We start from the raw sequence: 55,393 nt of genomic DNA, 5'->3' as shown, positions 1-55,393 counted from the left end.
TGCCAAAGGTGAAGATCAAAAGCATCAGTCCAAAAACTCCCTTATGGATAAGATCCAGCAACATGCTTAAAACCTCCCTCTTAGTCCTACAGAAAAGGTGAAGGGAGCGCCCACATAGTAGGTTCCAGAGGTTTCACCCGGCGATATCCTGCCTATGTACTTTTTATCCGTTAGGTTTATCACATCAAAGTAGAGGGTGAAGTTCTTTGTTATTCTTCTGTCCACAGAAAGGTTTATAAGGGTGTAAGAGCTAACCTTTTGTTTGTTGTCTACCGTTCCATACCTTGAGCCTATGTACTGCAAAGAAGGCCTTATATTAAAGCCAAATATTCTGTAATCTATGCCAAGCTTAAACATATGTTTTGGTGTGTCTGGAACTTGGTTGCCGCTTATACCACACACAGGATTGCCAGTAGAAAGGGTGGTGCAATCATCTTTGAATTCTGCCACGTTGTAGGAGTAAGAGCCATAAAGGCTTAGGTCTTTGAAGGGTTTTGCACCCACTTCCAGTTCAAAGCCGTAGGCCTTTACCTTTCCTGCATTCCTAAGGTAGACCAAGTTCGGGTCGTTGGGGTCTGCAATCCTTATAAGCCTGTTTTTGTAATCGGTGTAATAGATGGCTGGCACCACATAAAGCTTGTCAAAGTCAAAACGCACGCCAAGGTCGTAGTTGACCGACTCTTCCGGCTTTAGCTGGTTTATAACAAACTGGGCATCTACATTGTTTGGTATGGTGCCTATAAAGTTGGGTGGCACTCTGAAGTTTTGGGAGAAGGCAAAATATGGGTATATGTGGTCGGTGAGTTTGTAACCTACTCCAAAGTTAAACAACACCTTCCTGTAGGTTTTTGAGTAGGAAAGTCTTGGGTCCTTGGTGAGGTTTGGATGGTCAAATATATCATCCTCGGGCATGTAGGGAAGGCCTGTAGTGTTGTAGTTGGTAAATTCTCTCTTTACCTGTGCAAACCTTATGCCTGCGTTTATGTCAAGCCTGCCCAAAAGCTCGGGGGCTTCATAGAAGATGAAGGGTGTGTTAGTGGTGGTTATGGTCTTTTGGATATAGTTGTACCTAAAGCTGGGCGTGCCTAAGGTATTAATAAGCAGAGTGTAAGAGCCGTCGGGCTGTACCCTCACTGGGAAGGAGGGTTGCCACTGTTTTAGCTCTGCCCTCTCATACCAATAGCCCAAGGTAAACTCACCATAAGAACTTTTAAAGTTTAGGTTTAGGATGGCTCCGGGCCTGTCGGTGTAGTTAAAGGATTCTCTGAAGGCTATGTAGGTGTTGCCACCGCTTGTGAAAGTTGTGGCGCTTGTTCCACTTCCTCTTCCTATCCACATGTAGGGCTTAAAGGTAAGCTTTAGCCAGTTGGTTATATCAAGCTCTACGTTGGCCCTTAGCTGTTGGTTGTCGTAAGGGTTTTTGTAGAACTTGTAATAGGCTACGTTGTTGTCTCTTATGGTCTGGTTATTATGCACAAGGCCGTTTCCTCCGGGGAATATAAGGCTTGGGCTGTAATCAAACCTTCTGAACTGGTCCAAGTTTTGGGCCTGCTGGTAGTTTAGCCCTCTGTAGAAGTAGTTTAGCTGGGTGTTTTTGTCGTAGTAGAACTCCCAAAAGAGCCTGCCCAAGTTTTGGGTAATGCCTATGGTATAGTGGTCTCTAAAGTCTGGATGCTTGCCCGGCCCTTTCCACTTGTCCGCCTCCGTATGGGAGTAGGAGCCAAAGGCCCTAATACCAAAGGGTAGCCTACCCGTATCCACCCTGAAGAAATACTTTCTAAACTCGTTGGTGCCAAACTTTGGGAAGATGGTAATACCAAACTCGTTGGCGGGTGGCTTTGTCCTTATCCTTATGGCTCCTCCCACCTCTGTATAGAAGGGGCTCTTTTTGCTGACCGCACCCCTCTCTATGGTAATGCTCTCTAAGTTTTCTACGTCCGCATACTCGTGTGGGTATATGGCAAAGTTTCCAGAATCGTTTAGTGGCATATCATCTATGCTTATGCCTATCTGGGTGTTATCAAAGCCTCTGAGCCTAACGGAACCACCACCAAGGCCGTAGGCATCGTCCGTTTGAACGTTCAAGGAAGGTGTTAGCTCTATAGCTCTAAACACATTCACTCCGCCTGCGCCAGTACCCCTTTGAAGCTCCTTTTCCTTTACCGTTGTCTCCGTCTTTGGCTTTGCCTTTTTCCTTTCCACTGGTATTTCAGGAGCCTCCCTTTCCTTTTCCTCTTGCACCTGTATTTTTATCCTTGGAGCCTCTTGAGCAATGGCCACACCCACACAGAAGATACCGCTCAGAAGCACAATCCTTTTTGTCATGGCAATCTACCTCCTTGATGTCAGTACGGTGCCACCATCTCCCACAGCTATAAGCAGGCTTTCACAGTCTGATACAAAATTGACTTTGTTGCTTGTTCCTGTGTTGGCCAGCGTCCAGCTTTGGCCACCGTCGGTGGACCTAAGTATGGTGCCACCATCTCCTGTAGCAAGCAAAAGGTCGTTAACTTTAAGCACAAAGGTTAGCCTTTGTTGTGCAGTGTATGGGCTGGTCCATACGCTAAGGTCTTGGGATAGATAAACCTTATTGTTGTTGTTGCTTACTGCTACATACCTGCCGTTTATGTATGCTATGCCCCAAAGGTTTGGTGTATCTCCACCAAAGTTGGCATTTGCATTAGTCCATGTGTTAAGGTCTGAAGAGGTAAGAACTGTGCCACCATTTCCAACCATAACATACCTTTGTCCATCGTGTATGAGCCACTCAAGAGTTTGGGTTGTCCCGCTTGTTTTTAAGCTCCAGCTTGCACCTTGCCTACAGTCGGATGTGTTTGCATTGCACACCAGTATGGTGCCATTTTGACCCATGGCCACAAAGTAGCCGTTTATGTAAGCCACACGGTATAATGTTTTTGTAGTAAGGTTATGGTTTACGCGCACCCAATTTATACCGTCCTGTGAAGCTATTATGCTTCCGTTATAGCCCACAGCCACAAAGAACCCATTGCCATAAACCACTCCATAAAAGGTGTTCGTCTCTGTTCCCTGTGGTGCTTGAGCCCTTTGCCAATTTGTGCCGTCTGTAGAGTAGAGTAGCACTGCTTCATACTGGTTTTGTGCATTTCTACCACCACCCACTACCACATACTTACCAGATGTGCAAGAAGCTCCCCATAAAGGTAGGGTGGTGCCTGAGTTTTGTGGGATCCAGTTTTCACCCACGGGAGGTGGGGGTGGTGGTGTTTCACTTACCACTATAGTTATGCTGGCCCTTTTCACTATGTCTCCAGAGGTAGCCTTGAGTGATAGCCTGTAAGTTCCCGTTGGCAAAGAGGAGGGTACGCTAAGGGTTAGTTGAAAGTTATTGTTTCTTCCCACATTAACCGAGCTTGGACTTAGGCCTATCATACAAGGGCTTCCGTCTTCTCTCTCAAGGCTTAGGGCCACATTTCCGCTAAAACCAAACTGGGGAGTAATGGTTAGGGTGGTGTTTGTACTTTGTCCTGCTTGCACACTCAAAGTGTTGGGGTTTAGGCTTATGCTAAAGTCTGGCTTGGGGTTCTCCAAAAGGGAGGAGCTCACTCCGCCAAAGCCTCCCCCACAGGAAGATACGAGCAAAGCAACGGTCAGAATAAACAAACTGTATATTACTCTAACCATGGCACACCTCCTACCTTTACCATAAGCATATCAACCTTTTGTTAAGACTGGGTTAAGGTTTGGTTAAGATTTTGTTAAGAGGCTTTTTGGTATAATTGAGCTTATATGCTTATAAAAAACCTTGACCTATGGCCCTACACCACCATACGCATAGGGGGCAAGGCTCTGTATTTTTGTGAGCCAAAGGACCTTGAAGAACTGAAGTATGCCATCTTTTTTGCCTTGGATAAATCCTTACCCATCTTTATCCTTGGCAGGGGTTCTAACACCATCTTTGGTGATTTTGAAGGTCTGGTTATAAGCATGAGAAGGTTTGAAGGCTTTGAGGTAAGGAGGGAAGGGGACCTTTTTTATATTACAGCCCAGGCTGGAGTGCTTCTTTCCAAGCTTGTGTCCTTTTCTTTGAAAGAAGGCCTTGAAGGCTTCTATAGGCTTGTGGGCTTTCCCGCCACCGTTGGTGGTGCCATAGCCATGAACGCAGGAGCCTTTGGCTATGAGATAAATGAGCATCTCAAAGAGGTGGTCTTTTTGGACTGGGAAGGGAGTCTTCAGAGGGTAAGGAAAGAAGAGCTTAGCTTTTCTTATAGGTCCTCACCCTTTCCAGAGCTTGGGGTTGTGCTTGCTGGAACTTTTGCAGTTCCAAAGGTAAAGAGGGATATAGTGGAGGAATACAAGGCCATAAGGGAGAAGAGGGCAAGTAAACAGCCCTTGAACCTTCCCACCTGTGGTTCCACCTTTAAGAATCCACCGGGGCATTTTGCGGGCAGGCTCTTAGAAAAAGTGGGGATGAAGGGCTACAGGGTGGGGGATGTGGCCTTTTCAGAAAAGCATGCCAACTTTTTGGTAAACCTTGGAAGGGGTACCTACCAGGAGGTGCTTAAAATAATCCAAGAGGCAAAGAGAAGGGTCTTTGAAAGCTTTGGTATAAGCTTGGAAGAGGAGGTAAGGCTAATTGAAAGTGGTTGTGCTTATGGGAGGAAGGTCCAGTGAAAGAGAAATCTCCTTAAAGAGCGGTCAGGCAGTCTTGCGGGCCTTGCAAGAACTGGGACATGAGGCCATAGCCTTGGACTTAGAAGAGGACCTTTGTGAAAAGTTAAAGGCCATAAGGCCGGACAAGGTCTTTATAGCCCTTCATGGCACCTACGGAGAAGATGGCAGGGTGCAAGGCCTTTTGGACCTTTTGGGCATTCCTTACGTGGGTTCCGGTGTGCTGGGAAGCGCCTTGGCCATGGACAAGGATATAACAAAAAAGGTCCTTTCCTTTCATGGCATTAAGGTGCCAAAATGGATATGCCTTAGGTCTCCAGAGGAAGGCATTGAATGGAATACTTACCCTGCCGTTGTAAAGCCTGCAGACCAAGGATCAAGCGTGGGGCTTTTTGTGGTAAAGGACCAAAGGGAGCTAAAGGAAGCTATAGGTGAGTGCTTTAAACTGTCAAAAAAGGTGATGGTGGAAGAGTTCATTGAAGGTAGGGATTTTACCGTGGGCATCTTAAAGGGCCAAGCCTTGCCACCTATTGAGATAAGACCTAAGAAGGGCCTTTATGACTACGAGAGCAAATACACAAAGGGCATGACGGAGTATATCTTCTCCGAGGATGAGGAGCTAAACAGGGAGCTACAAGATATAGCCCTACGGGCTCACCTTTACCTTGAGCTTAAGGACTTTTCAAGAGTGGACTTTAGAGTTTCAAGGGAAGGCATACCATACCTTTTGGAGGTAAACACCATTCCGGGCATGACAGAGCTTAGCCTTTTTCCTATGGCATGCCAAAGGGCGGGGATAGACTTTAAGAGGATGGTGAAGATACTTCTATCTTAAATATTGTTGGAAGTTATATAGCTGTAATACTTTCACATCCCTGTTGCAAAACTCACAATCATCGTCAGCCTTTGGCTCATGGTCACTGTAAAAAACTTCTTTTATATGTTCCAAAAGTATATCCCATTGCTCATAGTTTAGGTCTTCAAGAGGTATAAGTCTAGGATTTTCTTGTTTTTCAAAATTTTCTGTAAAACTGACAGTCACCACGTATAATGCTCCCACGTTAGCTACTCTTTCCCCGTTCTTATATAATAGGTAGCCATAGATCTCTAGCTGTCTTTTGTACTTTTCTCTGTATTTTTCTAAGACATCCTTATCTTTTTCGTCTTTATTTTCGTTTTTCCATTTTAAAGTGGTTTTAAAATCAAGAGGAACTAATCTACCTTCGCTATCTATCAAAAGGTCATCTATCTTACCCCAATAGATTATTCCATGGTCTTCATGATAATACTCAATACACGCCGAGTGAGAAATTCCCTTTAAGCTAAACCTTCCATATCAATAAAAAGACAGCAGGGCTACTATAATAGTAGCCCTAAAAACCATCGGAGGTTTTTACCATGGAAATTATACCACCTTACCTACGCATCTACCAACAAATCCTAAAAGACCTTGAAAATGCCTTGCCATTCCTTAATGTGCCAAAAGCTAAAGCAGGCAGAAAGCCTAAACTCACAGACATCCATATAGCAGCCATCTTTATACTCTCCTACATAACCAATACAAAAGTCCTCACCTTAGCTAAACTACTTATTGACCCATCCATACAATCATGGCATATCTTCAGAAGATACAGACTCAAGAGAGTATACAGGATATTGAGAGAATACAAGCTTCACAAGCTGAGGCTTATGATTTTAGCAAGGCTTTTGCATGGTAAGAAGATAGAACTTGTAATAGATGGAACCATAGTGGACATAGCCAATGTAAACAGGGCGAGGACACAGAAGATAAGGAGGGTAAGAGGGAAGGTATGGTGGGCAAAGAGGAGAAGGAAGATAGTTCGGAGAGACAATGGGAAGGTAGTGGAGTTTGAGGAGGTCAGGTATGGCATGTTGATGATGGTGTTATGTGATAGGTGGGGAAGAGTTTATGATGTGTGGATAAGCTTTGGAAGTGTGCATGAGGTTAGGGCATTTAGGGAAAGGAAGAGAAGGAGTTTATGGTTTAGGAAGCTTGTGGAGAGTTGTGTGGTGTATGGAGATAGGGGTTATAGGGGTTGTGAAGGTGTGATTGTGTGTGGTAGTAGGGAGATGAGGGCAAAAAGGCAGGTAGTGGAAGGTGTTATAAGTCAGATAAAGCTTTTTAATGCTGGTAGTGGGTGGAGGACTTTAACTTGTGTGCTTGTGTATGTATATGCTTATGCTATTGGATATAGCTATTATAGGAGGGGTGAACTTGAGGTCTAATTTCTCACCCGGCGTGTATAATGTCAAGATAATATTTGAGATAAACAATGTAGTGGCACGTTGGCGCGTGCATTCAAACATCGTGAGTTCCAAACCCGCCCAATGATTTTTGATAGGTTATAAACTTGCCACTACTGGCACTATGCATGGTGCCATTACAAACGGATTTTTCAGCCCCAGTATAAGAGTATTCTAATTTTGATATTTTTAAAGCTTATCATTGAAAAATTCTATGGATGATCTTTCATACATCCCTTATTTTATAAGCCAAGGCTCTAAAAAGGAGGTGTAAAGATGGAGCTTACCAGGCGAAGTTTCCTTAAGGTGGCGGGTGTATCGGCAGGAGCTACTCTTGCTGGAGGGCTTGGCTTTGACCTTAAGCCGGCCATGGCAAGGGTGAGGGATTTAAAGATTTCTAGCGCCAAGGCTGTAAAGAGTATATGTCCTTACTGCTCGGTGTCCTGCGGAGTTATCATATACACTTTGACCGATGGAGCTATGAACGTAAAGCCTCGGGTTATCCATGTGGAGGGCAACCCCGATGACCCAGTAAATAGAGGAACCCTATGCCCCAAGGGCGCCACATTGAAGGATTTTATAAACTCACCCAATAGGCTCAAAAAACCTCTATATAGGCCCGCAGGCTCAAAGGAATGGAAGGAAATAAGCTGGGAAGAGGCCCTTGATAGAATAGCCAAGCTCATAAAAGATACAAGGGACAGGACCTTTATAGAGAGGGACGATCAAGGTAGGCTTGTAAACAGATGTGAAAGTATAGCATGGATAGAGGGAAGCACCATAGGCAACGAGGAGGGCTATCTATGGGTTAAGATGGGGGTAGCCTTGGGGCTTGTGGCAAGAGAAACTCAGGCGCGAATATGACACGCACCCACGGTGGCCAGTTTGGCCCCAAGGTTCGGAAGAGGCGCGATGACCAATGGGTGGAACGATATTAAAAACGCAGACCTCATACTGGTTATGGGAGGAAATCCTGCAGAAAACCACCCCTGCGGTTTTAAATGGGCCATAAAGGCTCGCCAAGAGAAGGGAACAAAGATCATATGTGTTGACCCAAGGTTCAATAGGACTGCTGCCGTATCGGACATATTCCTTCAGATAAGGCCAGGTTCGGACCTTGCCTTTATGGGCGGTCTTATAAACTACGTGCTTCAAAACAAGAAGTATAATGAAGAGTACATAAAGCACTTTACAAACGCCTCTTATATAGTAAAGGATACGTACAACTTTGACCCACAAACGGGTCTATTTTCTGGCTACGATCCCGAAAAGAGAAAGTATGACCAATCCCTTTGGGGCTACGAGCTTGACGAAAAAGGTATGGCCAAAAAGGATATGACCTTGGAGCACCCAAGGTGCGTATTCCAGCTTATGAAGCAGTTCTATTCAAGGTATACACCAGAGGTGGTAGAAAAGCTTACCGGTATTCCCAAGGATAAGTTCCTTGAGGTGGCAAAGCTCATAGCGGAAACCAGCGCACCAGATAAGTCTATGACACATCTTTATGCCCTTGGATGGACGCACCACTCCATAGGAACACAGCTTATAGGCTCCATGGCCATACTTCAGCTCCTTCTTGGCAACGTAGGCGTGCCGGGCGGTGGTATAAATGCCCTACGGGGTCATTCCAACGTGCAGGGCATGACGGACTTGGCTGGTGAAGGTAGGTTCCTACCGGGCTACCTAAAGCCTCCTCTTGCAACCCAGCAAAGCCTCAAAGATCATATAGAGGCAAACACTCCAAAGGCTTTGGATACTTCCATGAACTACTGGTCAAATTACGGCAAGTTCTACGTTAGCCTTCTCAAGGCATGGTTTGGAAATGCGGCCACTCCAGAGAACGAGTTTGCCTACCATTACCTACCAAAGATTGAAAAAGTAATAGCCATGGACGAGATACTGGATAGGATGTATAGGGGCAAGATGGAGGGCCTTGTATCAGTCGGTATGAACATATTGGCAAGCAATCCCAACGTAAAGAAGATAGCTCAGGGTCTTGGAAAGCTAAAGTGGATGGTGGTTATAGATGTCTTTGAGACGGAGATGGCCGCCTTTTGGAAGTATGTGGATGACCCCTCAAAGGTGCAGACGGAGGTCTTTTTACTACCTTCGGCCTTGTTTGCAGAAAAAGAGGGTTCCTATACCAACAGTGGGCGTGTTATAAAGTGGAAGTATAAGGCGGTGGACCCGCCGGGAGAGGCAAAGGATGAGTTTTGGATAGCTGGACAGCTCTTTATGAGGATAAGACAGCTATATAAGAAGGAAGGTGGTAAATTCCCAGATCCCATACTCAACCTAACTTGGAACTTCCAAAACCCCTACTATCCAACAGCAGAAGAGGTTTTGAGGGAGATGAACGGCTACGCCCTTGCAGACATAACGGATGACAAAGGCAATGTGGTGGTTAAGAAGGGTGAAAGAGTGCCGGGCTTTGCTGTGCTAAAGGACGATGGAACCACAGCCTGTGGTATGTGGCTCTATTCGGGCGTATTCCCTCAAACGGGCAACAGGGCAAAATCCACAGACCTCTCCGACCCCTCTGGCCTTGGTGTATACCCGGGCTACGGCTTTAGCTGGCCAGCCAACAGAAGGATACTTTATAACAGGGCCTCCGCAGACCCAAGCGGAAAGCCGTGGAGTGAAAAGAAAAAGTATATATGGTGGGATGAGGCAGAAGGCAAATGGGTTGGCTACGATGTGCCAGACATAAAGCCAGACCTAACACCCGATTATGGTCCCTTTATCATGCTCCCAGAAGGTAGGGGCAGGCTCTTCTGTGCGCCCCTTGTGGATGGGCCTTTCCCAGAACATTACGAACCCTTTGAATCTCCAGTGGAAAACATACTACACCCCAAAACACCCCACAACCCAGTGGTAAAGATATACAAATCAGACCTGGACCTCCTTGGAAAGCCAGACGAATACCCATACGTGGCAACCACCTACAGAGTGGTGGAACACTTCCACTTTTGGACAAAGCATATATACGGAACTTCTGCCCTGGTGCCAAAGATGTTTATTGAGCTTCCAGAGGAACTGGCCAAAGAGCTTGGTATAAAGGAGGGTGATATAGTCAGAGTAAGCACTGCAAGAGGTTCTGCCGAAGGCTATGCCTTGCCTACAAAAAGGATAAAACCCCTTGTCATAAACGGTAAAAAGGTTTATACCGTTGGCATTCCAATACACTGGGGCAACGAGGGAGTGGTAAAAGGCGCCCTTGCCAACATGATCACCCCCTTTGTGTGGGACCCCAACTCACAAACGCCAGAGTTTAAAGGCTTTTTGTGCAAGATAGAAAAGGTAAAAGCATAAGGAGGTAAAAAATGGCTACAGTAACCACAGAAGGGACTGTAGGTTTGGGGCTGAGGCGCGTGTCCGCCTCCAAGCTCCCAGACCAAAACATAAAGCAGGCGGACCAGCTTGCCATACTTGTGGATATATCCAGCTGTATAGGATGTAAGGCCTGTGAGGCTGCATGTTCCCAATGGCACGACCTAAAGCCACCACTTCATACGGAGGAAAAGATATTTACGGGCTATCAATCAGGCCCTGGCTTGGCACCAAACCTCTTTATGTACATGCGCTTCCAGGAAGAAGAAACTCCCAACGGCCTTGTGTGGGCCATAACCAAGTATCAATGTATGCATTGCTCAGACCCAGGCTGTCTTAAAGCTTGCCCCTCGCCGGGTGCGATCATCCAGTATGCCAACGGAGTTGTGGACTTTGACCATTCTAAGTGTATAGGCTGTAAGTTCTGTCTGTCAGGTTGTCCCTTTGATGTGCCAAGGTATGACGCCAACAATAAGCCTTGGAAGTGCAACTTCTGCATTGATAGGGTTTCTGCCGGTATTGAGCCCATGTGTGTAAAGACCTGCCCTACAAATGCCCTTCACTTTGGAACAAAGGAGGAGATGCTTATAAGAGCCAACAAGCTCCTGGAAGGGCTAAAGAAAAGAGGCTTTGATAAGGCTTCCATATACGATCCTAAGGGCGTAGGCGGTACGGGCTACATATACCTTTTGCCCCATGGCGACAAGCCTGAGATATATGGTCTTCCAAAGGAGGCAAGCATATCACCCCTTATAAGCCTATGGAAAGGGCCCGTAAAGCTCCTTGGTTCTATCGTCCTTTGGGGTACTCTCCTTGGAGCCTTCCTACAGCTCATACTCTTTGGGCCCATAAAGGTGGGCAAGAAGCATAAAAAGGAGGAATAATCATGGAGGATATAAAGAAGTTGGAAGAGATAGAGGTGGAAAGGTTTTCCAGGTTTGATAGGTTTGTGCATTGGCTTACAGCGGTGCCTTTTGTTTACCTTTTCCTATCTGGGCTTGGCATGTATTCTCCCAAGTTTGCTTGGCTTCTGCCTTTCCTCGGTGGAAAAGAGTTCTCCGCATGGCTTCATAAATGGGCTGGTGTGGTCTTTTCCGTAGGTGTGCTTCTTATGTTCCTAAAATGGGCAAAGGACTTTATCCTTGACAGCGATGATATGAAATGGCTTTCCAATGTAAAATACTACATAAAAGGTGAGGAAGAAAAGCTTCCAGAGGTAGGTAAATACAACGCAGGGCAAAAAATCTTTGGCTGGATGGTCTTTATAGGTGGTGCAGTCTTTCTTATAACCGGCATAGTCATGTGGTTCCCTGAGAGTTTTTCCATAAACCTTGTAAGGCTTGCCATACTTTTGCATACAATTGCCTTCATAGTGGTGGGTGCCGGTTTTATAATCCACGTGTATATGGGAACGATTGGAGTGCCCGGTTCTCTGTCCAGCATGATAACGGGAAAAGTGTCAGCCCTGTGGGCTGCCTCTCACCATCCCAAGTGGTTCAAAGAAATAATAAAGAGGTAGCTTTCATGAAAAGATTATGGATTTTCTGGCCTTTCCTTTGCCTCCTTTTCTTTTTTACAGTGCAGGCAAAGGAACTCAAAGCTGAAGCAGAGCTTATAAACCAGAAGGGAGAAAAGATAGGCAAGGCTATCTTTGTGGAAACCAACGCCGGCGTTCTTATAATGCTTGAAGCCTCTGGATTACCACCTAATTCTGAACTGGCTTTGCATATACACGAGCTTGGAAGGTGCGACCCTCCAGATTTTATGTCCGCCAAGGGACACTTTAACCCCTTCAAGAAAAAACACGGCCTTTTAAACCCTGAAGGATGGCATGCGGGCGATATGCCCAACATATTCACCGATGAAAAAGGGAATGTAAAAGTGCATGTGCTAAACACCTTTATAACTCTAAAAAGCGGAAAGGAGAACAGTCTTTTAAAGGAAGGTGGTACTTCCATAATGATACACCACCACAAGGATGACTACCTTACGGACCCTGCGGGGAATGCAGGAACAAGGATAGCCTGCGGTGTTATAAGGTTGGCGAGATGAAGATAGGGATATTTAAGCAAAGAGAGAAGGAGTATGCCCTTGAGAGGATAAGGGTCTTGAAAGGAAAGTATCCAGAGGCCTTAGAGCTCCTAAACTTCTATGAGCATATCCTTAGGTATCAAAGGGAAGCCTATCAATCTATCAAGGATAAGGATTGGCGCAAGGGCATGAAGTGGTTCTATAGGTTGCTGGATGTATGCATGGAACACGGCAATGAGGAAATCTTCAAAAGGGCGGAGGAGTTTAAAGGCATAGAAAGGGCGGTTCTTGAGAAGATGATAGGCGACTTTATAAAGGAAAAGAAGGCAAACCCCATAGATAGGTTTCTCTTCCTTTCCTTCTTAAACCCCTTTTATGAGCGCCTTGCGGAAGGTATGGACATTGATAAAGAAAACTGGCTAAAAACCAAGTGTCCTGTGTGTGGCTTTAAGCCTTCCGTGTCTTACATAGCGGACAGCCAAGAGGTGGAAGGTGGAAGATTTTTGCGTTGCGTGCTTTGTAATACAGACTGGCTCTACAACAGGAACAGGTGTGTAAACTGTGGCAATGAGGACGATAAGGAGATAGACTACTATTATCAAGAAGATAATAAGGCTGTCCAACTGCAGGTCTGTCAAAGGTGTGGGCATTACATAAAGCTTATAGATATGCGATTGGATGGCCTTGCGGTGCCACATGTAGATGATGTGGCAACCCTTGTGCTTGACCTTTGGGCAAAGGAAAGGGGCTTTGTCAAGTTTGAAGACAATATATTTGGCTTATGATAGACAGAAGAACACTTATTGGCCTTTTGTGTTCTTTACCTTTGCTTGGTAGAGCAAAGAGCATGGATATAGTTGTCTTAAACTGCGTTATAAAAAGGGACAGGCTCTACAGGGTAGATGAGGAGAGGATGCTCTTCCAGTGGGTAAAGGAAGAAGGCTCTGGCATATATTCTGTAGGCTTTATGCAGGTGCTTTCTTCCTTGGTATATCCCCTTTATGCTATAAGGATAAAGCCAGTCAACACTGTTGTGGAGTACGATGGGAACCTTGCGGTAGTTGAGTCTGGTAAAAGGGTATCTACCTTTCCAAGCCCACTAAGCGGAAAGATAGTGGAGGCCAACAAGGCCCTTGAAAAGGACCCATCTCCCATAGTAAATAAGCCTTATGATAGCTGGATTGTGAAGATAAAGGCGGACAAGCCGGAGGAGCTAAGGAGGCTAAAAAAAGCTGAAGATATAGCGGAGAAGATAAAGGCTATAATAATCCGTGAGAAGATTGAGTGCCTTCCAAAAGGTTAAGGGAGAGCTTGACGCGCTGGTGCGGTCCCGGGACTTCAAATCCCGTGAGGGGTCCTGAAAAGGGTCCCTGGAGGGTTCAATTCCCTCGCTCTCCCGTTGTATAATTAGAGCTATGAAAGTGTCCGAATATGTGGAAAAGGGCCTAAAAAACCTTGTGGAGGAGAAGCCTGAGGGCTACATGGAGCTTGGCAAATGCACCTCTGGGTGCCACTCTGTGGCCTTTTTTATTAAAGGGACTCCAGAGAAGGTGGAAGATATAAAGTTTAAGTCCACCAAGAGGTGTAAAAAGCTCCTTGCGGTGGCAGACTTTGTAGCACAAAAGATCAAGGAAAGGGGAAAGGTGGAGCTAAAAGAGGAAGAAGTCTTAAGCTACTTCTCCGAAGAGAAGGAACAGGATAAGCTAAAAGACAGGCTAAGCATAGTAAAGACAGCCCTTGGGCTTTAGAAGAAATTATAATTAACCTTATGGTAAAGGTAAGGGTAAACGGAAAAGAGATAAGCGTAGAAAAAGGCACACCACTTGGTGAGATTTTTAAGTCCCTTGGCATAGATGGAGCCATAGGCGCAAAGGCTGGCTCAAGGCTAATAGACCTTCTTACACCCATAAGGGAAGACATAGAGATCACACCCATCTACAAGGAAGACCCGGAGAGCCTTGAGATAATGAGGCACACCCTCTCCCACATAATGGCGCAGGCCCTAAAGGAGATATATGGCTACGATAAGGTCCATCTGGGTGTTGGTCCAACTACAGAAGAGGGCTTTTATTACGATGTGGAAGTAGAAGGGCATACCATAAGCTCTGAGGACCTACCAAAAATAGAAGAGAAGATGAGGGAGATAATAAGGAAAAACTACCCCATATTTAGAAAGGAGTTAGACAGGGAAGAGGCCATAAGGCTATTTTCCGAGCTAAAAGAAAAGTACAAACTGGACATAATAAACAGGATAGATGAAAAGGACATAATATCCGTCTATGGACAGGATGGCTTTACGGACCTTTGCAGAGGTCCTCATGTGCCTTCAACAGGTATGGTGGGAGAGTTTAAGCTTACCCATGTGGCTGGCGCCTACTGGATGGGAGATTCTTCCAAGCCCATGCTCCAGAGGATATACGGCATAGCCTTTTGGAGCAAGGAAGAGCTGGAAGAGAGGCTAAGGCTGTATGAAGAGGCAAAAAAGAGGGACCACAGAAGGCTTGGAAAGGAGCTTGAGCTTTTCCTAATAGAGGATGAGGTGGGTGCGGGCCTTGTGCTTTGGCTTCCAAAGGGAGCAATCCTGAGAAAGACACTTGAAGATTATTGGAAGGAAGAACACATAAAAAGAAGCTACCAGCTTGTCTATACTCCTCATGTGGGAAATGCCAAGCTTTGGCAAACAAGCGGGCATCTTGACTACTACAGGCCCAACATGTTCTCTCCCATGGAAATTGAAAATGAGGAATACTTTGTAAAGCCTATGAACTGTCCTTTCCACATAGCCATATATAAAAGCAAGGTAAGGAGCTACAAAGAGCTTCCCTTAAAGCTTGCAGAGCTTGGCACCGTTTATAGGTATGAGATGTCGGGTGTGCTTCATGGCCTTATGAGAGTCAGGGGCTTTACACAGGACGATGCCCATATTATATGCACGCCAGAGCAGGTGGAAGGCGTAATAGAGGAGACCTTACAGTTTGCCATAGATATGCTAAGGTCCTTTGGCTTTGAAGACTTTAAGGTTTACATATCCACCAAGCCGGAGGATGCCATAGGTTCGCAGGAGCAGTGGCAGTTGGCAGAGGGCGCCCTAAGGAAGGCTGTGGAAAAGGTGGGTCTTGAGTATGAGATAGATGAGGGTGGCGGAGCCTTCTATGGTCCCAAGATAGATGTAAAGATAAAAGATGCCATAGGGAGGCTTTGGCAGTGTTCCACCATACAGTTTGACTTTAACCTTCCAGAACGCTTTGACATGGAGTATGTGGGACCAGACAACAAAAGACACAGGCCCTATATGATACACAGAGCCATCTTTGGCTCCATTGAAAGGTTTGTGGGAGTCCTTTTAGAACATTATGCTGGGCTTTTGCCTTTGTGGCTCTCTCCAGTGCAGGTAAAGATAATTCCCATTTCACCAGAAAAGCATGGAGATTATGCAAGGGAGGTGGAAGGCAGGCTAAAAGAAAAAGGTATAAGGGTAGAGTTGGATATGAGGGATGAAAGGCTAAACGCACGTATAAGGGATGCGGAGCTTCAAAAGGTGCCCTATGTGGTGGTTTTGGGAGACAAAGAGGTGGAGAGCAAGAGCCTGTCGGTTAGGAGTAAAAAGGAAGGAAACCTTGGAACCATGTCCTTAGAAAACTTTGAACAAATGCTTTTGGACAAGATAAGGAGTAAACAGTGAAAAAGGTAGTGGTTTTGGGCGGTGGTATTGCTGGCGTTGAATGTGCCATCTTTTTAAGAAAGTATGGCTTTGAGGTAGAGCTTATTTCCGACAGGGATTATCTGTTTGTTTATCCCATATCCATATGGATACCTACCGGAGAGAAAAACTTTGAAGATGTATGCATACCTCTTGAAAGCCTTTCAAAGGCGCATGGTTTTAATTTTGTAAAGGACAAGGTGGTGTTTGTGAACAGAGAAGGTTTTGTCTTGGAAAAAGGTGGAGAAAGGCGGGACTTTGATTACCTTGTAATAGCTCTTGGTCAACGGAAATTGGCCCATAAAGGTATAGAATACACCTATTCCATATGCGGCTCTCCCGAGGAAACTCTTGATTATAAAAAGAGGCTTGAAGAACTGATAAGCAAAGGTGAAGGTAAGCTTGCCTTTGGCTTTGGTGGGAATCCTAAGGCAAAGGAGGCGGTAAGAGGTGGCCCAGTTTTTGAGCTTCTTTTTAACGTTGATTACATGCTAAGGAAGAAAGGGATAAGGAACAGGTTTGAACTTACCTTTTTTGCTCCCATGCCAAAGCCTGGAGAAAGGCTGGGAGAAAGAGCTTTGAGCATGTTGGATTATTTCTTTAAAAAGCTTAACATAAGGGCTATTACTGGAAAGAAAATATTGGAATTTACGCCAGATGGTGTGGTGTTGGAAGACCAAAAGATAGAGGCCGACCTTGTGTGCTTTGTGCCAGGTGGCGATGGGCATGAAGCTATCAAAAAGGGAGACCTTCCCCAAAATGAAAGTGGTTTTATCCTTGTGGACCATTATAATAAGGTAAAGGAATGCCATAAGATATATGCCATAGGCGACTGTGTGGCCTTAGAAGGCCCCGAATGGAAGGCAAAACAAGGACACCTTGCGGAAGTTATGGCAAGAAACGTGGCATACAACATAGCCTTAGAAGAAGGCCTTGTAAAGGGTGAACCTAAATCTTACCTGCCTCACATAAATATACTCTGTCTTATGGATATGGGAAACGGTGGCGGTCTTGCCTATAGGGATGGTAAAAGAGCCCTTCTTGTACCATTGCCTGTGGTTGGACATTGGATGAAAAAGGCTTGGGGAGTATACTATAAACTTTCAAAGCTTGGAAAGATCCCAAGACTTCCGGGTATGTAATGGTTTGTATAATTTTAGTATGGCCTATACCATAGAGAAGGTTGGTGCCTACTTATCAGAAGAAGATGAAAACTATTTAATTTACGTTAAGGCTATAGCTACACGATTAAAAATAAAGCCGGAGTTTATATTAGAGGAGAAAGTATTTCAAGAAAAACCATTATGGAGCTTTTTTGAAGATTATGATTTATATACCATTTCAAAAAAGGAGGAAAGTATTCTTAATATTCTTGAAGAAAAATACGACCTTCTCTTTGTAAAATACAAAAAACAGCTCTTTGGTAAATCTGTCCCGGAGTGGATGCTGTCAGATACAAGTAAGTTAAGGTTTTGGGTATACAAAGAAGGAGCAAAAATTGATATAAGAAGAGTTTGCCTTCCCATAGACTTTTCCGAAAGGTCAATAAAACAGGTAGAGTTTGCAGAGTATCTAAAAAACTTCTTTGACTTTGATTATGACCTTGTGTATGCTATGAACATGGAAAGGTTAAAGGGCAAGCTTAGTAAAACAGACTACGACAAAAGCCTTTCTGATAAAAAGGAAGAGGTTATACAACTTTATACAGATATGTTTGCGGAGAAAGAATTTAACCTTACCATGCTTGAGGGAGACCCATACAAAGAGATGGTAAAGTATATAAACTCTTCCGACTACGACCTTGTGGTTATAGGTAGAAGGGGTAAGGGCATGAGGGAGAGGATAGGAAGCGTATCCCTTCATATGGTAAGGAGCTTAAAATGCCCAGTGGTTGTCCTATAAGCACCTTTGCCAAGCTTTTCCTTGCTCCCTTTTGCCCCATAACAAAGAGTATTTTTAGAAAGGTCTTTAGAATAGAAGTCTATGGCCTTGAAAACATACCAAAAGGCCCATGTATAGTGGCCAGCAACCACAGGAGCCACCTTGACCCGCCAGTGCTAAATGCAGTCTTTCCACAGCCCCTTTGGTTCCTTGCCAAGGAGGAACTCTTTAAAATTCCCATACTTGGCAGGCTACTTCCACATATGGGGGCCTTGCCGGTAAAAAGAGGCTCGGGGGACTTGGAGGTTTTGGAGCTTGCCATGGAGCTTATGCACTTTGGTTGTAAGGTTTGTATATTTCCAGAAGGCACAAGGGCAAGGCCCGGAGAGTTTTTAAAGCCCAAGCTGGGTGTGGGTCTTTTGGCCATAAAGAGCCAAAGGCCCGTTTTGCCCGTCTATATTGAAGGCACAGACATGGTATTCCCAAAGGGTGCCAAATTCCCAAAGCCGGGCCATCCCATAAGGGTCTTTATTGGAAAAAGCAAAGTCTATCATGGCGAAGAAAGCCCAAGGGAATACAGGAGAGTGGCAGAGGAGATAATGGAGAGCATAAAGGAGCTTGCCTATGCCAAAGGTGGTATGCATAGTAGGATACCATAACTCGGGAAAGACAAGCCTAATAGAGAGGCTAATACCGGAGCTTCAAAGGAGAGGCTATAAGGTGGGCTACATAAAGCATGACCCAAAGGGGCATGGCATAACAGACAAGGAAGGAAGCGATACAGACAGGGTATTCAAGCTTTTGAATAAGGTTGCCCTTATCTCTCCACAGAAGCTTACCCTTTGGGAGAAGAGGGAGGATGACCCATTAAAAGTTGTAGAAGAATACTTTTCCGACTGCCACATTGTTATCCTTGAGGGCTGGAAGTCTTTGGAGGGTGTTAAAAAGGTTGTGGTAGGGGACTTGGAGGTGGAAGGCCTTAGGGTAGATGGACTTGAGGATTTGGATAGGCTTGTGGATTTTATACTGGAGTGATAAAAATAAATGAGACAAAATTTTGCCTGCTTCATTTTTTTTCAAAATATTTGAAGCAAAGGTGATGTGAGAAATTCCCTTTTGTAGGGGCATTATGCATGGCGCCGTAGGGACTGGTTAAAAACCTGTTTAACACACTTCTACCTTATTTGTCTCATTTATTTTTGGCAAAAAGTGATGGTGGCCTTCCCTTCGGTTAATTAATTTCTCACCCTGCGTGTGTAAAGTAATATAGACTATATATATGCTCAAGATTAAAGTTCCCGCAAGCACGAGCAACTTTGGTGCTGGCTTTGATGCCTTTGGCCTTGCCCTAAGCCTTTACAATGAGTTTTATGTGGAGCCTTCCGGCTCCTATAATGTCCAGATAGAAGGAGAAGGTTTAAACCTTCCCACCGATGAGGAAAACCTGTTTATAAAGGTCTACAAAAGGGCTTGTAAGCTTCTTGGAAAGGAAGAACTTCCCATAAGCCTCAAACAGATAAACCGTGTGCCTACCGCAAGGGGCCTTGGCTCTTCGGCCACTGCCATAGTGGGTGGCATACTGGCCTGCCAAGCCTTGCATGGCCTTGATATAAGCCTTGAGGAAAAGCTAAAAATAGCCTTTGAGTTTGAAAGGCATCCCGATAACCTTCTTCCTGCCTTTCTTGGTGGCTTTGTGGTATGCGCAAGCACGGAGGAAGGGGTAAAGTTCATAAGGCTTGACTTTCCAAAGGAGATAAAGGTGGTGGTCTGCGTGCCAGACTTTGAGCTTTCCACAGAGAAGGCAAGGGAAGTAATAAAGAAGGAAGTGAGTCTAAAGGATGCAGTCTTTAACCTTCAGAGGTCAGCTCTTTTTGTGGCAAGCCTATTATCAAAGAACTTTGAACTTTTAAAGGAAGCTGTAAAGGATAGGCTCCACCAGCCTTACAGGGCCCATCTTATTCCGGGCTTTTGGCAAGTGTTGGAAGAGGCCTACAAGTTTGGAGCTTTGGCCGTCTTTTTGAGCGGTGCTGGACCATCTGTGGCAAGCCTTTGCCTTGATAAGATGGAGAAAGTGGGCAAGGCCATGGTGAAGGCCTTTGAAGGCGCTGGCGTGAGGGCCAAATACATGGTGCTTGAGGTGGCAGAAGAGGGAGCCTTGGTAGAGTATGAAGGTTCTAACCCTTGATGTGGGAAATACATCGGTGGATGTGTGCCTTTATGAGGGGGAGCTAAGGTATATAGGGAAGTTTGAGCATGATAAGGTGCCCTATATTGAGGCGGACCTTGTGCTTGTGTCTTCTGTGAGGCCCTCTGCAGAGGCATACATAAGGGAGAGGTATCCTAAGGCAAAATTCATAAGGGCAAAGGATGTGCCTCTGGAGGTTGCCTTTGAGGGAAAGGAAAAGGTAGGAGTGGACAGGCTTCTAAACCTCTATGGTGCCATAAGCTTTTACAGCAAGGATATGGTTGTAGTAAGCGCTGGCACAGCCTTGGTGGTGGACCTCGCCATAGATGGCATCTTTCAAGGTGGCTTTATAACCTTGGGCATAGGTTCTGGCCTTGAATGCCTCTCCAAAAAAGCAGAACTCATTCCCAAGATAGACTTAAGGTCTATAAAGGTAAGCATTGGGAAAAACACCGAAGAGGCCATCCTTGGAGGTTTTATAAACCAAGCCAAAGCCTTCATCTCAAAGTGTTTGGAAAGCTGGCAGGAAGACTACAAAAGGAGCTTAAAGCTCATAATAACGGGTGGCGATGGATGGCTCTTTGAGGACCTTGGAATCTATGACCCTTTGCTTATTCACAAGAGCCTCCTTGCTTTAAGCTCTCATAGTAGCCCTTTATAAACTCCACCGCCTCCTCCCTTGTGCTTACCCTTCCCTCAAGTTGTGCTTTTTCTAAGGCTTTTTTTATCTCTCCCACCAGTGGGCCGGGCCCTATGCCCAATATTTGCATTATCTCATTGCCATTTAAAAGGGGTTTTGTGGGAACCTTGGATAGCTTCTCCCTCTTGTAGCTTATGAGGTCATGGATGGTTTTTAAAAGCTTTCCTATTTCCTCCTCTTCATCTCCGCTTCCTATGGCGTCCGCTATGGCATGCAGGAAAAGGTGGCTTGCTATATCTTGGCACTCCCTCCAGAAGTTGGCCCTTCCCCTGTCTGTAAGCTGGCTCTTAAAGAGGGATTCCCTAAGATAAAAGGGCCTTAAATGCTCTTCCACAAGCCTTGAGACAAACTTGGTGGCAGACTCACCCCACTTGTAAATCTTTCCATACTCTTGAACTATCTTGGCACCCAGCTTATCATGGCCGTAAAAGGTGACCTTTCCATCTCTTATCTCAAAGGTGTGGGGCTTGGCAATATCGTGGAAGAGGGCAGAAAGCTTTAAAAGTTCTATGTCGGAAAACTCGCCAAGGACCTCCATCTTCCCAAAGTCTTCCAAAAGCTCCGCAGGAAGGTAAACATCCCTCTCTTCTATTACCCTTTCCAGTGCTTCCATCACCTTAAAGACATGATCCTCAAGGGGGTATATGTGGTGTTCTCCTTGGTCTTTTACTTCCTTCCACCTTTCCGTGTCTGGGAATAGCATCTGAAGCACACCGTGCTTATAGAGGTCTTTTAAAATCCTGTGGCTTTCCTTGTGTCTTAAAATCTTGAAAAGCTCAAGGCTTATCCTTTCTACGGGCGCCTTCTTTATAAGGCGTCTTTTTCTCTCCACAAACTCATAAAAATCCTCTGTAAGGCTTAGCCTCTTTTCCACTGCAAGGCGAAAGCCCCTTATTATCCTTACTGGGTCCTCTTCAAGGTTTTTGAAAGATATAGGCCTCAAAAGGCCCTGTTCTAGGTCCTCTATGCCGTGGGCTGGGTCGTAGATGATGGTCTGCTTGGCGCCTATGCTAAGAAGGTCGTCAATGCTTACGGCCATGGCGTTGGCGCTAAAGTCCCTTGAAAGAAGGTCCTCTATAAGGGCCTTTTCTATATCCTTGCCCTTTATCTGGGCAAAGTCAAAGCGGTACTTGTAAGGTGGGAGCCTCAAAACCACCGTGGCTATGGTGGGCCTTCTCAAAAGTCCCTTCTTTTCAAACTCAAAGTAAGAGCCACCTATCCTTTCGGCCAGCTTTTTTGCCGTTTCTCTCGGGTCGCAGGTCACCAGTAGGTCTATGTCTATGTGATAGCCCACGGGATCTCCCAGTATCCTGTCCCTTACCCATCCACCCACTACAAAGCAGTAGGCCTCCCTTGGAAGCACCTTGGCTATATCGTCAAAGTAGGTCATATAGAAGTTTAGCCCATGGGCGGTGTGCTTTATTCCCTTTTCAAAGATTACATCCTGCATGTTTATTAAAGATATACCCCTTAACCAAATCTTAACAATAACCTTCTATACTCTCATTTTGAAAGGTGGTGAGTCATGGGGTTCCTTGAGGAAGAAAAGCTTTTAAAGGTGCTTTTTGAAGGCTTAGAGGAGTTGGCTGGAGATAAGGCAAAAAGGACCTTTCAAAGACTGCTTCAAGAGATGAAAGGGCAGGACCGCATGCTATCTGTGGAGAGGGCCTTAATATACATCTTTGACAAGGCGGGCCATCCTATACTTTGGCAAATAGGCTACAGGTTGGCAAAGGGTGAGGCTTTAAGTAAAGGCCTTGTAAGTAAGGATGGCTATAAGTTAGAAGATGGACGCTTTATAGTTGAGGTCTCTAAGTGTGGTATCCGTAATGCTTTGGCTCAGTTGAATATAGAGCCTACAAAAGGTATGGCCTGCTCCCTTTGCAAGGGCTACATGCATGGGGTTGGTGATATTATGGGCTTTGGAAGCCTTGTAGAAGCCTCACACAAAGAAAGCGTATGCCAATTTTCCTTTGGGGGTAAATAATATGGATGTGGTAGGCTACAGCTTAAAAGAAGAAGAGCTAAAAGAGATAGTAAGCAAGCTTGAGGCATTTAGAAGTTCCCTTTTCCTTGACCTTGTGGTGCTGATGGATGATGGTGGAAGGCTCATAGCCTATTCTCCTTACGTGGATAGCCAAAGGCCTATAGCCTACAGGGTGGCGGTGGTGGGTGCTGCCACGGTGGGCGCCGTTGATCAGCTTGAAAGCATCATATCCTCCAAAAGGCACATGTTCTTTGCAGGCACAGATAAAAACATGTATATCCATGTGATAAGCCCCAAGTTCCTCTTGGCTTCCGTCTTCTCCCACAAGGTACCACTTGGAAGCGTAAAGCTCTTCAAGGAAAGAATATCAAAGGAACTTGCAAGCATACTGGAGAAGGCTCTTAGCAGGATGGAAAAGAAGGTGATAAGGTTTGAGGACATTGCCCTATGAACCTACGCATACTTTATCACGGCCTTGGCATGGCTGGAAAAACAACCAACTTGGAGAAGCTCCGAGAAATATACTCTGGGTATGTATCAGACAGGCTACACCAGCAAACCACGGAAGGTAGGACCGTTTACTTGGATATGCTATCCTTGAACCTGAGGACCAAGTCTGGTAATGGAGAAGTATGGATAAGCCTCTTTACCACGCCTGGGCAGGAGAGGTTTAGGTTGCTAAGGGGCTGGCTCTTTGGCCATGTGGATGGCATTGTTTTTGTAGTAGATTCTAGCAGGAGCTTAGAGGAAAACCTAAGAGCCTACGAGGAGCTAAGGGAATATGGCCTTTTGAAGGTACCCATGGTGGTGCAGGCTAACAAAAGGGATGCACCAAACCCTTTGCCTTTGGAAACCATAAGGGAGGCCTTTAAGGGTATTACTGTGGTGGAGGCCATAGCAAGGGAAGGGTATGGTGTGGCGGAGACCCTTAGGGAGATACTTAGGGAGGTGCTAAATGCAAAAGCTCCTGTTGGCTAACTACATCCTCAACCTTAGGCCCCTTTATGGTCCTTTCCACAGGGACATGGTAAACGTAAGCTGGCTTGTGGAGTCCCTCAGAAGTTCTCTAAAAACTGGTTGCCTTGTGGTTCAAAGGCTTGGAGAGCCAGAGTTTTTACCAGTTTTGGATGGTATTCTAAAGGGTGATATAAGCCAAGACTTTGAGCTTATAAGCTTTTACCCTACCACAGAAAACTTTATAATCCACTCCTTTGGGCTATATGAAAGGTATAGACTGCCACTGCACAGCGAGAGGCCCCTTTGGATAAACTTGGAGAGCATAAACTTTAACACAAGGGAGTTTTTCAAAAAGCTCATAGACTTTGAGACAACGGGCTATGTAATAGTGGAAAACCGTGTAAAGCTTCAAAAGGCCTACCTTCTCCTACAGAAGGGCCATGTGCTAAAAGCCCAATACGGAGAGGAAAAGGACCAAACTGCCCTCAAAAGACTTTTGGAGGACCTAAGCCAAGAGGTATGTACCCTAAGGGTCTATGAACTTCCGGAGGAGATTGTGTCCTTCTTTGCCCTTGAGCCAGAGCTGGCAGGAGTCTATCAAAGCTTTGAGTCTGTGCCTATTAAAAACCTTCCAAAGACCTCCATGGTGGTGAGCGTATCCCCCGAAAGGTATGGCTATAGGGTTTATGTGGAGGGTGAGGAGGTCTTTTCAGAGGGCTTTGAAGATGAGGCACCCTTCTTTGAACTATTTATTTTAGGTGGGGGTCTTTCTCCCATTGAGCCAATGGATGTGTTTTCCATGATTGAAGAAAAGGCCACCCTCAAGGTGGTAAAGTATGATCCAAACCATCCTGTCCTTTACTTTTGCCCCGCCTGCTGGAGTGTGATCTCAAGGGAAGATGTGGTCTGTCCCAACTGTGGCTATGACCTAAAGGAATTCCACAACCTGCCTTATGAATACAAACTTATAATGGCTTTGGAGCATCCCGTAAAGGAGATGAAGAGGAATGTGATATATACCATAGGGAAAAAGGACCTGGAGATGGCCATACCACACCTGGAAGTGATGATAAGCAAGGAGACGGATCCCATAATCCTTATGGAGATAGCGGATGCACTTTCAAGGATGACCTCACCACAGGCCATAGGCCTTTTGAGGGCCCTAAGCCAGCACAGGTATCCTGTGGTAAGGTCAAGGGCCATGCTTCACCTTCAAAAAAGGCTAAGAAGTCTGGATGCTTGATATAAAGGGCTGGCTAAAAAGGGAGTTCTTTCAAAGCTTGGAGATAACACCTTACTACCAACCTATAATAGACCTATACAACTCACAGGTCGTTGGCTACGAAGCCCTCAGCAGATTCCTTCTCAAGGGAGAAAGCCTTCCACCTTCTAAGGTATTCTGTATGGCAGAAGAGATAGGCGTTTTGGGAGAGCTTGATATGATATGCAGGGAGAGGTCTGTTTTGATTTTTCCCAAAGGTTTAAACTCTCTCCTTTTCCTAAATGTCTCCCCTTCCTACCTTGCCTCCGAATACTTTGGTAAGAATAAGACCTTAGAGCTTGTGGAAAGTGTGGGCCTTAGGCCTGAGTCTGTGGTGCTTGAGCTTTCCGAGGTGGAAAGAGTAAAGGATGTGGAGCTTCTCAAGAGGGCCATAGGCCATTACAAAAGCCTTGGCTTTTTGGTAGGCATAGACGATATTGGTACTGGCTACAACTCCCTTCAGCTACTTTTGGAGCTTGATGGGCATTTAGACTTTGTAAAGTTTCCAAGGGAGCTTGTAAGCGGTGTATCAAGAAGCAAGATAAAGTACCAACTGCTCAAGGTCCTTACAGAGGTAAGCCTTCAGATGGGCATAAGGCCCATATATGAGGGCGTGGAGCAAGAGGAGGATGTAAAAACCCTTTACTATGACCTAAGGGCCTGCCTTTTCCAAGGCTTTTATTTTGCCAAACCCATGCTAGCCACAGAGATAGTCAAGTTTAAACCACAGATAAGCTTACGGATCAGGGAAGAGGAGAAGTACATACAGGGAGAGATACCACTTACCATCAAAGTGGAGCCAAGCGAAAAGTTTCACAAGCTTTTGCACACTTTAGAAAACTCTCAAAAGCGATACTTTTTGCTTGATGTAGGCGTTAAAAAGTTCCTCATAGACTCTTGGAAGCTAAAATATAGCCTAAACCAAAAGCTACGAGACCTTTACTATTACAAGGACCTTAAGACGGTTATTGAAAAGCTTCCTCACCTTTTTATAGATCTTGAAAGCCTTCCATACATATCCCCAGATGCTTTTAAAATAAAAAGCCTTCTTGAAGAGATCTTGTCCTCCAAGCATGACTTTGTGCTTATAAAAAAGGGCCAAGAGGTCCAAATACTTGAAAAACAGCATCTTTTGGACCTTTTCTACAAGGAGCTTTCAAAAGAGCTTCTTGACAAAAACCCCCTCACCCAGCTTCCGGGCAATAGGGCTATAGGGGAAAAGATAGAAGAACTATCAAAAAGGGGAGAAGATTTTTATGTATGCTACTTGGACTTGGACAACTTTAAGGCCTTCAACGACGCCTACGGCTTTTACCTTGGCGATCAGATGATTAAAAAGGTGGGCCTTTTCCTAAGCCTTTTTGAGAAGGAAGACCCAAACAAAAGGTTTGTGGGACACATTGGAGGGGATGACTTTATCATCCTGCTTTGGGGAGAAGACGTGAGCAAACTTGTGGAGGAACTTTTGTACCTTATAAAAAACCTCCAGAAGGAGCTTTTGGCCTTTTACAGCCAGGAGGATAGGGAAAGGGGCTACTTTGTGGGAAAGGATAGGGAGGAAAACCTAAGGGAGTTTCCCATAGCCAGCATATCGGCCGTGCTTTTGAAAGGTTCTTCGGACCTTCTTGACCTTTCTAAAAGGTCTGCCAAATACAAAAAGCTTGTAAAGGCCCAGAGGGGAAGCGCCCTCTTTGTGGAGGATCTTAACCAAATCTTAACAATTGGTCTGTAGAATATTGCCTTAGAAAACTGTAGGAGGTGAAGCTATGAGAAAGTTTATTATGGTAGTAGCCCTTGTGGCACCGCTTTTTGGCTTTGCGGGAACAAACCACCCAGCCCTGGACACTCTGCTTGAGGTCCTAACAGATAAGGGTATAATTACTCCAGAAGAGGCTATGAAGCTGTCCGAACAGCTCAGGAAGGACATGGACGAAAGAAACAAAGAAATCCAGTCCATGATCAAAAAAGCCTTAGAAGAAAAATCTAAGTAAGGAGGTGTAAATATGAAAAAGGTAGCTTTGGCAATTGCAGCCCTTACTGGTGCAGCCTTAGCTTTGGAAATTACAGGTGCAGGAGCTACATTCCCCTACCCTGTTTATGGAAGGTGGGCCTATGAATTTCAAAAGGCCACAGGCCACAAGGTAAATTACCAAAGCATAGGCTCTGGTGGTGGTATAAGGCAGATAATCAACAGAACGGTAGACTTTGGAGCCTCCGATGCCCCCCTAACACCAGAAGAGTTAAATAAAAACAATTTGCTTCAATTTCCAACTGTCATAGGTGCTGTGGTTATCACCTACAACGTGCCAGAGATAGGCAAAACTGTGCTTAATATGGACCAAAAGGCTGTATGTGATATCTACATGGGCAAGATCAAAAAGTGGAACGACCCATACCTCCAACAGCTTAATCCCAACGTAAAGCTACCAGATAGAAACATAGTGGTGGTTCACAGGTCTGATGGTTCTGGAACCACATGGATATTTACCAACTGGCTTTCCAAGGTATGCCCCGAGTGGAAAGAAAAGGTAGGCTTTGGCACATCTGTAAAATGGCCCACAGGTGTAGGTGGTAAGGGCAATGAAGGAGTGACCAACTACGTAAAAAGGTCCCAGGGTGGCTTGGGATACGTGGAATACATCTACGCAAAACAGAACAACCTTCCAGTGGCAAAGATCAAAAATAAGGAAGGTGTTTTTGTAGAGCCAAGCGTAAAGACCATACAGGCAGCTGCAGCTCATGCCAAGTGGGACAAAAGCAAACACTTCTATGAAGTTCTCACAGACCAGCCAGGAAAGGACAGCTATCCTATAGCTGGTGCTACCTTTATACTCTTGGCAAAGGACCAACCAGAAAGGGCCAAAAAGGCTACTACCTTCTTCAAGTGGGCCTTTGAAAATGGCGATAAGTATGCAGAAGAGCTAAACTACATACCCATGCCCAGCAACGTAAAGAAGCTCATCTTTGAATACTGGAAAGAAAACGGCGTACATCCATAAGGTGAGGTATAATATGGAATTGGAAGGCGTGATAGAAGGAAAGCTGAGCGAAGTAAAGAATAGAGGTTCTCTTATAGAACGGGTAGTAAAAGTCTTCTTAGGCTTTTGGGCCCTCTTTGTGGGGCTCCTCTTCCCTCTTCTTATTCTTTTTATCCTCTATTACGAGGCCAGGCTTGCCATAGAAAAGTTTGGAGTAATAAACTTTCTAAAATCCACCAACTGGGACCCTGTGGCGGAAGACTTTGGCGCTGCTACTATGGTCTTTGGCACCTTTATAAGCACCCTATTGGCCATACTAATGGCAGCACCCATTTCAATCGGCATAGCCATATTTATTACAGAGCTTGCCCCCAAATGGTTCAAGCCTATTATATCCACCGCAGTAGAGCTTCTTGCCGCCATACCAAGCATCATATATGGCCTTTGGGGCTTTTTTATACTTACGCCCATAATGGCAAACAAGGTAGAGCCTTGGCTACAGGATAAGCTGGGAGGCATACCAATAATAGGGCAGCTCTTCTCTGGCGTTCCAACTGGTGTAGATGTGCTTACCACAAGCCTTGTGCTTTCTATAATGATCATACCTTTTATGAGTGCAGTGGTAAGGGACAGCTTTGAAATGGTGCCTTCCGTTATGAAAGAATCGGCCTATGCTCTTGGCGCTACCCAATGGGAAGTGATAAGAAAGGTAGTAATACCCTACACTGCATCGGGAATAGCCGGTGGCCTTATCCTATCTACCGGTAGAGCCTTAGGTGAAACCATGGCAGTGACCTTCTTGGCAGGGAACAACCCGCAGATACCCAAATCCCTTTTTGATTCCTTTACCACCATAACGGTAACCCTTGCCAACCAGTTTACAGAAGCAGATACAGACCTATACCTATCTGCCCTTTACTATCTTTCCATGTTCTTGTTCCTAATATCCCTAATACTTTTATCCATAGCCAAATACCTTGTCCTTAGGCTTGAAAAGAGGTGAAAGGTATGAAATTAAAAACCTATAGAAAAATTGTTAATTGGATTATGCTTTCCATAGCTTCTCTAATGGCTGTTTATGGTATTTTTTGGCTTTTTTGGATACTTGGTTCCCTACTTATAAACGGATTTAAATATTTTGGACCAGAGCTTATATACCTTGATCCCACACCTGCAGGCGTGGAGGGTGGTGGATTAAGGCCTGCCTTTGTAGGACATTTTATAATCACAACCTTAGCAACAATCTTAGGAGTGCCCATAGGATTAATGGCAGGCATATACTTTTCGGAATATGGGCAGAATAGTAAGTTTTTTAGAGTTTTAAGAAATATAACAGATATTATGGTAAGCACACCATCCATCATAATGGGCGCCGTGGTATACGCCATACTTGTCAAACCAATAGGACACTTTAATGGCCTTTCTGGAGCTGTGGCTTTGGCCCTTCTCATGGTACCTGTTATAGCGGTAACCACCGATGAGATGTTAAAGCTGGTCCCCCAACAGATGAGGGAGGCGGCCTATGCCCTTGGCGCCTACAAGTGGCAGATGATAAAAAGTGTGGTCCTCAGGGCTGCAAAGGTGGGTATACTTACGGGTGTTATTTTGGGTGTGGCAAGGATATCGGGCGAAACTGCTCCCTTGCTTTTTACAGCCTTTAACAATGCTCACTTAAACCTTAATCTTATGAAGCCTATGGCCAGTATAACGGTTACTGTGTTCAACTATGTAATGGGCCCCTATCACTATTGGCATGAACAAGCTTGGGCAGCTTCTCTTATCCTAACCTTAGGTGTGTTGGTCCTTTCCATAGTGGCAAGGCTTGTGCTTCATGGGAAAATAACCAACCCATTGGCTTACATGTTTAGGAGAATTAGGAAGGAGGCTTGATATGGTTGAGACCATAATAGGGCTAAAAAAGCGCATGGAAATAATCAACCTTAACTTCTATTATGGAAAAAATCACGCCCTAAAGAACATAAGCATGCCTATATACGACAAAAAAATCACCGCCTTGATAGGACCTTCTGGTTGTGGGAAAACAACACTTTTAAGATGTCTAAATAGGATGCATGACCTCTATCCCAACAACAGGTATGAGGGTGATATACTTTTGGATGGTGCAAGCATCTTTGATAAGAGTGTGGACCTAATAGAATTGAGAAGCAAGGTTGGTATGGTCTTTCAAAAGCCCACACCCTTTCCCATGTCTATCTTTGATAATGTGGCCTTTGGGCTTAAGCTAAAAGGCATAAGAGGGTCCGAGCTAAAGGACCGTGTGGAAAAGGCTCTAAAAGATGCCGCCCTTTGGGATGAGGTAAAGGACAGATTAAAAGAAAGCGCTTTTTCCCTCTCTGGTGGTCAACAACAAAGACTTTGTATAGCTAGAAGCATTGCCGTAGAGCCAGAAGTGGTACTCTTTGACGAGCCTACTTCCGCCCTTGACCCCATATCCACAGCCAAGATAGAGGAGCTTATTGTGGAGCTTAAAAAGACCATAACCATAGTCATAGTTACCCACAACATGCAACAGGCTGCAAGGATATCCGACTACACAGCCTTTATGTACCTTGGAGAGCTTGTGGAGTTTGGTCATACAGAAAAGATATTTACCAAGCCAGATAAAAAGCTTACAGAAGACTACATCACAGGAAGGTTTGGTTAAAATATTTCTGTGTTCTCTTACCGCAGGCGTGTGCAATTTTACGAGACAGATGCCCAAGGTATAGTGCATCATTCCAACTACTTTAAATACTTTGAAGAAACAAGGGGGGAGCTTTTAAGGTCCTTAGGTCTTCCCTACTCCAGGCTAAGGGAAGAGGGTTATGAGGTGGTTTTGCTTAGCGCCTCTTGCGAATTTCTCAAGCCCTTAAGGTATGATGAGGAGTTTGTCATAAGCTTGACCCTTTCTCATATAGACCGCTTTACCTTTTCCTTTGAATACCTTTTAAACTCTTCGGAGGTTTTAAAGGCGAAAGGTAATACAAAACATTGCCTTTTGAAGGATGGCAAACTGGTCTCCATACCAAAGCATGTAAAAGAAAAGCTTAGTCAATTCTTTTCAAATCCCTGTAAGCGTTGAGAAAGCCAGATATTATACCAATAAAAAAGAAGAATAAAAGACCAAAGGGAGAGGTCCTTATCTTAAAAAGCCCCTCCATGAGCCACCTATCAAAGGCATAACCCACCAAAAGCCCAGCTATTATACCACCCACAAGATTAAGCCCTACATTTAGAGCCAAAAAATCCTTACCCTTCATTAACTATTACTATAATGGCCAAGCTAAGAACTTTCAAGAACTTGTTTTATCAAACTCTCTATCCTTCCCTCCAAATCCTCAAGAGGTATGGTCTGAACCTTCTTCCCTTTTAAGAAAATATCCACAGCCAGTTTTACCTCTCCGTTTATCTTTACCTTTGTACCCACAAAGCCAAGGTCTCCAGCGCCATGCTGTCCACAGCCCTTGGCACAACCAGACCAGTGCATACGTAAGGGTAAGTGGATTGGCATCTTTTGAGATAGATAGCCTGCAAGCCTTAAAGCGTCCGGCTTGTTTTCAATTACTCCAAAGGCGCAGGTCTCACTCCCTTGGCAGGCTATAAGGCCTGTAAGGTATGGGGAGGCACTGGTTGGATATTTGTTAAAGATTGGGTCCGAAAGTAGCTCTTCCAAATGTTCCTCTGGAATGTTTACAAGGTATATGTTTTGGTATACAGATAGCCTTATCTCACCACTTCCATATTTCCTTGAAAGGTAAGCCAGCCTTTCCAAATCCTCCCCTGTAAAGATGCCCGCAGGCACCATCAGGCTAACGGCGTAGAGGCCGTTCTTTTGCCTTATTATTCCAGTCCTCTCACCCGCCCTTTCTACCAAATCCTCACCCTTTCTCCAAAGGTTTCTCAAAAGCCTTCTCTCTATCTCGCCCCTAAAGCCCTCCACACCCAGCTCTTCTATTAAGAAGTAAAGCCTGTTCTTTGTCCTATCTTCTCTGCTTCCCATATCTGAATATATCTCAAGCACCGCCTTAGTTATATCTATGGCTTCGTAGGGAAGGACAAAGATATTTAGGTCAAGGGCCTCCACAGGACCGCCGGAGCCTATCTTACCGCCCGCATAAACGTTAAAGCCGTAGATGTTATCCTTTTTTGCTAAATAAAAGCAAAGGTCGTTATACCTGCAGTTTATACTATCTGTCTTTGAACCTACCAAGCCCAGGTTAAACTTCCTTGGAAGGTCTGCATACTGCCTTTTACCGAGGAATATCTCCGTTATCCTCTTGCTTATGGGTATGGTGTCAATGATTGAGTCTTCCGCAAGGCCCGATAGGGGGTCTCCCGTGATGTTTCTCACATTGTCCATACCCGTTTGTAGAGTTGTAAGCCCCACCCTTTCTATGGCTGAGAGAACTTCCGGAAGGTCCTTTAACTCTATCCATCTTAGTTGTATCTGTTCCCTTGAGGTGAGGTCTACCTGGTTCCTTCCAAACTTCTTAGAAAGGTAGGCTATAACCCTTGCCTGGTCTGCGTTTAGCTTTCCATGGGTAATTCTAATCCTAACCATAAAGTAGCCAGGCGTGGCCTTTCTATAAAAGATGCCATACCACTTTAGCCCATACTCTCTGTCCTCCTCCGGCACCCTTTGCCAATCTCCATGCTCCCTCGCCCAAACTTCAAGCTTTTCCCTTAGGTTAACCTCAAAGGGATGTTTACTTCTCTTGTATTCTTCTACTTTGTTTACCTTTGCTGGCCTTACCTTTACATGCTCCTTTAGTATGCTTTCAATGGTTGGCATACACCCACCGCAGGAAGTGGAAGCTTTTGTGAGAGCTTGGATATCTTCAACAGTTTTAGCTCCGCTTTTTATGGCCTCAAGGATCCTTCCGTAAGATACGGCGTTGCAGTTGCATACAATATCTTCCGGCTTGAAGGTGAGTTTTACCTCTTCTTTTATAAGGTCTTTTATAAGGAAGTGTGGCTTTATGTTTTCTACGCTCTTCCCTGTTTTTACAAGGTCCAATAGGCTTTCGCTTCCTGCCAAGTCTCCAAGCAGTATGGCACCCACAAGCTTACCATCCCTCACAATGGCCTTCCTATACCTGGAGCCGTCCTTAAAGAGGATCACCTCATCCCCTTCCCTTTCCTGAATCTCCCCCACCGACATAAGCCTTACTCCAGCCACCTTTAGAATGGCATGGCTTAAGGACCCTTCGTACCTTTCCACATTGCCATACAAAAGGTTTTTGGCGCACACCTTAACCTGCTCCATTATGGGAGCCAAAAGCCCGTAAGTCTTTCCTCTGTGCTGTATGCAATCGCCTATGGCGTACACATCCTGCTCAGATGTTTCAAGAAAATCGTTTACAAGCACACCCCTATCTACCTTTATGCCAGAGTTCTTTGCCAGATCCACATTGGGCACCACGCCCGTGGCTATTATAACCATATCCGCCTCTATCTCCTCCCCATCGGAGAACCTCACACGGCTAACCTTCTTCTCTCCAACTATCTCCTCCGTCCTTTTTGAAAGCAAAACCCTTATGCCAAAGCCCTCAAGGCTTTTCTTAAGCATATCGCTGGCTGTTTTGTCAATATATTGCTCCATAAGCACGTCAAAAAGGTGAACCAGATAAACATCAAGTCCTATATCTTTTAAAGCCTTTGCACACTCAAGGCCAAGGAGGCCACCCCCTATTACCACAGCCCTTTTTGAAACCCTCGCCAGCTCCATTATGCCATACACATCCTTTATACTCCTAAAGGTAAAGACCCCCTTCTTATCCATTCCCTTTATAGGTGGCACCCTGGGATAGCTTCCGGTTGCTATAACCAGCTTATCATAGGGATAAAGCTTCCCATCGGAAGTTAGCAAAAGCTTCTTCCAAGGTAATACCTTTTCAACCTTTTCACCTATATGTAGCTTTACACCATGCTCTTCGTAATAGCTCCACCTGTTTATAACTATCTGACTAAAGAGCTTTTTACCGCTGAGGATATCCGCCAAGTGTATCCTGTTATAGCTTAAGGTCCTTTCCTCGCCAAAGACATGTATTTCAATGTCTCCGCTTTGCCTTATGAGCTCCTCAACCAAAGCAGTGCTTGCCATACCGTTTCCTACCACTATAACCTTCATAGGCACCTCCTACCACTTATCTATGCAAGGAGCTTGCCAATTGGGGTTTTTTAAAGGCCCTTTATTTACGCCCTTGTTCTGAATAAGCCGTGTCCTTTAGATTAACATTTTGACATTTTTGTAAACAATTTTTCAATAGTGTGTTTGATGCTTTGCATTGAAAATCAAGCTGGCGTGAGCCTTTTATAACCTCCTATATCTGGCATTGATTTTGCAAGTATGAAGGGTGAGGAGGTGAAGCCATGCGGGAAGAAACAAAGATGGCCATAAGAAAAAGCATACCCTTTTTGCAGTCTAACGGCGAGAGGTTAACCTCTCGCATGTACCAGATACTCTTTGAAAAGAACCCAGAGCTTAGGAACATGTTTGAAAGCAACAATTCCAAAAAGCTCGCCAGTGCTTTGCTTGCCTTTGCCCAGAACCTGGATAGGCTACATGTATTGGAGCCAGCCATAAACACAATGGCGCTTGCCCATGCAAAGGCTGGTGTAAAGCCCGAACACTACCCTAAGGTTTGGGATGCCCTTTACCAGGCCATGGTTGAAATGGGTGTTGGCCAAGACCTTATTGAGGCATGGAAGGAAGCCTATTGGTTTTTGGCCGATGTGCTAATTAGCAAAGAGAAAAGGCTATACGCATGCCTTGAAGAGGTCAAAGGAGGTGTGCCATGAAGGAGCTTGTGGTGATAGTTAGGAGAGAAAAGAGTGCAGAGGTAAAAAGCTTTCTCTCATCCATAGGTCTTGATTATGTGTCCAAAACTGTGAAGGGAAGGGGTAAGGAGGGGGGCTTGGGGTACAAAACAAACAAGGGAGTTATCATGTCCCTTCTGCCAAAGACCCTTATACTCACCTGGGTGGAGGAGGCCCTTTATGAAGAGGTGATTGAAAAGATCATGGATATAGCCCATACGGGCTTTTATGGTGATGGAAAGATCTTTGTGATAGGAGGTTGGTCATGAGGATGATAAAGGCTGTTATAAGGCCAGAGAAGCTTTATGAAGTGATGAAGGCTTTGGAAAAGGAAGGCTTTAAAGGTATAACGGTGATGGATGTGGTGGGAAGGGGAAAAGAGGGCGGCGTTCAGGTGGGAGAAAAAAGCTACGATGAGCTTGCGAAGACTCTCATAATGATAGCAGTTGAGGATGAGTATTCGGACAAAGTTGTAGACATTATAACAAGGCACGCAAATACGGGTATGTTTGGAGATGGGAAGGTTTTTGTCTGTCAGCTTGAAGAGGTTTGGACTATAAGGACTAAAAAGAGGGAATTGGGAGGTGTTAAATGAGGCGGGTTATAGAAGCTATAAAATCGGGCAATCCTAAGGCCCTTTTTGCGTCCTTTTTGTACTTTGATACTGGCTTTAGCATATGGCTTTTGCTTGGCGCCTTGGCGCCCTTTATAGCCCAAGAATTAAACCTCTCCCCTGCACAAAAGGGTTTTCTTGTAGCTGTTCCTGTTCTCTCTGCCGCCATCCTTAGGATAAACTTTGGCTATCTTTACCAGTCTGTAGACGGAAGAAAGATAGCACTGGCTGGTATAATCCTTTCCGGCATTCCATCCCTTTTTGCCCTTCTCTTCCCATCCTATTTGAGCGATTACTCAGTGCTTCTCCTCTTAGGTGTGCTGTTGGGTATGGGTGGAGCCAGCTTTGCAGTTGCTCTTCCCATGGCTGGTAGCAACTATCCGAGAGAAGTACAGGGTCTTGTATTGGGCCTTGCGGCGGCTGGAAACATAGGGGCTGTTTTGGATGGCATCCTTTTCCCTCCTCTTGCAAAGCTCTTTGGCTGGAAAGAAACGATGGCTATGGCTGGGCTTTTGCTGGTGATAACCTTTTTGGTGGTCTTTTTTTGGTCAAAGGATAAAGGGGAGAAGGAAGGCAAGGGGACTTATCCCATCCTTGTCTTTTTTATAACCATCCTCTTTATGCTCTTTTTGGTTCCAGCTCTTGAGAGGGGCTGGCTTGGTATAAAAGGTAAAGAAGCCTTGCTTTTACTCCCACTTATAGGAAGCGCCTTTGTGCTTTCCTTCCTGCCAAACAGATACAGAAGAGTTTTTCTTGAAAGGGATACATGGCTTATGGTCCTCATATACAGCATAACCTTTGGCGGCTTTGTAGGTATGTCTTCCTATGTGAGCCTTTATCTCATTGACCAGTATGGTTTTTCAAAGATTGAGGCTGGAGCCTTAATGTCCCTCTTTGCCTTTACGGGAGCCTTTATAAGGCCCTTTGGAGGCTTTATTGCGGATATGATAAGCGGTGTTAGAGCCTTGACCTTTATACTCTTTGGCATAGCCAGCATGTACATGGTGTTGTCTGTGCTTAAACTACCACCTTTCCTTGGTGTGCTTGCCCTTCTTGTAATCTTTGCCTTTTTTGGACTTGGCAACGGTGCAACCTTCCAGCTTGTACCACACCGATGGCCAAAGGTTAGGGGTATGATGGCTGGCATTATAGGCGCTGCCGGCGGTTTTGGAGGCTTTTATCTTCCTACCGTCTTAGGTATAGTAAAGGAAACAACCGGCTCTTACTCTGCGGGCTTTTTCCTCTTTTCAATGGTAGCACTAACTGCCTTGGTCCTGTTAAGGCTTGTGCATAGCCAATGGATGGAGTGGGCCCATGTTAGGTATGACTACGAGAAGGATATGCTAACCGGTATAGCTCCCAACGGAAGGGTGGTGATGGAGCTTCTTTATAAGGAGGATTAAAATGAAAGCCTTTCAATGTCCTTACTGTGGAGTGGGCTGTGGCCTTCTGTGGGATGAGGGAAAGATAAGAGGGGACAAGGGCCATCCGGCCTCACGGGGAGAGGTCTGCAAAAAGCCCCTTTATTATCCAGAAGCGATGCACAAGGGAAGGCTCTTAAAGCCCATGTTTAGGGAAAATAAAAAAGAGCCCTTTAGGGAGATAAGCTGGGAAGAGGCCTATTCCATACTTTTAAAGAAGTTAAAAGAACACTCTCCCGAAGAGCTTTACTTTTACCTTTCAGGACAGCTTTTGACGGAAGACATATATGTGATGAACAAGTTTATAAAAGGTTTTTTAAAGACAAATAATGTGGATGCCAACTCAAGGCTCTGCATGGCAACGGCCGTATCTGCCTACAAGCTGGCCTTTGGCTCCGATGGCCCACCCTGCTCTTATGAGGACCTGGATGATGCAGAGACCTTTGTCTTTGCGGGCTCCAACGCCCTATGGACTCATCCTGTGCTTTTCAAGAGGATACTCAAAAGAAAGGCTAAAGGAGAGGCTATAAACATAATAGTTATAGACCCTGTAAAAACACAAACGGCCCAAAAGGCAGACAAACACTACCAAATAAGGGCTGGAACAGATGCTGTGCTTTTTAACTCGGTGCTTTACGTGCTTTATGAGAAGGGATGGATAGACGAAGAGTTTATAAAGAACCATGTAGATGGCTTTGAAGAGGCCATAAAGGAAGCTTTAAAATATCCACCCAAAAGGGCCTCGGAGATATGCAAGATAGAAGAAAAAGATATATGGGAGCTTGCGGAATACTACGCCTTTAGCAAAAAGCTCATATCCCTGTGGTGCCAAGGCCTCAACCAATCATCGCAAGGTGTTATGAAGAACATAGCCCTCATAAACCTACACCTTGCCACAGGAAGGCTAAATAACAAGGGCTGTCCCTTTTCTTTGACCGGCCAGCCCAACGCCATGGGTGGAAGGGAGATGGGCTATCTTTCCAACGGCCTTCCGGGATACAGGGATGTGAGGAAGGAGGAAGACAGGGAGTTTATGGAAGCCTTTTGGGGAATTCCTACGGGTAGCATAAAGCCCGAGCCGGGTCCAACCATTACAGAGGCCATAGACCTTATGCTTAAGGGAGATATAAAGTTTTTGTGGGTGGTTGCCACAAACCCTGCCATTACTCTACCAAACCTTGGCAAGGTGTGGAAAGCCCTTGAAAAGGTCTTTTTGGTGGTCCAAGATGCCTATTGGAACCATACCTGTGAGTTTGCCAACCTCCTACTTCCCGCAAGCCAGATGGGTGAAAAGGAAGGGGTGATGACAGGGTCCGACAGGACCATAAGCCTATGCACCAAGTTCTCAGAAGCTCCCGGCCAAGCCAAGGAAGATTGGAGGATATTTACAGAACTGGCCCAAAGGATGGGCTATGAAAGGCACTTTCCCTACAGGTCTTCGGAAGAGATCTTTAACGAGCTAAGGAAGGCCACAAAGGGTAGGCTATGTGATATATCTTCCTTTTCTTACAAAGATTTACCCAAGAGGTGGGGAGGAAAACACCTTTATGAGGACCTAAGGTTTAAGACGGATACAGGCAGGGCCAAGATGTACCCAGCCGTATACAAGCATCATCATGCAAGGTTTATCCTTATAACGGGAAGGACAAAGAACCAATGGCATACCATGACAAGGACTGGCAAAAGCCCAGAGCTTTTAAAGGGGGAGGAAGAACCTTTTTTGCTTATGAACCCAGAGGACGCCCAAAGCATGGGGATAGCGGAAGGAGACAAGGTCAAGCTTATGTCTTTGGAGAACAAGGAGCTGGTTGAGTTAAAGGTAAGGCTTGGAGATATAAAGAGGGGACACCTTTTTGCACCCTTTGGCTATGGGTCTGTGCCAGTTAACCTGCTTTTAGGAGAAAAAATAGACCCCATTTCAAAGGAGCCAGAGCTAAAGTTTACACCTGTTTTGGTCTATGCAAAGGATAGGAGGTTTATGGCCCATGAGCTTGAAAGGTAAAAGGATTGCCATATGCGCCACAAGGAAAGCGCTGGATATAACAGAGAAGATCATAAACTTAGGTGGTAGACCCTTTGTGGAGGATATAGTTAGTATGGAGTATGTGCCAGAGGAAGAGGTAAGAGATGCTCTTATAGAATCCTTGTCCTTAAAGCCACACTTCTTTTTGTTTACCACCGGCGAGGGAGCGGAAAGGGTGTTCCAAGTGGCGCAGAAGTATGGCCTTTTTGAGCCTTTGAGGGAAAACATGCTAAAAGGAACTATTCTGGCAAGAGGCTATAAGACAAGAAAGGTGCTTCTTAAATATGGCTTTGAGGGCTTTAGGACCGTGGAAAGCTCGGGAGAGTTCATAGGTTTTTTGAAGGAGGAAGAGGTAAAAGGAAAGGTGGTCTTTATTCAAATGTACGGCGAGGAGCTTCCAGCCTTGGAAAGGCATATGCTTGAAGCTGGTGGAAAGGTCCTAAAGGTGTGGGTCTATAGGTATGTGCCAGATATGGAAAGAATGGATGCCTTTATTGAAAAGCTTTTGAATGGGTTTTACGATGGGGTGCTTTTCACTTCAGCCTTTCAGGTAAGGTGGCTCTTTGCCAAGGCAAAGGAAAGGGGCCTAAACAAGGAACTAAGCAAAAGGATGAGCAAAGAATTGACCACCGTATCCGTTGGGCGCACCACCGCAAAGGCTTTGTTTGAAAACGGCGTTATAAGGGTTTTTATACCAGAGAGGGAAAGGCTCAGCCTTGCAATAAAAGAACTCATAAGGGCCTTTGAAGATGGGTAAGGTCTATATTGTAGGCGCAGGACCAGGAGACCCAGAGCTTTTAACGCTTAAGGCTTTGAGGCTAATAAAGTCCGCCGATGTTATCCTCTACGACAGGCTCATAAACCAAGAGATACTTCTTTTTGCCAAGCCAGACTGTGAGCTGGTCTATGTAGGAAAAGAAGATGGAAAGCATACCATAGAACAAGAGAAGATAAACGAGCTTTTGCTAAGGTATGCCCACACAAGGGAAGTGGTGGTAAGACTAAAAGGGGGAGACCCATTCATCTTTGGAAGGTGAGGAGAAGAGGCGCTATTTTTGGCAGAGCACAGCATAGAGTTTGAGATAGTCCCGGGAGTGAGCTCCTTTTATTCAGTGCCAGCCTATGCTGGCATACCGATAACCTTCAGGGGCATATCTTCATCCTTTGCCGTAATAACAGGACATGAGGACCCAAGAAAGGAAAAATCAAACATAGACTGGGAGAGCCTAAAAGGCATAAACACCTTGATAGTTCTCATGGGAGTATCAAGAAGAAAAGAGATAGCCAAAAGGCTTATAGAGGTAGGGAGGGACCCAAAGGAGCCTGTGGCCTTTATAGAGAATGGGACCACAGAGAGGCAGAGGGTCATTTTAACAGACCTTTATGAGTTATCCACAAACCCCCCTGAGGTAAGCCCGCCCGCCATCATGGTGGTGGGAGAGGTGGTAAGGCTGAGAGAGAAGCTTGTCTCATTTAATTTTGTGCTAAAAATAAATTAGACAAAAAATTTTTATACGTTTATATCCCTCATTGTCCAAATCCTACAAGGACACTCCTCTCAAAGCCACCTTTACTCTCTTTTGCTTTATATTCCTCATTGTCCAAATTCTACTCCACACATAATCCCGAAACCTTTTTAAGAACGCAGCTTTATATTCCTCATTGTCCAAATCCTACTCTGCTAACTTAAATTGGAATGGATGTGTTAATTCCTTTATATTCCTCATTGTCCAAATCCTACTATTCTCTTCTTTCTTCTGAGTCTTATAGTCTTTATCTTCCTTTATATTCCTCATTGTCCAAATCCTACGGTAACGAAGCAAAGACAATATTCTGATAACCTCTCCTTTATATTCCTCATTGTCCAAATCCTACTTCGACTACCTTGAAAATTTACAAACTGTAGTAAATACTTTATATTCCTCATTGTCCAAATCCTACTCGTTGAAGTTTCACGCGGGGATTTAGCCCACGCTTTCTTTATATTCCTCATTGTCCAAATCCTACCAGAGCGAGGACACGGAAGATAAGAGGATATGCAATACTTTATATTCCTCATTGTCCAAATCCTACGGCACACATATTGCATATCCTCCTGGACATTTTAGTCTTTATATTCCTCATTGTCCAAATCCTACAGTAGAAAAGAGGATAAAAGAGCTTGACCCATTACTTCCTTTATATTCCTCATTGTCCAAATCCTACCAACCTTTTAAGTAGTAGTCTTTCCCCCGCTGATTGTCCTTTATATTCCTCATTGTCCAAATCCTACCCAACACCTACCACCTAAAGCTAATATAGACACCACAACAACTTCAAAAACTTGCCAAGTGGTTCAAGTGAAGCAAAATTTCCGCGAACCTCCAGTTGGGAATTGATAATTTTTCGCAAATAGGCTTCTAAGCCTTGATACATCTTATCCAGAATGCTATGAACCTAAAAAGTAGGTTCACGGATGATTAAGAGATGATAAAGTCCTTATTCAATTGCCAAAAATATCAAGGGCCATCAAGACCCTCACTTATTACAAGTCCCAACTCCTTATCATATATATAGTTTACCACATACATATCTCTTAGCCAGTCTTTTAGCTTTTTATTATGACTTGCCAAATAGTCTGCTTTTATGCCATTTCTTACATAGCGATAATCCAAATCCACCACAAAGTTAGCCAAAATATCTTTCTTAAACTCCGTGTATTTTATATTCTCACCAAGTCCTTTTATAGCCTCAATAAAATTCTCTTCCATACTCTTTGGAATGACAGGCACACTAAGGATTTCTCTGAAGAATTTTTGTGCATCATCTTTTTTAATCTCATTATAGCCTGCATTCAAAAGCTTTATAGCATCTTTAAACTCTTGGATATAACTTGACTCTGAATTTGAATTTTCAAGTTCCTTGTATAGCCCTTCCACAAGATCTCTCTTTTTAATCTCTGGAAGATAGTCTATGCCTTTTAGAAGCTGTAAAGACTTATCCAAAAGTTCTTTAAGATATACCCTACCTACTCCAGATGGTTTTGTGATTATCACATTAGGCTCTTGTAAGTCTAAGCTTTCTTTTCTTTTTCTTCTTGCCACTCTTCCCATCCTTTGAATAAGTGCATCTATAGGAGCAAGCTCTGTAAAGAGGACATCCACATCTATATCCAAAGAAGCTTCCACAATCTGAGTGGCCACCAAAATCTTTGGTGTCTTTTCATTCTCAGGCTTTGGATTTTTAAACTCTTCTAAAATAGCCTTCTTTTTCTCGTCTTTATTATCTCCTGTATATTTCATTTCTTTATCCTTTCTTGTATATCTGGAGTGCAATATTTCTATATAAATGTCTTTGTCTTTTTCTTTTAGCCTTTTGTAAATCTCCTGTGCTTTACTTACCGTATTTAGAATAACAGCCACCCTTTTGCCTTCTCTTGCACTCCTCAAAATTCTATCTGTTAAGCTTTCCATTGGCTCATCTACCATCTGTATCCTATGCTTTATAGTGTCAGAGTATTCTTCATAGAGGTCTATAATCTCAAGGTCTTCTAAATTTTCCAGTTCTTTCCTTACAAAGCTTGGAAGTGTGGCAGTCATAAGCAAAAACTTTCCACCAAGCTTTGATATATCCTTGCACAGCTTTACAATGCATGCTACAGCTTTTGGATTGTATGCTTGAACCTCATCTATAACAAGCCTTGAATAAGAGAGTGTGGCATAAATCCTTTCATAGCCAGGGTATCTTAAAGCTGATGGAAATATCTGGTCCCCAGTGGCCACAATCACAGGATAGGAAAGATAATGAGAAAGCTCTATAATCCTTTCCCTTTCTCCTTCTTTTACATCATCACTATTCAAAAGCTTTAAATCCGCATCCGAGTGCAAAAGTCCCACATTTTCGTCTTTAAAGACAGCCTTAGCCCTATCATAGATAGAATTGACTTGGTTTTTGAGTGGTAAGGTGAAAAACATTTTTGTGCCAGCTCCCCATAGGAAGGCATACTCAGTCTTTCCAGCTCCTGTTGGTGCAATGAGGATGATGTTTTTGTCCCTTTTTAGCTTTTCAAACTGCCAGATATTACATCCCAGCCTTTCTCCTATAGCTTTTTCTACCACACCATACTCCACTGGCTTTCTCTCTATAGGCTCATCAATGTTTTCCTTCTGGATATAGGATGTAAAGTGGTCCACTCTCATTAGAGTGCCGAGGACCACTGTTAGTTTGTTTAGTTTTTCCTCCTCATAATAGCGGGCGTATGGATATATCAAATCATCCATTAAAGACTGTCCGTTGTAATTTAAGTAAGCACTATATCCTATATACTCTGCAAACTCTTCAAACTCTTTCATTTCTTCTTGTAAAAGCTTTAATAACTTTTCTCTTAAACTTTCATTTTCTTTTAAACTTTTCATGGCTTTAGGAAAATTCTCTTTGTCTCCATTTAGCACAATACTCCTTATAGTGTCATTGTGATGGTGGAATGCTACAGCACTTCTTAAAATCTTTATCTCCTTTTCAAAAATTCTTTTAAGCTTTAACATATCCATAAACACTAAAGAAAACAAGCTATGTGGCACCTCTGGAAGACTATCTTTAACTTTATTGCCCACCTTCTTTTGAAACTCTGGATGCACCTTTCCAACATCATGAAAGAAGATGGCAAACTCTATAAGCTTTTTCAAATCCTCTGGAAAGTTGGCCACTTCAAATAAAATTCTTGCCTGCTTTAAAAGTCCTTTTGTATGCTCACTCAAAGAGACTCCGTTGCTTTTTGCTAACAGCATGCTTTTTCCCTCTTATAGAAAAACAAAGGAAGCCTTGTCTCTTTATCAAGTATGAATTCCATATCGGATGTGTGTAAGCCATGCAAAAGCTTACTTTCAACGTATTCTGTAAAAACTCTTACACCATTTATAATTTCATAATACAAGCTAACCATATAAGTATTAGCTACCACATCTATATCATACCTATCATACATAAGCTTTTTTGGAAGCCATGTATAGTAATCAAAAGACTCAATTAACCCCTCTTCCGTCTCCACCCTCTTTACATCCTTTACCACAATCCAATCTTCTGCTCTTCCAAGATGTAAAGCCTTGCTTGGAAATCTTATTCTTTCGGAGAGTTCTTCTAAAAGCTCTTCATTCTCATGATAGACATAGATTATAAGCTCCACATCAAAGAGTAAATCCACAAGCACAGGCTGAGTGCCACCTACATGATAAGGAAGTCCATGCTTTGTTCTATTCTTAGCATGGACATACTCTTGAATATGATTCTTTATTCTTAAATTCCTGTAAGTTTGTAAAGTGGTAGCATAGCTCCCATGCTTTCCAAAGATAGAAAGAGATAGACCATCTTTTAATCTCTCTATCTTTTCCTTTTCCTCTAAGCTATTGCACAAAAGCCCCACCACGGTGGAGTATGGCGGTATAGGATAGGTGTGTTGTCTCATAAAGGTGAAAAAGACCCTATAATGTGCCACTGGTTGGTATATCTCTATCCTTATTTCTCCCATACTCCCACTCCAAGCCTTTTTAAAAACTCATGCCATCTTTGTTTTTCTTGACCCTGTATGTTCTTGTGGTCATATTTATATACAAGAGGTTCTCCTACATCTTTCACAATATAATCAGAATCAAAATCCCCATAGTGTAAAACAGGCATTGCCACTTCCAGACCTGCCACATAAAGTCTTAAAGGCTTTATGCCACAGTCTGTTCCAACTCTATACATTAACCCATTCTTTATGACCGTCATAATTTGATAAATTCTTCTCTTTTTCTCATCTTCATCCACAATAAACTTTACTCTCACAAGTCCAGCATCCTTATCCGTTTCAGGCTTTAGCTCTTCTATAATTATCCTGCCTTTATCAAGCTTATACTCATTATCACTTAGTTTTTCTGCCTTTACAGTGTGAGTGAAAATTGGTTTTTTCTCTATCTTCAGGTTGCCTTTCTTTTCACTTCCTGTTATTATCACCTGAATTTTTATGAGGCTCAGTTCTCCATCCTTATACTCCACCCTATTCACATACCACTCATCCACACCAAGCCTTCCCACATCTATGGTAAAGGATGCTCTAAAGGTATTGTAATCATTTTCCTCTTTTACTGGAATAGGTGTAGCATTGGGTACTCTTCTTGCAAAATCATGGTTAGCCATTACATGAGAAGTGCCATCCCAAGGATTTAAAGCTATAGCATGAGTTATACCAACTGGTGCTTTTCTTGATAGCCCCATGTCTCCTTTTATGGTATACATATAGCCAAAAGCATCAAGTTCTGGACTTGTTATTATGTTATGCTTTGTTAGGTCTGGCTGAACAACCACACTTTTATCATCACTCTTTTCTGTGTCCTTATCTGCCACACAGTCTGTTATAGGCCAATTAAATCTGTCATGCAAGGTCCAAAACAGATGATGCCTCAAACTCTTACTTGATATAAAGCTGTAAATCTGTCCATCCTTTTTTATCTTCTTGATGGTTCTCTCATTACCGCCAAGGTTTTCATCCCTGTTTAAAGCCCAGCCGTCAAACTCAATCGTTAGTGTTATTCCTTTCACTCTCATCATTTATCACCTCCTTTTTAGGATTTATAAATTCTTTTAGATAGCTATACATGTAAAACTTAAACTTTTCTTCATCCTGTTCATCAAACAACACATAGGATAAGCTATCTCCCAGCCTCTCTTTGTATAAACTATAAGTCCTTGTGAGTTTATATATAAGCTCATTCCTTCTTCCAAGCTTTACAAGCTCCAAATACCTAAGAATATCATCTTGAATTGCCCCAATTAAACGCCATCCACTGTCTCTTGTCTTCAACTCTCTTATATGCTTTTGCAAGCCTATTCTGATGTCATCCATGTCTTTTCCCTCCTCTATAACTAAATAATAGCTTGTAAGATACTTATCCAAAGCTTTTAAACTCTTTCTGCTTTCCTTTGCTTCCTTAAAATTTCTTAAAATATTCCCTTCAATATATGATAAGTCCTTCTTTACTATAGCATCTATAAGTTCCAAATCCAAGTCTTTTACATTTTTTACAGCTTTTGATAACAACCTTACCCCATCTTTATCCATAGTGCTTATCCTAACCTTTATCTTTTGTTCCTTGTTCCCTTTTCTTTGCTTATCGTAAGTTAAATACACTATATCATAGCTGTTATATGTTTCTAAAAGTTGTGTATTCTTTTCTAAATTATCTATCAAAGCACCTATGGTGGATAAGTTCCACATTGTTTCAAAAGAATCTGCGTTTATAAAGTAAAGCTCATTGTCATTAAACTTGTTAAATCCTATAAGATGACAGAAAAGTATAAAGGAACAATATTTACAAGCAAAAACACTATCCAGATTACAATTGTAAAAAGCATTAGGAAAAGAACTGGTCCCAAGCAAAAGTTTCATAAAGCCTTGATTTAAAGGTGAAATCTCTTCTATTTCAATATCACTAAAACAGAAAGGACATTTTATACTTCCTTGTGGATTGCTATACTGGAAAAACCACTTTATAGCTTCAGCTATCTTTTCTTCATTTTTGTTGCTAAAATAAGCTTTTTGCTTTCCATATAAAGCTTTTTCGTTTTGATAATTAATGATTTTTGACCTTTCTAAGGATAAATCTTTCCAAGTAAGAAATAGCTTAGGCACTTCTATTTTATCATTTTTCTCTTCAGGCTTTTCCTGTTCATTTTCCTGCTCTTCCTGTTCATCTTGCTTATCTTCTTGTTCAGTAATTTCAGCTTCCTGCTTACTTTTTCCCTTTTCTATATACACTATTTCCAGCAATTTCTCCATTTCATCATCCTTCAAATCAATCTCCACATAATTATCCTTGAATAACTTATTTACATCCATCCCCATCTCTTTAAGCAATCTCAAAAGCCCTATAACTCCAGCATTAAAAAGCCAATTGGAAGGATAAAGCACCCTCTTCATAGCACTTCCACCATCCCAAAGCCTTGTGAGGTCCTTAGTCCTATGCCTTTGTTATAAAGGAACTCTAAGTCCTCTGGATGGCCTGAAAGCCTAAAGTATCCATCAAAGCATGTAAAGTATGCATAAGGCTTGCCAAGCCCTTCTCTTATGCCATCTAAGGTATGCTTTACCACCACAATTCTCCAATCCACAGGCTCAAATTTCAGCTCCTTCTTTAGTCCTCTTCCAAGCAAAGCCTTCATAACTTTCTCCTCAATGAGATTTAGATAGATGTTAAACCTTTCAAAGTTTTCTTCTTTCAAAGGATTGTTCCCCTCCCTTTCTATAAGAATAGGAGACAAGCTTTTGCACAAAATCTCCCCCCTCTTTATCTCCTTTCCAGCTTTTACTTCTATGGATTTTACATACTCTTCTTCTAATAGCCCATTGTAAAGCTTTACTATAAACTTGCTATCAAAAGAACTTATCCACAAAGTATGAGGTTTCTCTGAATAAAACACATCCCCTTCCAGCCTTGAGCCTTTAGCCACAAGCACTGCAAAGGTAAAAGGTCTTGGCTTTTTGCTTGCATACAAACTTTCAAAATACTCTTTATCGCTTCTCTCTAAAGCAGACTTTATAAGAGATAGAACCTTATGCCTGTATAGAATTGGAAGTTCTTTATAGTTTAAAAGAGCTCTTAATCTCATTCCCCCACTTGTATAATTATATACACCCAGGTGATAAATTCAATCTTGTGTCCCTACATTTAATTGTCTCATTTATCTTCACCGTTATGCTTATAAAAAGCCAGCGCTTGATAAAAATCTTGGAAGCTCCGCCACGCTCTCCAAAATTGCAAAGGGTTCTATGCCCTTCTTTAGGTCCTCTGGTCTAAACTTGCCAGTCTTTACAAGCACGCCCCTTATGCCCGCATCCTGCGCACCTTTCACGTCAAACTCTATATCGTCGCCAACCATCAAGGCCTCATGAGGTTCCACTTCTAAGGCTTTTAGCACCAAATTGAAAAAGTCCCTTGAGGGTTTTCCTATTATCTTGGCAGATTTTCCGGAGGCATATTCCAAAGCCTTAACAAAGGGACCAGCATCCAAGGAAAGTTTTCCATCCTTATCCATAAAGTATCTGTTTGGAGCCACCGCAATCAGCTCCGCACCTTCCAAAAGGTATCTAAAGGCTGTGTTGAGATTGTCATAGGTAAAGTTCTTATAAGCATCGGCCACCACAACGTACTTTACCGGCTCCTTTGGCACGTCAAACTCCTCATAAACTTCCTCCGTTGATAAAAGGTAAGCACCACCACCTTGAGAAAGAACAAAGTCTTTTGCAATCCTAAGAGCTGTAAAAAGTTCTTTTTCTTCCAGCTCAAAGCCGCAATTTACCAAGCTTTGAAAGACTTTTTTTGTAGGTGTGCGCGTTGTATTGGTTACAAAGGCAAGCTTATAGTGTTTTCGTAGCTCATTAACGGCTTCCACACTGCCCTCAATAACCCTATCCCTTATGCACAGCACACCGTCAATGTCAAAGAGTATGGCCCTTATGCCCATAAGCTTTAATATATATATATCGGAATTAAGACATGCATAATTATAGGGCTTTTGTGGTATAATATTTGGACAAAACAGGCAGGAGGTAGAAAATGGACTTGGAACAGAGGATAAAGGAGATTATAGCAGACCAGCTTGGCGTGGAAGTGGATAAGCTAAATCCAGGAGCTAAGTTCGTTGAAGACCTCGGAGCTGACTCCCTTGACGTGGTGGAGCTTATTATGGCCTTTGAAGAGGAGTTTGGTATTGAAATACCTGATGAGGATGCAGAAAAGATAAGGACAGTGGGCGACGTTATAGACTACCTTAAGGAGAAGGTGAAGTCTTGAAGAGGCGTGTGGTAATAACCGGCTTGGGGGTAGTTTCCCCCATAGGGACCGGTGTAGAAAAGTTTTGGTCTAATTTGATAGCTGGCGTAAGCGGTATAGATATAATAAAGAGGTTTGATCCCGTAGAGCTTGGGCTTTCGGTCCATATTGCGGGTGAAGTAAAGGATTTTGAACCAGAAAAATACTTTGATAAAAAGGATGCTCAAAAGGTATCCGACTTTATAAAGTTTGCAGTAGCGGCGGCAGAGGAAGCCATAAAAGACAGTGGGCTTTTAGAGAGTAAATTTGACCCATATAGAGTTGGTGTAATCATAGGCACTGGCATAGGTGGCCTACGTGATATTGAAGAACAGCAAAAGGTCCTTATGGAAAAGGGACCAAGGAGGGTATCTCCCTTCTTTATACCCTACGGCATATCCAACATGGCAAGTGGTCTTGTGGCCATACGCTTTGGCTTTAAAGGCCCAAACTATTGTGTGGTCTCTGCCTGCGCCACAGGCAATCACTCTATCGGTGATGCTATGAGGCTTATACAGAAGGGGGACATAGATGTGGCCATAGCCGGGGGTTGCGAGAGCGCCATAACACCCCTTGGAGTGGCAGGCTTTGCCTCTATGAGGGCCCTTTCCACAAGGAACCATGAGCCTCAAAAGGCCTCAAGGCCCTTTGATAGAGATAGAGATGGTTTTGTGATGGGTGAAGGCGCGGGTATATTGGTATTGGAAGAGTATGAGCATGCAAAGGCAAGGGGAGCAAAGATATACGCAGAGCTTGTAGGTTATGGTGCCACCGATGATGCCTACCATATTACTGCACCATGCGCCGACGGAGAAGGTGCCTATATGTGTATGAAGCTTGCCTTAGAAGATGCTGGTGTAAGGCCTGAAGAGATAGATTACATAAACGCCCATGGCACTTCCACACCTTTGAACGACAAGTCTGAAACTTTGGCCATAAAAAGGCTTTTTGGAGAGCATGCCTACAAGCTAAAAATAAGCTCCAACAAATCCATGATAGGGCATCTCTTGGGCGCTGCTGGAGCTGTGGAGGCTGTGGCCACTGTAAAGACCATACAAACGGGCATAATACCACCCACCATAAACCTGGAGAATCCAGACCCAGAGTGCGACCTTGATTATGTGCCAAACAAGGCTATAGAGTATCCGGTAAACTATGCCCTTTCCAACTCCTTTGGCTTTGGTGGAACCAATGCCTGCCTCCTTTTCAAAAGACTTTGAAGGTCTTGAAAAGGCTTTAGGCTATCAATTCAAAGACAAAAGTTTATTAATTCAAGCCCTCACACACAAATCTTACGCCGGAGAACATGGCTTAAAAAGCTACGAGACCCTTGAGTTCCTTGGAGACTCTTTAATAAACTTCTTTGTGGTGGACTTGCTGCTTTCCGAATTTCCCCAAGCTTCCGAAGGCGAGCTTGCCATGATGAAATCTTATTTTGTGAGCGAAGAATACCTTTATGAACTGGCCGAAGGCCTCTCCCTTGACCTTTATATCCTTATAGGCGGTAGGAAAAGAAATAGCCATGTTAGCACCTCCCTAATGGCGGATACCTTTGAGGCCCTTTGGGCAGCTCTTTACCTTGACTGTGGTAGGTCTGCGGATACCACAAAAGCCATCTTTTTTAGACTATACAAGGACAGAATAGTGGAGGCGGTAAAAAATAAGGATTACAAAAGGGACTATAAGACGTTGCTTCAAGAGGAAACCCAAAAAAGGTGGAAAGAAAGACCTACCTACCGTGTGGTAAACATAGAAGGTCCTCACCATAGTAGAATCTTTGAAGTGGAATGTAGTATAAGGGAGTTTAGGGCTACCGCAAAGGGAAGGAGTAAAAAGACAGCCCAACAGCTTGCGGCAAAAAGGGTGCTTGAGCTTATACAGTCCTCTGAAGGTTAGACTCAAAAAGTCTTCTGTTAAAGCTTAAAGCTTGTCTTATTACCTCTAAAAAGGCTCTAAAGGGTGTTAAAACAGCATAGAGTTTTGGGCTTTCCCTTTCATATTGAAGTATATCCTCAAGAAGGTTGGCTATCTCTTCCATCTTTGAGTTTATGGAATTTGGTATATCCAACCTTTCTACCTCTCTCCAAAGCTCTTCTGGAATATTGGCAAGGAAGGTTATCTCAAAGTTGAAGACCTCATATAGGTCATAAAGATATTCTATAGCCTCATCAATGCTTTTAAAAAGGTCCTTTTCCACCCTTTGAATAACTTGTTTAAAAGCTTTTAACTCCTCTTCTCCCGAAAGGCAAACATCCGCCAAAAAATTCAGCTCTTCAATATCTGCCCTTAGCTCTTTTAGAGCCATCTCCAGCATATTGAGGTTATACCTTATGATCCTATCCTGTATTAGCAGGGCCGTCAATACGGAGCTTTTCTCCATAGATATCCTCCACATAAAGAATTCCCATAGCTCGCAACTCTTCTCTAAATTCTTCTATTAAAATATATCCCTGGCTTCCCAAAAGTGTTTTTACTTTCTCCTTTATTCTCTCACCATGCTTATCAAGGTCAAAGAGCAGTATAACCTCCGAGTAGCCCTCCAAAAGGTCGGGAAGGTCTGCAAACCTTTTGCCCTCTAAGGTAAATACGTTTTTAATACCAAGCTTAGAAAGAGCCTGTTTATCTCTCTTTCCCTCCACCAAAACGGCTCTATCTTTTGAAGCTTCCCTTAGCCTTTGTATCCAATCAGCAAGCATGCTAAGGTATAATTTTAAAAAACTATGGATATAGTCCTTGAAAAGTTTAAAGGAACTCTTTTGGGTGGCGCTCTTGGAGATGCCATTGGTAAAAGCCTTGAAGATGTGCCTTTTGAGGAGGTGATAAGCTTTTACGGTGGGGCTGTAAGGGGCTTTGTGGAGCCTCATCCTCACAGTCCATCGGTAGGCTTGGAGCCAGAACAAACTACGGATGAAACCACTATAAGCATACTGCTTGCCGAAAGCATAGTGGAGAAAAAGAGCATTGACCCTTATCATTTCTTTACAAAACTAAAAGAATGGGCAGGAAAAGAAGAAAGCCACCGATACCCGGACCCAACCCTTATAACGGCCATAGACCTTATATCCTCCGGCGTGGGCCTTGATGATGCAGGCCTCCTATCTTCTTCCGTGGAGGGTGTGCTTCGTTGCACCATCACAGGCCTTTTCCACTACTATAATCCCTACCTCTCTGCGGAGGCTGGAAGGCTTGTAAGCCTTATAACTCACAGAAGTAAAGAGATTTACGATGCAAGCGCCATAGTTTCTGCCCTTATTTCCTTTTTGGTCCTTGAGAGCTTTGACTTGAGAGATTTGAGGGATAGACTGGCACTCATTGAAAGCCTAAAGACCTTTATAAAGCATGATAAAAACAAGGTTTATCTTGATAAGGTGGCAAAGCTTTTGGATTCTGGTGCAGATGAAGAAGAAGCCATAAGGGAAATAGGAAACTCCACCTTTGTCTTTGAAGCCCTACCTTTGTCAATTTTCCTCTTTTTAAGGTATATAGAGGAGCCTCTTGAGGCCTTTTGGAGAGGTGTTAATGCCTGCGGTATGGTGGGTGGAGACACAGACGCTATAGGATACCTTCTGGGGTCCTTTGTGGGTGCCTATGGTGGCCTATGGGTTTTCCCTTTAGAACTTCTTGAAAATTTGGAAAATTCCCAGTATTATATTTCTTTAGCAGAAAAACTTTACCAGACAACTATGGAATTTTTGGAAAGGAGGAGCTAAAAGATGGCATACAAGTTGCAGGAAGCCTTTTTGAACACAGCAAGGAAAAGAAGGGTAAAGGTAACTATTTATCTTATCAACGGTGTTAGGCTTCAGGGAAGGATAAGGTCTTTTGACCTATACACAATTCTTATGGAGGATGGCCGTCAGCAAACCCTTGTTTATAAGCATGCTATAACCACCATAATACCCGCAGAAAGGATGGAAATAGAGTTTGAAGAAGAAGGAGTGCCAGGGGCTGTATAGCCCCCAACCTTTTAAAACATACCCGGTGGCTTCCCTTTTGAGACCACAAGCCTTTCTACTGGCTTTCCACCCTTGAGGTGGCTTTGCACTATCTCCTCCACATCGGAGGGTTTTACATTGCCATACCAAACGGCATCTGGGTAGACCACTATGGTGGGACCCAACCCACAGGGACCAAGACAGCCCGTTGGTGTTATAGCAGTACTCATAAAAAGCTCTGGGTCCATCTGGACCTTTTCCATAAAGGCTTGGTATAGCTCTCTGCTTCCCTTTTCTGCACAGGAACCCATGGGATGGCCCGGAGGCCTTTGATTAACACATATAAAGACATGCCTAAACTCCATTGATTACCTCCTAAGAAGTTTTGAGAGTATTCTACCAGAAGACTTTTAGATTTTGTATGAGGCTTATCACCTTTTAAGGAGGGGAGGAAGAGCCTCCCCGAGGAGTTTTTTTAGAACTTCCAGTTAAGGCCTATGGATATGGCGTTTTGAGCGTTGGAGGCTTCTATTTGACAACCACCAGGAGGTGCTGGACAAACCAGAGGATTAGTATTTGCGTTTGTAGCCTTTACAGTCTTCTTAAAGGCATGCTTGTAAGCCACATCCACACTAAAGGTCTTTGTAAATTCATAGCCCAAACCAAGGGTTATGTGCTGTTCTGTTATAGCTGGAAAGCCTATAAGGTTGAAGTAGGCTATGTTAAAGTCACTAAAGGGTGCTGTAAGGTTGGGAATGCTTTTGTTGAGCGTTGTATCCTTTGCTCCACCCCTTATAGGAGACTTTCCGTAGTTATAACCAGCCCTTAGGGCGAGCTTGGGTATTGGCTTGTACTCACCACCTATGGCAATTACCCATTGGTCCTTCCACTGAAACTCCTTATAACCCTTTGCATTCTTCCAGTTTATCCACCTTATATCCATACCCACCTTTAGGTTATCCATGGGCTTTACACCCAAACCAAAGGCAAGCTCTTGAGGCTGGGTGAGCTTTAGGTCCTCAAAGACTCTATCGCCGTTGGAATCAAAAACTCTCTTATAGGTCATAGAAATTGGGCTTTGATAGGTAAGACCTGCATATACAAAGTCTCCCATATTATAAGCTACACCAAGCTGGAAGCCCAAGCCATAGGTTTGGGATTGACCGCCGCCTAAATTTCTAACAACGGTACATGAAGGCGGGTTAAGGCACATAACTGCTCCCATATCCAAAGAGCCATAAGCCAAATCTAAGGCACCGGCTATAGAAAAGGCATCGTTAATCTTATAAGAAAGTGCCGGGATTACTCTCATAAACTGGAAGCTTGTATGCATATCATTAAAAGGATAGGCAAAGCCAAACCTACTCTTAGTACCTAAAGGATCCTGGTTCCTATAATCCACACCCATACCAGAAACACCAAAAGCTCCTATACCAAAGGTCAATTGATTGTTTATCTGATGAACTATACCCACTTCAGGCACCACAAAAAAGTCTGCTTTGCTTTTTCCAGAAACTGGTCCCATGCCAAGATCTGCTCTTGCCTTCACCTCAGGCATAAAGAGTATTCCACCAAAGCTCAAGTTAAAGCCTTTGTAGTAGCTCATCCATGCAGGGTTTCTAAAGATGCTGTCGGTGGGTCCTACGGGCATACCTACACCTATGCCACCCATACCCCTTGAGGCTGGAGAAACACCTATAAGGTTGTCTCCGTTGGTGGCAAAGGAAAGTCCTGCAAGTGCAAAAAGGGCTGTTCCAGCCAACACCTTTCTCATCTTTTTACCTCCCTTACAAAATTTCCTCCCTGTAATCATAAAAACAAAAATCTTTAAATGCAATTCAAAGAGTTTATAGTTAATTAAGCTTGCATTATATAAGGATTTAAGAATATCATAATTCTTCTATTAGGACTACTCTCTTTTCAAGACATTCTACCAAGTTTTCAAAATCCTCTCTTTTGACAAAATAAACCCTTCCACCTATGGGGACTCCCTCCTCTTTCATTGGTTTTATCCTTACATAGCCTACGGTTTTCCCAGCCACATAGCCCGTTGTATAATCTGGGTCATCACTCCAGCATAATTCCGCCGCAACTCCGCAGTGTATATTCTTTGTAGCCAAAGCCAAGGCATCCAAAAGCCTCTCAAGGTAGAACCTTTTTATTCCTCTTTCTTTCAAAAGCCTTTTTATAAACCTTCTGTCTTTCCAATCAAAGCGCACCGTCCTTACGCCCCTCTCTTGGTCTGGCTCAAGCCTCTCACCAGATTCCATATCCATAAGCACCGCACCCCTCATATTGCCACCCTTTGGATTAGGACCCTTCTTTAAAAGCTCCAAGCCCTTTAGGGCTACTTCTTCCTTTACTCCCTCCTTCATAAGCATGTTTATGGCAAACCTGTGAGCCTCCTCTACGCTTTTAAAGTCATAGCTATAAATAGGCAAGGCCTTTGGTATATACTCAATTTCTTTGACGTCTTCAATGGTTATAACCATCCTATCATAAAGCTTAGGCCTTCTTAAAAACTCTTTTATAGTTTTTTCAACCTCATTAGCCTTTATTATCCTTTCTGCCCCCGATACATGCCTTCCCTCAAGCTCCGCTCTCATCCTAAGGCTATATAGCATTTCTACCAAATCCTCCCTTTTTTGTCTTTGAGTTCCAACTCATAAAGGAATTTATACTTCAAAAACACATATATGGCACCAGACATGGCAACTAAAAAGCCTCTCAAGCCATCCAAAAAGCCAAGCTTTAGAAAATAGATTTTAAAGAAGTACCATAAAGGATTGAATATAAGGTTGTAAAGCCTAAACCTTTTGCCCTCTTCTTTCAT

At 43.7% G+C, this 55,393-nt stretch carries 58 protein-coding genes, 1 tRNA gene, 1 pseudogene and 1 CRISPR repeat array (2 of these 61 running past the window's edge); of the genes and pseudogenes, 41 read left to right on the top strand and 19 right to left on the bottom strand.

The genetic code is table 11. The features are described 5' to 3' along the window. The 3 genes in view from ACZ5GB_RS03685 to ACZ5GB_RS03675 are tightly spaced (at most 6 nt apart) and all read right to left on the bottom strand, a layout consistent with a single transcriptional unit that may run on beyond the window. Positions 1 to 64, bottom strand: partial view of a MotA/TolQ/ExbB proton channel family protein gene (locus ACZ5GB_RS03685; RefSeq protein WP_464327631.1) — the beginning only. It extends 380 nt beyond the left edge of the window; the window shows 64 of its 444 coding nt (coding positions 1-64); it begins with the start codon at positions 62 to 64; the stop codon falls past the left edge of the window. 2 nt (positions 65 to 66) lie between these two features. Continuing rightward, entirely contained in the window at positions 67 to 2,325 is a 2,259-nt protein-coding gene (locus tag ACZ5GB_RS03680) for a TonB-dependent receptor (protein ID WP_464327630.1), read from the bottom strand. A 6-nt stretch (positions 2,326 to 2,331) separates the two neighbouring features. Further along, positions 2,332 to 3,663, bottom strand: a complete 1,332-nt coding sequence (locus ACZ5GB_RS03675) for a hypothetical protein (RefSeq protein WP_464327629.1) — start codon at positions 3,661 to 3,663, stop codon at positions 2,332 to 2,334. Positions 3,664 to 3,768: 105 nt separating this feature from the next. On the opposite strand from ACZ5GB_RS03675, the gene murB reads away from it, so the two are divergent. Continuing rightward, positions 3,769 to 4,653 carry a UDP-N-acetylmuramate dehydrogenase gene (murB, locus tag ACZ5GB_RS03670; protein ID WP_464327628.1) on the top strand — a complete coding sequence of 295 codons (885 nt, stop codon included), beginning with the start codon at positions 3,769 to 3,771 and terminating at the stop codon, positions 4,651 to 4,653. Further along, positions 4,622 to 5,485, top strand: a complete 864-nt coding sequence (locus ACZ5GB_RS03665; RefSeq protein WP_464327815.1) for a D-alanine--D-alanine ligase family protein — start codon at positions 4,622 to 4,624, stop codon at positions 5,483 to 5,485. The genes murB and ACZ5GB_RS03665 overlap by 32 nt, the downstream gene beginning before the upstream one ends. Here ACZ5GB_RS03665 and ACZ5GB_RS03660 read toward each other — a convergent pair. Next, the gene (locus ACZ5GB_RS03660) at positions 5,477 to 5,887 is read right to left on the bottom strand and encodes a PD-(D/E)XK nuclease family protein (protein ID WP_464327627.1); all 411 of its coding nucleotides are present in this window, start codon (positions 5,885 to 5,887) and stop codon (positions 5,477 to 5,479) included. The two genes, ACZ5GB_RS03665 and ACZ5GB_RS03660, sit on opposite strands and share 9 nt — an antisense overlap. Before the next feature lie 161 nt (positions 5,888 to 6,048). On the opposite strand from ACZ5GB_RS03660, the gene ACZ5GB_RS03655 reads away from it, so the two are divergent. From ACZ5GB_RS03655 to ACZ5GB_RS03580, 16 genes are all read left to right on the top strand, one after another. Beyond that, on the top strand, positions 6,049 to 6,897 hold the full coding sequence (locus tag ACZ5GB_RS03655) for a hypothetical protein (protein WP_464327626.1): 849 nt from the start codon (positions 6,049 to 6,051) through the stop codon (positions 6,895 to 6,897). Positions 6,898 to 7,191: 294 nt separating this feature from the next. After that, positions 7,192 to 10,227, top strand: coding sequence for a formate dehydrogenase-N subunit alpha (gene fdnG, locus ACZ5GB_RS03650; protein ID WP_464327625.1), 3,036 nt, complete (start codon positions 7,192 to 7,194; stop codon positions 10,225 to 10,227). An 11-nt stretch (positions 10,228 to 10,238) separates the two neighbouring features. Continuing rightward, complete coding sequence (gene fdxH / locus ACZ5GB_RS03645; RefSeq protein WP_464327624.1) at positions 10,239 to 11,129, top strand: formate dehydrogenase subunit beta; 891 nt, start codon at positions 10,239 to 10,241, stop codon at positions 11,127 to 11,129. 2 nt (positions 11,130 to 11,131) lie between these two features. Then, positions 11,132 to 11,764 (top strand): formate dehydrogenase subunit gamma, encoded by a 633-nt coding sequence (locus tag ACZ5GB_RS03640; protein WP_464327623.1) that lies wholly within the window; start codon positions 11,132 to 11,134, stop codon positions 11,762 to 11,764. 5 nt (positions 11,765 to 11,769) lie between these two features. Beyond that, entirely contained in the window at positions 11,770 to 12,297 is a 528-nt protein-coding gene (locus ACZ5GB_RS03635) for a superoxide dismutase family protein (RefSeq protein WP_464327622.1), read from the top strand. Further along, positions 12,294 to 13,061, top strand: a complete 768-nt coding sequence (locus tag ACZ5GB_RS03630) for a formate dehydrogenase accessory protein FdhE (protein ID WP_464327621.1) — start codon at positions 12,294 to 12,296, stop codon at positions 13,059 to 13,061. The genes ACZ5GB_RS03635 and ACZ5GB_RS03630 overlap by 4 nt, the downstream gene beginning before the upstream one ends. Further along, positions 13,058 to 13,579, top strand: a complete 522-nt coding sequence (locus tag ACZ5GB_RS03625) for a biotin/lipoyl attachment domain-containing protein (RefSeq protein ID WP_464327620.1) — start codon at positions 13,058 to 13,060, stop codon at positions 13,577 to 13,579. Before ACZ5GB_RS03630 ends, ACZ5GB_RS03625 begins: the two co-directional genes overlap by 4 nt. Continuing rightward, a tRNA-Sec gene (locus ACZ5GB_RS03620) sits at positions 13,580 to 13,675 on the top strand. Between the two features lie 16 nt (positions 13,676 to 13,691). Next, positions 13,692 to 14,024, top strand: a complete 333-nt coding sequence (locus tag ACZ5GB_RS03615; RefSeq protein WP_464327619.1) for a nicotinate phosphoribosyltransferase — start codon at positions 13,692 to 13,694, stop codon at positions 14,022 to 14,024. 20 nt (positions 14,025 to 14,044) lie between these two features. Beyond that, positions 14,045 to 15,958 (top strand): threonine--tRNA ligase, encoded by a 1,914-nt coding sequence (thrS, locus tag ACZ5GB_RS03610; RefSeq protein WP_464327618.1) that lies wholly within the window; start codon positions 14,045 to 14,047, stop codon positions 15,956 to 15,958. Beyond that, complete coding sequence (locus ACZ5GB_RS03605; protein WP_464327617.1) at positions 15,955 to 17,118, top strand: NAD(P)/FAD-dependent oxidoreductase; 1,164 nt, start codon at positions 15,955 to 15,957, stop codon at positions 17,116 to 17,118. The genes thrS and ACZ5GB_RS03605 overlap by 4 nt, the downstream gene beginning before the upstream one ends. Positions 17,119 to 17,137: 19 nt before the next feature. Beyond that, complete coding sequence (locus ACZ5GB_RS03600) at positions 17,138 to 17,878, top strand: universal stress protein (protein WP_464327616.1); 741 nt, start codon at positions 17,138 to 17,140, stop codon at positions 17,876 to 17,878. Next, a complete protein-coding gene (locus tag ACZ5GB_RS03595) occupies positions 17,857 to 18,516 on the top strand; it encodes a lysophospholipid acyltransferase family protein (protein WP_464327615.1) in 660 nt (219 codons plus the stop codon). Before ACZ5GB_RS03600 ends, ACZ5GB_RS03595 begins: the two co-directional genes overlap by 22 nt. Next, complete coding sequence (locus ACZ5GB_RS03590; protein WP_464327614.1) at positions 18,482 to 18,892, top strand: molybdopterin-guanine dinucleotide biosynthesis protein B; 411 nt, start codon at positions 18,482 to 18,484, stop codon at positions 18,890 to 18,892. Before ACZ5GB_RS03595 ends, ACZ5GB_RS03590 begins: the two co-directional genes overlap by 35 nt. 244 nt (positions 18,893 to 19,136) lie before the next feature. Beyond that, the gene (gene thrB / locus ACZ5GB_RS03585; RefSeq protein ID WP_464327613.1) at positions 19,137 to 20,042 is read left to right on the top strand and encodes a homoserine kinase; all 906 of its coding nucleotides are present in this window, start codon (positions 19,137 to 19,139) and stop codon (positions 20,040 to 20,042) included. Further along, positions 20,023 to 20,703, top strand: a complete 681-nt coding sequence (locus ACZ5GB_RS03580; protein ID WP_464327612.1) for a type III pantothenate kinase — start codon at positions 20,023 to 20,025, stop codon at positions 20,701 to 20,703. Before thrB ends, ACZ5GB_RS03580 begins: the two co-directional genes overlap by 20 nt. On the opposite strand, the gene ACZ5GB_RS03575 is transcribed toward ACZ5GB_RS03580, so the two are convergent. Then, entirely contained in the window at positions 20,654 to 22,192 is a 1,539-nt protein-coding gene (locus tag ACZ5GB_RS03575; protein ID WP_464327611.1) for an HDIG domain-containing metalloprotein, read from the bottom strand. The genes ACZ5GB_RS03580 and ACZ5GB_RS03575 overlap by 50 nt on opposite strands. A gap of 75 nt (positions 22,193 to 22,267) precedes the next feature. Here ACZ5GB_RS03575 and ACZ5GB_RS03570 point away from each other — a divergent pair, with 75 nt between their 5' ends. The 11 genes from ACZ5GB_RS03570 to ACZ5GB_RS03520 are packed head-to-tail and all read left to right on the top strand — an operon-like array spanning position 22,268 to position 31,007. Next, positions 22,268 to 22,729 carry a hypothetical protein gene (locus ACZ5GB_RS03570; protein ID WP_464327610.1) on the top strand — a complete coding sequence of 154 codons (462 nt, stop codon included), beginning with the start codon at positions 22,268 to 22,270 and terminating at the stop codon, positions 22,727 to 22,729. A 1-nt stretch (position 22,730) separates the two neighbouring features. Continuing rightward, positions 22,731 to 23,180 carry a hypothetical protein gene (locus ACZ5GB_RS03565; protein ID WP_464327609.1) on the top strand — a complete coding sequence of 150 codons (450 nt, stop codon included), beginning with the start codon at positions 22,731 to 22,733 and terminating at the stop codon, positions 23,178 to 23,180. Further along, positions 23,177 to 23,707: a GTP-binding protein gene (locus ACZ5GB_RS03560; protein ID WP_464327608.1), complete on the top strand. Its 531-nt coding sequence runs from the start codon at positions 23,177 to 23,179 to the stop codon at positions 23,705 to 23,707. Before ACZ5GB_RS03565 ends, ACZ5GB_RS03560 begins: the two co-directional genes overlap by 4 nt. Continuing rightward, positions 23,685 to 24,929, top strand: coding sequence for a HEAT repeat domain-containing protein (locus ACZ5GB_RS03555; RefSeq protein WP_464327607.1), 1,245 nt, complete (start codon positions 23,685 to 23,687; stop codon positions 24,927 to 24,929). Before ACZ5GB_RS03560 ends, ACZ5GB_RS03555 begins: the two co-directional genes overlap by 23 nt. Beyond that, positions 24,922 to 26,679 carry an EAL domain-containing protein gene (locus ACZ5GB_RS03550; protein WP_464327606.1) on the top strand — a complete coding sequence of 586 codons (1,758 nt, stop codon included), beginning with the start codon at positions 24,922 to 24,924 and terminating at the stop codon, positions 26,677 to 26,679. The genes ACZ5GB_RS03555 and ACZ5GB_RS03550 overlap by 8 nt, the downstream gene beginning before the upstream one ends. Positions 26,680 to 26,713: 34 nt before the next feature. Beyond that, entirely contained in the window at positions 26,714 to 26,938 is a 225-nt protein-coding gene (locus ACZ5GB_RS03545) for a hypothetical protein (protein WP_464327605.1), read from the top strand. A gap of 12 nt (positions 26,939 to 26,950) precedes the next feature. After that, on the top strand, positions 26,951 to 27,946 hold the full coding sequence (pstS, locus tag ACZ5GB_RS03540) for a phosphate ABC transporter substrate-binding protein PstS (protein ID WP_464327604.1): 996 nt from the start codon (positions 26,951 to 26,953) through the stop codon (positions 27,944 to 27,946). A 13-nt stretch (positions 27,947 to 27,959) separates the two neighbouring features. Then, positions 27,960 to 28,928, top strand: coding sequence for a phosphate ABC transporter permease subunit PstC (gene pstC / locus ACZ5GB_RS03535; protein ID WP_464327603.1), 969 nt, complete (start codon positions 27,960 to 27,962; stop codon positions 28,926 to 28,928). Positions 28,929 to 28,933: 5 nt separating this feature from the next. After that, the gene (gene pstA / locus ACZ5GB_RS03530) at positions 28,934 to 29,815 is read left to right on the top strand and encodes a phosphate ABC transporter permease PstA (RefSeq protein WP_464327602.1); all 882 of its coding nucleotides are present in this window, start codon (positions 28,934 to 28,936) and stop codon (positions 29,813 to 29,815) included. 1 nt (position 29,816) lies between these two features. Next, the gene (gene pstB, locus ACZ5GB_RS03525) at positions 29,817 to 30,590 is read left to right on the top strand and encodes a phosphate ABC transporter ATP-binding protein PstB (RefSeq protein ID WP_464327601.1); all 774 of its coding nucleotides are present in this window, start codon (positions 29,817 to 29,819) and stop codon (positions 30,588 to 30,590) included. 9 nt (positions 30,591 to 30,599) lie between these two features. Next, positions 30,600 to 31,007, top strand: coding sequence for an acyl-CoA thioesterase (locus ACZ5GB_RS03520; protein WP_464327600.1), 408 nt, complete (start codon positions 30,600 to 30,602; stop codon positions 31,005 to 31,007). Here ACZ5GB_RS03520 and ACZ5GB_RS03515 read toward each other — a convergent pair. Continuing rightward, the gene (locus ACZ5GB_RS03515) at positions 30,973 to 31,185 is read right to left on the bottom strand and encodes an AtpZ/AtpI family protein (protein WP_464327599.1); all 213 of its coding nucleotides are present in this window, start codon (positions 31,183 to 31,185) and stop codon (positions 30,973 to 30,975) included. The genes ACZ5GB_RS03520 and ACZ5GB_RS03515 overlap by 35 nt on opposite strands. A 23-nt stretch (positions 31,186 to 31,208) precedes the next feature. Beyond that, the gene (locus ACZ5GB_RS03510) at positions 31,209 to 34,055 is read right to left on the bottom strand and encodes an FAD-dependent oxidoreductase (protein WP_464327598.1); all 2,847 of its coding nucleotides are present in this window, start codon (positions 34,053 to 34,055) and stop codon (positions 31,209 to 31,211) included. Positions 34,056 to 34,297: 242 nt separating this feature from the next. Here ACZ5GB_RS03510 and ACZ5GB_RS03505 point away from each other — a divergent pair, with 242 nt between their 5' ends. From ACZ5GB_RS03505 to cobA, 7 genes and pseudogenes are all read left to right on the top strand, one after another. Continuing rightward, entirely contained in the window at positions 34,298 to 34,726 is a 429-nt protein-coding gene (locus ACZ5GB_RS03505) for a globin domain-containing protein (protein ID WP_464327597.1), read from the top strand. Continuing rightward, on the top strand, positions 34,723 to 35,013 hold the full coding sequence (locus tag ACZ5GB_RS03500; RefSeq protein ID WP_464327596.1) for a P-II family nitrogen regulator: 291 nt from the start codon (positions 34,723 to 34,725) through the stop codon (positions 35,011 to 35,013). Before ACZ5GB_RS03505 ends, ACZ5GB_RS03500 begins: the two co-directional genes overlap by 4 nt. After that, positions 35,010 to 35,339, top strand: coding sequence for a P-II family nitrogen regulator (locus ACZ5GB_RS03495; protein ID WP_464327595.1), 330 nt, complete (start codon positions 35,010 to 35,012; stop codon positions 35,337 to 35,339). The genes ACZ5GB_RS03500 and ACZ5GB_RS03495 overlap by 4 nt, the downstream gene beginning before the upstream one ends. Then, positions 35,336 to 36,760: an MFS transporter gene (locus tag ACZ5GB_RS03490; RefSeq protein ID WP_464327594.1), complete on the top strand. Its 1,425-nt coding sequence runs from the start codon at positions 35,336 to 35,338 to the stop codon at positions 36,758 to 36,760. Before ACZ5GB_RS03495 ends, ACZ5GB_RS03490 begins: the two co-directional genes overlap by 4 nt. A gap of 1 nt (position 36,761) precedes the next feature. Next, positions 36,762 to 38,780, top strand: coding sequence for a molybdopterin oxidoreductase family protein (locus ACZ5GB_RS03485; RefSeq protein ID WP_464327593.1), 2,019 nt, complete (start codon positions 36,762 to 36,764; stop codon positions 38,778 to 38,780). Next, complete coding sequence (locus ACZ5GB_RS03480) at positions 38,764 to 39,558, top strand: uroporphyrinogen-III synthase (RefSeq protein WP_464327592.1); 795 nt, start codon at positions 38,764 to 38,766, stop codon at positions 39,556 to 39,558. The genes ACZ5GB_RS03485 and ACZ5GB_RS03480 overlap by 17 nt, the downstream gene beginning before the upstream one ends. Next, a pseudogene (gene cobA, locus ACZ5GB_RS03475) lies at positions 39,551 to 40,300 on the top strand (uroporphyrinogen-III C-methyltransferase). Before ACZ5GB_RS03480 ends, cobA begins: the two are co-directional and overlap by 8 nt. A 17-nt stretch (positions 40,301 to 40,317) precedes the next feature. Then, positions 40,318 to 41,073: a CRISPR direct-repeat array (repeat unit 29 nt; unit sequence CTTTATATTCCTCATTGTCCAAATCCTAC). Positions 41,074 to 41,299: 226 nt separating this feature from the next. On the opposite strand, the gene cas3 reads toward cobA, so the two are convergent. The 6 genes from cas3 to ACZ5GB_RS03445 form a co-directional block, all read right to left on the bottom strand. Continuing rightward, on the bottom strand, positions 41,300 to 43,567 hold the full coding sequence (gene cas3, locus ACZ5GB_RS03470) for a CRISPR-associated helicase Cas3' (RefSeq protein WP_464327591.1): 2,268 nt from the start codon (positions 43,565 to 43,567) through the stop codon (positions 41,300 to 41,302). Next, positions 43,558 to 44,304, bottom strand: coding sequence for a type I-B CRISPR-associated protein Cas5b (gene cas5b, locus ACZ5GB_RS03465; protein ID WP_464327590.1), 747 nt, complete (start codon positions 44,302 to 44,304; stop codon positions 43,558 to 43,560). Before cas5b ends, cas3 begins: the two co-directional genes overlap by 10 nt. Next, complete coding sequence (gene cas7i, locus ACZ5GB_RS03460) at positions 44,292 to 45,365, bottom strand: type I-B CRISPR-associated protein Cas7/Cst2/DevR (protein ID WP_464327589.1); 1,074 nt, start codon at positions 45,363 to 45,365, stop codon at positions 44,292 to 44,294. Before cas7i ends, cas5b begins: the two co-directional genes overlap by 13 nt. Continuing rightward, on the bottom strand, positions 45,331 to 46,734 hold the full coding sequence (locus ACZ5GB_RS03455) for a hypothetical protein (protein WP_464327588.1): 1,404 nt from the start codon (positions 46,732 to 46,734) through the stop codon (positions 45,331 to 45,333). Before ACZ5GB_RS03455 ends, cas7i begins: the two co-directional genes overlap by 35 nt. After that, positions 46,731 to 47,423 carry a CRISPR-associated endoribonuclease Cas6 gene (cas6, locus tag ACZ5GB_RS03450; protein WP_464327587.1) on the bottom strand — a complete coding sequence of 231 codons (693 nt, stop codon included), beginning with the start codon at positions 47,421 to 47,423 and terminating at the stop codon, positions 46,731 to 46,733. Before cas6 ends, ACZ5GB_RS03455 begins: the two co-directional genes overlap by 4 nt. 90 nt (positions 47,424 to 47,513) lie before the next feature. Continuing rightward, positions 47,514 to 48,278, bottom strand: a complete 765-nt coding sequence (locus tag ACZ5GB_RS03445) for a TIGR01458 family HAD-type hydrolase (RefSeq protein ID WP_464327586.1) — start codon at positions 48,276 to 48,278, stop codon at positions 47,514 to 47,516. Between the two features lie 92 nt (positions 48,279 to 48,370). On the opposite strand from ACZ5GB_RS03445, the gene acpP reads away from it, so the two are divergent. Genes acpP through rnc form a run of 3 tightly spaced genes read left to right on the top strand, consistent with a single transcriptional unit; the run spans position 48,371 to position 50,521 of the window. Beyond that, positions 48,371 to 48,607 carry an acyl carrier protein gene (gene acpP, locus ACZ5GB_RS03440; RefSeq protein ID WP_464327585.1) on the top strand — a complete coding sequence of 79 codons (237 nt, stop codon included), beginning with the start codon at positions 48,371 to 48,373 and terminating at the stop codon, positions 48,605 to 48,607. After that, complete coding sequence (fabF, locus tag ACZ5GB_RS03435; protein ID WP_464327584.1) at positions 48,604 to 49,845, top strand: beta-ketoacyl-ACP synthase II; 1,242 nt, start codon at positions 48,604 to 48,606, stop codon at positions 49,843 to 49,845. The genes acpP and fabF overlap by 4 nt, the downstream gene beginning before the upstream one ends. After that, positions 49,817 to 50,521 carry a ribonuclease III gene (gene rnc, locus ACZ5GB_RS03430; RefSeq protein ID WP_464327583.1) on the top strand — a complete coding sequence of 235 codons (705 nt, stop codon included), beginning with the start codon at positions 49,817 to 49,819 and terminating at the stop codon, positions 50,519 to 50,521. Before fabF ends, rnc begins: the two co-directional genes overlap by 29 nt. Here the strand turns inward: rnc and ACZ5GB_RS03425 are convergent. Further along, positions 50,499 to 51,005 (bottom strand): hypothetical protein, encoded by a 507-nt coding sequence (locus ACZ5GB_RS03425; RefSeq protein ID WP_464327582.1) that lies wholly within the window; start codon positions 51,003 to 51,005, stop codon positions 50,499 to 50,501. The genes rnc and ACZ5GB_RS03425 overlap by 23 nt on opposite strands. Beyond that, complete coding sequence (locus tag ACZ5GB_RS03420; RefSeq protein ID WP_464327581.1) at positions 50,962 to 51,321, bottom strand: toprim domain-containing protein; 360 nt, start codon at positions 51,319 to 51,321, stop codon at positions 50,962 to 50,964. Before ACZ5GB_RS03420 ends, ACZ5GB_RS03425 begins: the two co-directional genes overlap by 44 nt. Before the next feature lie 24 nt (positions 51,322 to 51,345). Here ACZ5GB_RS03420 and ACZ5GB_RS03415 point away from each other — a divergent pair, with 24 nt between their 5' ends. Next, positions 51,346 to 52,335, top strand: a complete 990-nt coding sequence (locus ACZ5GB_RS03415) for an ADP-ribosylglycohydrolase family protein (protein ID WP_464327580.1) — start codon at positions 51,346 to 51,348, stop codon at positions 52,333 to 52,335. 3 nt (positions 52,336 to 52,338) lie between these two features. Continuing rightward, positions 52,339 to 52,581 carry an RNA chaperone Hfq gene (hfq, locus tag ACZ5GB_RS03410; RefSeq protein ID WP_464327579.1) on the top strand — a complete coding sequence of 81 codons (243 nt, stop codon included), beginning with the start codon at positions 52,339 to 52,341 and terminating at the stop codon, positions 52,579 to 52,581. A gap of 11 nt (positions 52,582 to 52,592) precedes the next feature. Here the strand turns inward: hfq and ACZ5GB_RS03405 are convergent, their stop codons facing one another. The 4 genes from ACZ5GB_RS03405 to ACZ5GB_RS03390 all read right to left on the bottom strand — a co-directional run. Then, a complete protein-coding gene (locus ACZ5GB_RS03405; protein WP_464327578.1) occupies positions 52,593 to 52,925 on the bottom strand; it encodes a (2Fe-2S) ferredoxin domain-containing protein in 333 nt (110 codons plus the stop codon). A 110-nt stretch (positions 52,926 to 53,035) separates the two neighbouring features. Next, entirely contained in the window at positions 53,036 to 54,334 is a 1,299-nt protein-coding gene (locus tag ACZ5GB_RS03400; RefSeq protein WP_464327577.1) for an OmpP1/FadL family transporter, read from the bottom strand. Positions 54,335 to 54,449: 115 nt separating this feature from the next. After that, positions 54,450 to 55,184: a 6-carboxyhexanoate--CoA ligase gene (locus ACZ5GB_RS03395; RefSeq protein ID WP_464327576.1), complete on the bottom strand. Its 735-nt coding sequence runs from the start codon at positions 55,182 to 55,184 to the stop codon at positions 54,450 to 54,452. Between the two features lie 2 nt (positions 55,185 to 55,186). Further along, positions 55,187 to 55,393: the 3' portion of a glycosyltransferase family 2 protein gene (locus ACZ5GB_RS03390; protein ID WP_464327575.1), read on the bottom strand. The gene runs 549 nt beyond the window's last position; 207 of the gene's 756 nt are visible here — the last part of the coding sequence; the start codon falls outside the window, past its right edge; its stop codon occupies positions 55,187 to 55,189.

The sequence above is a fragment of the Hydrogenobacter subterraneus genome, assembly GCF_055390195.1.
Note: the sequence above shows the minus strand (reverse complement) of the source record. Positions and strands in the feature narration are given on the sequence as shown.

What these genes read in the sequence shown, in the direction of transcription:
- ACZ5GB_RS03680 (WP_464327630.1), bottom strand. Translation starts at nt 2,325, where the DNA reads ATGACAAAAAGGATTGTGCTTCTGAGCGGTATCTTCTGTGTGGGTGTG.
- ACZ5GB_RS03675 (WP_464327629.1), bottom strand. Translation starts at nt 3,663, where the DNA reads ATGGTTAGAGTAATATACAGTTTGTTTATTCTGACCGTTGCTTTGCTC.
- murB (WP_464327628.1), top strand. Translation starts at nt 3,769, where the DNA reads ATGCTTATAAAAAACCTTGACCTATGGCCCTACACCACCATACGCATA.
- ACZ5GB_RS03655 (WP_464327626.1), top strand. Translation starts at nt 6,049, where the DNA reads ATGGAAATTATACCACCTTACCTACGCATCTACCAACAAATCCTAAAA.
- fdxH (WP_464327624.1), top strand. Translation starts at nt 10,239, where the DNA reads ATGGCTACAGTAACCACAGAAGGGACTGTAGGTTTGGGGCTGAGGCGC.
- ACZ5GB_RS03640 (WP_464327623.1), top strand. Translation starts at nt 11,132, where the DNA reads ATGGAGGATATAAAGAAGTTGGAAGAGATAGAGGTGGAAAGGTTTTCC.
- ACZ5GB_RS03635 (WP_464327622.1), top strand. Translation starts at nt 11,770, where the DNA reads ATGAAAAGATTATGGATTTTCTGGCCTTTCCTTTGCCTCCTTTTCTTT.
- ACZ5GB_RS03630 (WP_464327621.1), top strand. Translation starts at nt 12,294, where the DNA reads ATGAAGATAGGGATATTTAAGCAAAGAGAGAAGGAGTATGCCCTTGAG.
- ACZ5GB_RS03625 (WP_464327620.1), top strand. Translation starts at nt 13,058, where the DNA reads ATGATAGACAGAAGAACACTTATTGGCCTTTTGTGTTCTTTACCTTTG.
- ACZ5GB_RS03615 (WP_464327619.1), top strand. Translation starts at nt 13,692, where the DNA reads ATGAAAGTGTCCGAATATGTGGAAAAGGGCCTAAAAAACCTTGTGGAG.
- thrS (WP_464327618.1), top strand. Translation starts at nt 14,045, where the DNA reads ATGGTAAAGGTAAGGGTAAACGGAAAAGAGATAAGCGTAGAAAAAGGC.
- ACZ5GB_RS03600 (WP_464327616.1), top strand. Translation starts at nt 17,138, where the DNA reads ATGGCCTATACCATAGAGAAGGTTGGTGCCTACTTATCAGAAGAAGAT.
- ACZ5GB_RS03595 (WP_464327615.1), top strand. Translation starts at nt 17,857, where the DNA reads ATGCCCAGTGGTTGTCCTATAAGCACCTTTGCCAAGCTTTTCCTTGCT.
- ACZ5GB_RS03590 (WP_464327614.1), top strand. Translation starts at nt 18,482, where the DNA reads ATGCCAAAGGTGGTATGCATAGTAGGATACCATAACTCGGGAAAGACA.
- thrB (WP_464327613.1), top strand. Translation starts at nt 19,137, where the DNA reads ATGCTCAAGATTAAAGTTCCCGCAAGCACGAGCAACTTTGGTGCTGGC.
- ACZ5GB_RS03580 (WP_464327612.1), top strand. Translation starts at nt 20,023, where the DNA reads ATGAAGGTTCTAACCCTTGATGTGGGAAATACATCGGTGGATGTGTGC.
- ACZ5GB_RS03575 (WP_464327611.1), bottom strand. Translation starts at nt 22,192, where the DNA reads ATGCAGGATGTAATCTTTGAAAAGGGAATAAAGCACACCGCCCATGGG.
- ACZ5GB_RS03570 (WP_464327610.1), top strand. Translation starts at nt 22,268, where the DNA reads ATGGGGTTCCTTGAGGAAGAAAAGCTTTTAAAGGTGCTTTTTGAAGGC.
- ACZ5GB_RS03565 (WP_464327609.1), top strand. Translation starts at nt 22,731, where the DNA reads ATGGATGTGGTAGGCTACAGCTTAAAAGAAGAAGAGCTAAAAGAGATA.
- ACZ5GB_RS03560 (WP_464327608.1), top strand. Translation starts at nt 23,177, where the DNA reads ATGAACCTACGCATACTTTATCACGGCCTTGGCATGGCTGGAAAAACA.
- ACZ5GB_RS03555 (WP_464327607.1), top strand. Translation starts at nt 23,685, where the DNA reads ATGCAAAAGCTCCTGTTGGCTAACTACATCCTCAACCTTAGGCCCCTT.
- ACZ5GB_RS03550 (WP_464327606.1), top strand. Translation starts at nt 24,922, where the DNA reads ATGCTTGATATAAAGGGCTGGCTAAAAAGGGAGTTCTTTCAAAGCTTG.
- ACZ5GB_RS03545 (WP_464327605.1), top strand. Translation starts at nt 26,714, where the DNA reads ATGAGAAAGTTTATTATGGTAGTAGCCCTTGTGGCACCGCTTTTTGGC.
- pstS (WP_464327604.1), top strand. Translation starts at nt 26,951, where the DNA reads ATGAAAAAGGTAGCTTTGGCAATTGCAGCCCTTACTGGTGCAGCCTTA.
- pstC (WP_464327603.1), top strand. Translation starts at nt 27,960, where the DNA reads ATGGAATTGGAAGGCGTGATAGAAGGAAAGCTGAGCGAAGTAAAGAAT.
- pstA (WP_464327602.1), top strand. Translation starts at nt 28,934, where the DNA reads ATGAAATTAAAAACCTATAGAAAAATTGTTAATTGGATTATGCTTTCC.
- pstB (WP_464327601.1), top strand. Translation starts at nt 29,817, where the DNA reads ATGGTTGAGACCATAATAGGGCTAAAAAAGCGCATGGAAATAATCAAC.
- ACZ5GB_RS03515 (WP_464327599.1), bottom strand. Translation starts at nt 31,185, where the DNA reads ATGAAGGGTAAGGATTTTTTGGCTCTAAATGTAGGGCTTAATCTTGTG.
- ACZ5GB_RS03510 (WP_464327598.1), bottom strand. Translation starts at nt 34,055, where the DNA reads ATGAAGGTTATAGTGGTAGGAAACGGTATGGCAAGCACTGCTTTGGTT.
- ACZ5GB_RS03505 (WP_464327597.1), top strand. Translation starts at nt 34,298, where the DNA reads ATGCGGGAAGAAACAAAGATGGCCATAAGAAAAAGCATACCCTTTTTG.
- ACZ5GB_RS03500 (WP_464327596.1), top strand. Translation starts at nt 34,723, where the DNA reads ATGAAGGAGCTTGTGGTGATAGTTAGGAGAGAAAAGAGTGCAGAGGTA.
- ACZ5GB_RS03495 (WP_464327595.1), top strand. Translation starts at nt 35,010, where the DNA reads ATGAGGATGATAAAGGCTGTTATAAGGCCAGAGAAGCTTTATGAAGTG.
- ACZ5GB_RS03490 (WP_464327594.1), top strand. Translation starts at nt 35,336, where the DNA reads ATGAGGCGGGTTATAGAAGCTATAAAATCGGGCAATCCTAAGGCCCTT.
- ACZ5GB_RS03485 (WP_464327593.1), top strand. Translation starts at nt 36,762, where the DNA reads ATGAAAGCCTTTCAATGTCCTTACTGTGGAGTGGGCTGTGGCCTTCTG.
- ACZ5GB_RS03480 (WP_464327592.1), top strand. Translation starts at nt 38,764, where the DNA reads ATGAGCTTGAAAGGTAAAAGGATTGCCATATGCGCCACAAGGAAAGCG.
- cas3 (WP_464327591.1), bottom strand. Translation starts at nt 43,567, where the DNA reads ATGCTGTTAGCAAAAAGCAACGGAGTCTCTTTGAGTGAGCATACAAAA.
- cas5b (WP_464327590.1), bottom strand. Translation starts at nt 44,304, where the DNA reads ATGGGAGAAATAAGGATAGAGATATACCAACCAGTGGCACATTATAGG.
- cas7i (WP_464327589.1), bottom strand. Translation starts at nt 45,365, where the DNA reads ATGATGAGAGTGAAAGGAATAACACTAACGATTGAGTTTGACGGCTGG.
- ACZ5GB_RS03455 (WP_464327588.1), bottom strand. Translation starts at nt 46,734, where the DNA reads ATGAAGAGGGTGCTTTATCCTTCCAATTGGCTTTTTAATGCTGGAGTT.
- cas6 (WP_464327587.1), bottom strand. Translation starts at nt 47,423, where the DNA reads ATGAGATTAAGAGCTCTTTTAAACTATAAAGAACTTCCAATTCTATAC.
- ACZ5GB_RS03445 (WP_464327586.1), bottom strand. Translation starts at nt 48,278, where the DNA reads ATGGGCATAAGGGCCATACTCTTTGACATTGACGGTGTGCTGTGCATA.
- acpP (WP_464327585.1), top strand. Translation starts at nt 48,371, where the DNA reads ATGGACTTGGAACAGAGGATAAAGGAGATTATAGCAGACCAGCTTGGC.
- rnc (WP_464327583.1), top strand. Translation starts at nt 49,817, where the DNA reads ATGCCTGCCTCCTTTTCAAAAGACTTTGAAGGTCTTGAAAAGGCTTTA.
- ACZ5GB_RS03425 (WP_464327582.1), bottom strand. Translation starts at nt 51,005, where the DNA reads ATGGAGAAAAGCTCCGTATTGACGGCCCTGCTAATACAGGATAGGATC.
- ACZ5GB_RS03420 (WP_464327581.1), bottom strand. Translation starts at nt 51,321, where the DNA reads ATGCTTGCTGATTGGATACAAAGGCTAAGGGAAGCTTCAAAAGATAGA.
- ACZ5GB_RS03415 (WP_464327580.1), top strand. Translation starts at nt 51,346, where the DNA reads ATGGATATAGTCCTTGAAAAGTTTAAAGGAACTCTTTTGGGTGGCGCT.
- hfq (WP_464327579.1), top strand. Translation starts at nt 52,339, where the DNA reads ATGGCATACAAGTTGCAGGAAGCCTTTTTGAACACAGCAAGGAAAAGA.
- ACZ5GB_RS03405 (WP_464327578.1), bottom strand. Translation starts at nt 52,925, where the DNA reads ATGGAGTTTAGGCATGTCTTTATATGTGTTAATCAAAGGCCTCCGGGC.
- ACZ5GB_RS03400 (WP_464327577.1), bottom strand. Translation starts at nt 54,334, where the DNA reads ATGAGAAAGGTGTTGGCTGGAACAGCCCTTTTTGCACTTGCAGGACTT.
- ACZ5GB_RS03395 (WP_464327576.1), bottom strand. Translation starts at nt 55,184, where the DNA reads ATGCTATATAGCCTTAGGATGAGAGCGGAGCTTGAGGGAAGGCATGTA.